Origin of the sequence: Exiguobacterium artemiae 255-15, from assembly GCF_000019905.1 — a bacterium.
In the GTDB taxonomy this organism is placed as follows: Bacteria; Bacillota; Bacilli; order Exiguobacteriales; family Exiguobacteriaceae; genus Exiguobacterium_A; species Exiguobacterium_A artemiae.
The window spans coordinates 1,242,640-1,300,310 of sequence record NC_010556.1 but is presented as its reverse complement, the minus strand read 5'-3'; the positions used below and the strand labels follow the sequence as shown (position 1 = coordinate 1,300,310).

Below are 57,671 nucleotides of genomic sequence, written 5' to 3'. Positions count from 1 at the left end.
CTTCTGACCACTCCCAAAAGTAATCGCCTTGAGCAATGATAGCGCGTTCTAAAAAACATTCGAAATTCAAATTTAATGGAACCGCCATATCCAGACCATCTGATGGATGCACAACTGTGATATATGGTTTTTTAAAGGATCCTTCTGCATCCGTACATTGATTTTTATCAATTAAAATCCAATCCTCATCTATTTGACCTATGATCCAGAAGTTTCCTTCTGAGAGGAGACCGTCTTCTGAATGGTGTTCTTCCGACATTTCCAGCATTTCCTTAAGAGGAAACAATTCTAGAATTAGATCAGATTCAGTTCTAAATAAGCCACATCCATCATACAACGTTAAAAAATGTTTATAGTCTTTCGGTAAAGAAAAATTATCTTCAGGCAAGCAGGATTCAATTTCTTGAGAAGTTAAAGGTTTATTAAAACTACAAGTTGCCCATCCGTTTCTACCGTATCTTCCCATAATAAATCTCGGCTCATCTTTAAACATTTGTTTGAGCAAAGTCAATGTTCTTTCAATCGGTTTCATCTTATATCCTCCTCAATTTTCGAACTGCTCCTATTTACAAGTATTCTCTTCATTCTATACCTTTAATTGGAAATGAAGATACCAACTTCTCGCGTTTATGATATGATCAACTCAATAAAAAATACATATATTACCTTTTTAAAAGAACGGAGGATTTTGAATGAGTGGTGATGGACTAGTTTGGAGTGTTCTAATATCAATCTTAATCGTTTTGAATTTGTCGGCTGTTCTTTTATACAGGAAAGGTAAAATGCCTTTATGGGGATCCGGCTTAATAATCGGAATTCTTGGACCAATCACTGCTTTAATATCAGGTTCTATCTTTTTAAAAATAGATCACAGTATGGGTGGAGACGGTTTTGGGGCTGCTTTTTCAGCTGCTTTTATCGGATTCGTTATCGTTGGTAATGGGATTCTTTATCTCGTCATCGGTATTGTATTAGGGATTAAGAATTTTATTAAACGACGGCAAGTAAATCAGTCAAGATGAAAATACAGAGTATATCAAATCATAACTTCGAATCTTGATGCATTGTCTGTTCACTTCAAATCCTGTATTCTCATACGATTCCATTCTTTTTACTGACTTGTTCGGAATACCTCTCGACCTCGATAATACTTTTTTATTTCCTTACTTAACGTTATGTCGAAAGCTGTCGGACGATAATCACAATCCTTGTCTCTTTCTTAAAAGGAAAGTTATTCCTCTTGATCATAAATTGGTAAAATAAAGGGTAACGCATTTTAAGGGAGGATCATCTATGAAACGTTTTATCATGGGAACATCATTAACCGCTGCTATGTTGCTGGCTGGTTGCACGGAGGAAAGTGCATCTACAAAGAAAGCTGAAACTACCTCTGCAACAGAAGTTGAGAAAAAAGAAGAGAAAGAGAATGGAGCTAAAGATGCTCCAGTAAAAAAAGAGGAGACTCCTAAAGTTGAGAAGTCAGAATTCGGAACAAAGGTTAATCACTTCACGAATAAGAAATTAAACATTTCTACGAACTTAGGACCAATTATCTTTAAAATTAATAAAGTCCAAACTTCAGACTTCAAACCATCAAAAGAGTATTTAGATATGTTTGATAGCAAAGAGAAGCTTACATTGATTGTTTTCGAGGTGGAAGCAGAAAATACAAGTGATGCAACAATCAACTTCCATCCGAACCAAGCCAAATTAACAACCAATACTGCCGAGCAAATTGATGCTTCGATGGTCCTATCAGCAGATGTAGGTGGAGAGTACATTGGCAAGGTAAAGAAAAAAGGAACCGTTATTTTTATCGCTAGTGCCGCACCAAACAAAATTACGGACGTCAAATTTATAGTCGATGGTCCAAATGACGAAACCTTTGAAACGTTAGCAGAACGCTATACAGTTGAGATTCCTACGAAATAAGATTTAACTTCCAGAAACAAAAAGACGTTGCCGTCAGCAACGTCCTACAAAACATATTTAAAATTTATCATTACGAAGAGCGTCGAACCAAGGACTTTGAGAAACGGGATTCGGAAGATTGTGTGATTTTTCATTCGCTCGCTGATCAAATTGATTTTGTGCTGCAGTACGAAAATCATTGAATCGTTTGTCGACTGATTCGCTGTGTTGTTAAAAGGCTTCCTCCTCTTCTCTATAACGTTTCATCAAATTCATTTAGTTCACCCTTTTCGAAATAAATTGGAGGAAATCATGTCAAAACCATCTAAGCAAAATTCTACTAGAACGCGTCAAGATCAACATAAACCAATGCAACATTATCTTTGCGCAGATATGGAGGAATCTACGTGAATGATATAATAAACAAACTAAAGATCAAGGAAAAAATGTACGATACAGTTTTAGCTAAATACAACGAAATTTTATTGAATAATTTTAACCATGTCTACAATGTTGACCCTACACCGTTTAGAATGTCAAAAAAAGAAAATGTTATTGGCTGTATTGTTGAAATTGGAGATTACTTCCCTAAATTCGAGCCGCTTCTATTTTTTGTATACTCACCTCAAAAAGGAAATTTAGTTGAACAAATCGAACCTTCCAATAGTTTAATATCAGAACACCATAATTATGATTCGATTGTCGATTTTGCTATTGCTACAATTCAAGAATATTATGAGGTGAACAAAGATGATATTCTATTCGGAATTGATGTCGATCCATTCTATCTAGACAACGAAACTGCGCTTGATAACTATTTAAGTCTAAGATTAGATACTATGATTCGAGAATCTTTGAAAGATTATCAAACTCACTTGAAATATGAAGGCAATTATTATGCCAATAATGCTGCAAAATACTCTTATTCATTATTAGATTTAACTTCAATAATTCATCGTGTAAACGATGAAGACTTTGAATATCAGCTTAACGAAGCCATAGCAGCTTACGATAATTCATTGTATCTGGCAAGCTCAGCTACTTTAGGAGTAACTATAGAAACCTTATGTATCAAACTCCTTAAAAATAACGGTGTAAAGATGAAGGATAGTGAATCTACAGTTATAAAGGTATTAGCTGATAAGTTGAAAGAGAATGCTCTAATTAATCGTAAAGAACACCAGCGAATATGCGTAGCTTATGACATAAGGAATTTGGCTGCTCATTCTAGTAGAGGTCAAATGATACAAGCAGATTGTAATTATTTAATAAGTGTTATCCATGATTTAGGTATGAATAAATTTTTAGATTAATACGATTCAAGCACCCTCATCGGTGCTTTTTTTTGCACGTTTCAAATCGAACGTATGTTCTAAAAAAAAGAACTGAGTGCCATGAATATGGCAAATATCAATAAGAACACAAAAAACAGGACTCTGGTGGGTCCGCCTATCGCTCGGGACCGACAAGTGCGGGAAACGCATCCAAGCCTAGTACTCCAACAAACGAAAACAGGAGGTCGAGTTCTGGATCGTCGAAAAGGTCGTCGCCCGCAAGGACGGTTTGATTCGCAAGATCATTCAGATACGGACGATGAAGCAACTCTTTGCGGTCTGGCTCGAGGATCATGTCCGACTGACGAAGCCGACGACGACGGATCCCGACGTGGTTCCTGCAACTGAAGGTCGACCAGGTCGAACCGACGTACGACCAACGTCTCCTTGCTGACTGGCACCGGGACGGCTTGAAGGCCTCAACGATCAATTCTCGCCGCGCCATCTTCGTCGGCATGTTCAGCTGGGCGATCCGAATGAACAACTATAAGGGGCGAATCCCTTCTATGCGGTCACCAAGTTGAACGAAGGACTGAAAGAGACCTATCTCCGGACGCTGCAGGACGTTATGACGACCGGCAACTATGCAGCGGTCATGTTGATCAGTTATGCGGGATTACGCGCCCGTGAAACAACGGCACTCCGATAGTCTGATGTCGACTTTGAACGGATGGTCATAATGATTAAGCGGACCGCAATCGAGGTCAAAGGTGGCTATTCGTTTTCCAACACGAAAGGTAAGAAAGTCCGGGTCGTGACAATTTCAAACCATGTCGCGGAAGAGTTACGACGGATCCGCGTCGAGCAGCGGTATGATAGTTTGCGGATGGGCTGGCGAAACGAGGAAGATTTGATTCGTTTGGGTGTGTCCGGTGCCTACCTTTGGCATTCCGGTCTCCGGAGACGGCACATCGAGACAATCAAATCCGCCGGACTCCCGAAAATCACCTTGCATGGATTGCGGCATACGCATGCATCACTCTTGATGGAAATGGGCGTCCATGCCAAGGTCATCCAGGAACGACTCGGTCATGCCGATGTGACCTTGACGATGGATACGTACGCTCACGTATTGCACACTTTACAATCGGATACGGCCATGCAATTTGAACAGCTTTTAAAACGCAAAAAAACCGCTCAACAGAGCGGTTCGTGAAGAAATTCCCGTTTTTCACACCAAGTGTGCAATGGATGTGCAATGGGATTTTCTGAAGAGCTAGAAATGGCTTAAGACTGCGGTCTTTTCCGACGGAGACCATAATACTGATAAAATTGTACTTCGATATTCCCGTTGTACAGCTTACGGCGTTTCGTCGCCGGCCGGCCGAATGCTTTTTCAAACTCGACGTATGACGTGATCATGTAGACACTGTAATACGGGAATTCTTTGAAGGCATTCCCGATCTTCCGGTACAGCTGATGGACTTCGCGTGCGTCCTCCAGACGTTCCCCGTACGGCGGGTTCCCGATGATGACACCGAAGTCTTCCTTCGGCTTGAAGTCGGCTGCATCCCGCTGCATGACGTTGATCGCGTCCCGGACGTCTGCGAGCTCGGCGTTTTGTTTTGCGAGCTTGACCATCTCCGGATCCGTATCGTTGGCATAGATTTTGAGCGGTTTGTCCCACTCGGCTTTGTCGTTTGCTTCCTTGATCGCATCGAACCAGGCTTTTTTCGGAATACAGGCCCATTCTTGCGACGCGAATTCGCGGTTGATTCCCGGTGCGATATTACGGCCGATCATTGCCGCTTCAATCGCCAATGTTCCCGAACCCGTAAAGACGTCATAAAGCGGCATATCCGGCTTCCAGTTCGTCAGCATCAGCATTGCCGCGGCCATCGTCTCTTTCAGTGGTGCCGCCGAGTGGAACTCGCGGTAGCCACGTTTATGCAGGGCGTCGCCTGACGTATCGATCGTCAGCGTCGCGATATCTTTTAAGAGCGCAACTTCGATCGGGAAGCTGGCACCGGTTTTCGGTAACCACTCGTCGCCCATGTTGTACGCTTCCTGCATGTGCGAGACGATCGCTTTTTCCGTGATTTTCTGACAGTCACGGATCGAGAACAGTTTTGATTTGACCGAGCGGCCGTTGACGACGTAGTTCGCTTCCCACGGCAACAGTTCGCTCCACGGGAGGTCCTTGACCTGATCAAATAATTTTTCGAATGATGTCGCTTTAAATTCCGCAACGACGAGTTTGACACGGTCTGCCGTCCGTAACCAGAGGTTGAGACGGGGAATGTCCTCGAGCTCACAATCGATGTAGACCTTTCCGTCCTCGACCGTACATTCGTATCCTAAATCGCGGACTTCCTTGGCGACGAGGGATTCGATCCCCATTGCCGCCGTCGCGATGACTAAACGTTTTGCCATGATTGTTCACGCTCCTACCTGTTTTTAAAATTTCCAAGTTCAACTCAATAAAAAAAGAGCCCAGTTGGACCTGGACTCTCGTTCAAAGTAAAAATAACAGCCTATGTGGTCCTGTAAGCCATGTTCTGTTCCCTAGTGTTGCAAACGGTTTGACCCTCACACGTGGGCGACAATCATCTATCTCCGTATTTACATACGCTCTCCTTCGCGTTCAGTTCCGCTCCGGAAATTCCCCTACCAAATTTGGGTTTCTCGCTCGTGGGGTTTACCTCGTTCCACCCTTACTGTTTCCAGTAAGGCTCCGTCACTGTGGCACTTTCAAGAAGTTTCGGCCATATCCGAAGACTTAGGCGTTCCTTCTGCCGTCAGCACGACGCTGCCTACACTTATCTTTTCGTGTAGCACGATCACTACAACCATCGCAGGTTGTGCGAGCATGGACTTTCCTCAAAGCACCGAAGTGCCCCGCAATTGTCCGAACCAACATAGTCACTGCTTAACAGTGTAGCGCACGCGAGCGTTTCTAGCAAGAGGTATTTCTCGTTTGATGGGCGGAAAAGTTGCAATTCTTCCTGATTTTACGGTATAGTACAATGGTTCAGAAAGGGGCATATACCATGAAAAAAAGACGCTCTGGTACGAACCAGCGTACCGTACGGAAGTTGACGTTCTTGATCGAGATTGATGAAATCAAGGCCCTTCATCTCCGGAACGGCATTTTTGCCTTTTACCGCAAGGGTGAACTCATCCATGCGTTCGAGCCATTTAATGTAAAACAACCTGATGCATTTTCGAAACGGAGTTACCATTTTGACCAGCATGACATCTTACTGATGAATGAACGGTTCCCGCAACAGATTCCGCTGTACGACGAAGCGATGACGTTACGGTCGTGGGCGAATCAAGTCGAATACGGCTTGTATCAGCTGATCGATTCAGGACGCCTGTCGTTCATCCATGAAGACGATACCGGCTACAAAATGGAAGCAACGATTCAGTGGACCGGCGAAGCGCTAGACGTTCCGACGCCCATCTATAAAAAAGGAAAAGACCCAAAGTAAATACTTTGAGTCCCTAACGAGCTGTCTCCCCTAAGGTGAGACGGCTTTTTTTGTTGTTATTTGACGGTGATGACCCGCTCCGTCACCCGTGTATGACGCCCGCTCGACGTCGCAAAGACGAGTTTATACGTCCCTGCTTCTTTTAAAGCGTACGTATACTTATGGGTACCGTTCCGCAGATAGTCATTCGTAAACGTCTTGACGATTTTGCCGTCCTTGTACAGACGGGTCAGCGTCTTCGCGTTCGAATACTCGTCAAAGTAAAGCGCGAACGGCTGATTCGGCTTCAAGACGGACGGGACGGACACTTTCGAGACCGGTGACGGAATCGTCGCAAGCATCCCGGCATTCAGACGGCCTGTCCCGTAATGCAGTGACGTATCGCCGGTCTTTTTCGCCGCAGCCGCATACAGCTTACTGCGGAGCGTACTGTTCGTAATGAACGGATTCTTCGATTTCGCAAGGGCAATGACACCGCTGACGATCGGTGTTGCCATCGATGTCCCGTCGAGATAACCGTACTTGTTGCCGACCATCGTCGAGTAGACGCCCTCACCGGGTGCCATGATGTTCAGCCCTCTGCCGTAGTTCGAGAACGTCGAAGCGCGTCCGAGCGTTCCGACTGAACCGACGGCAATGACGGATTTCATCGAGGCCGGGAATAACAGTTTATTGCGGCCGTCGTTTCCGGCCGCACTGACGACGACGATGTTTTTTGCTTCTGCTTTTTTAATCGCGGCTTCCATGTACGGATCGTATTCATATTGACCGAGCGACAGATTGATTACGTCGGCCCCTTGGGAAATGGCATACAGAACGCCGTCTCCGATATCGATCGAACTGGCGAAGTCGCCGTCAAAGACGTCAGCGCCAATCAGTTTGACACCGGATGCGACCCCAACCGTTCCTTTGCCGTCTTCTGCTGCCGCGACGATTCCTGCGACATGCGTCCCGTGATCGTCCGGTTTCCGGATGCCGGAAATCGTCGTCGTCTTATAGATGACGTTTTTGAACTCCGAATGATTGACATCAATCGCATCATCGATGACCGCAACACGAACGTCCGATTTACCACGACTGTATTTCCAGTAAGTAGGTATACGCGATTGGTCGAGATATGTCTGTCGCAATTGAGCGGAATCCGTCGCCTTTTCGACGACACTGACCGGAATCAGATCGGCTTCAACATCCGCCTTGTCGATGTGCGGCAACGGTTCGACGAGTGAAAATCCGTCCTGTTTCAATTCCCGGACTTCCTGAAGTCCCTGTTCCGCAAGCCATGTTTGTTTCTGTTGTTCATTAAACGTCGGATCATACTGCACATATTGAGAATTAGCGAACGCAGAAGTAGGTAACCCTATGACGACAGCAAATGTGAGTAGTGCAAGTTTCTTTTTCAATGTGGACCCTGCCCTTCTCTTTTGACACGCCGATTCTATTGATGTGCTGATCCAAACGGACTAAAAAAATGGCATCGTCCCATCGGACTCTTCGCTGACTTCAAATGGAATGATTTTTCCGATCGTGACATAGGAGTAATAACGGACGAGAACGGCACGCCAACGTTTGGCATCAATCCCGGTCAAATCTTCTCCGAGCGGTGATCCGTCAAACGTCTCGAACTGTTGGCAGAAGAAGGCTTCCTCTGCCTCGCTCCACGTCACGGCTTCTCCGATAAAACCGGTGGAGAACCGGACAAAATCAGCAATCGACGGACCAATCACTTCAGACGGCAAACGTTCGCTCATCCGTCCGACCAGCTCATACCGATCGCGTTCCGCCTGCTCTGCTTCTTCTAATGAATGGCACAGCAAGACTTCCCGGTTGATCTCCACTAAAACGACATAATCACCTCGCGGCAAATTGACGTGTATCATCCCTACACCCCTTGGATTAAATTCGTGTAGTATCTAGATGTCACTTTCTATGAGTTAATTTATAATGTCCATTTTCGATCAAACATCAATTCTATCGGTTCGTTATCCTTAGACTTTAACATACGAACCCGTGTCGTATCAATTTGATCGAGTAAATCCGCATCGCCGAGTGATCGGATGACCGGTACGTCCGACTGCTCAATCCGTGACCGGAACGGTGTCAGTAAATCCTGTTGACCACTGGCGAGCGCGTACCAAGCGAGGCGGGCAAACGGTTCATCCTTCGCCGTCTCCAAAGCGTAGCTCTCAAAAATGTCTGGTAAGTAACTGGAAAATTGTTCAAGTGCATCAATTCGTTCTGCGAGATCGAGTACCGTCAACCAACTTGGTAACGACAATAACGATTCACTTGACCACCAATCAATCAAATCAATATGTTCTTTAAACAACTGTTGTGCTTCATTGCGGTCAATGAAATGGTGCATCGTCTGAATCAATTCGTTCCAGGCAATCGACCAGTATTCTTCCGACGGATTGGCGGAAATGAAGAATTGACGATAGACCGTCAACAGTTCCGAGACTTCCTGTAACGTTTCGACTTCGAGCCGTTGATTTAACCGACTAACTGCTTTTGTGAAATAACTTGGTTCTAACGTCAACGCCATATAAAGTAATTTCGGAACATCTTTTAATTCCCCTTGATCGACCGTCTCAAATAATTCCTGAATCCATTCTGGTTGTGAGTTTGTCATACACTTTTCTCCTCTGCATAGTAAATGTATTTACTATACCCGAAAAAGAATTAATGTAATCCTATTCCTCAGACAGCTCCAATCCGCTGCGCGGTTTCTTCACTGCATAGGACGATCAGTGTCGTATTCGGAGGAATCGGTTCGTTTAACCGCCGGTTCAAATCGAGCCGTTTACCGTCCGATAAAATCGTCACCCCGTCTTCGAGCAGGATATGAAAGGCATCACGAAACGTCTGCCACTCGGGTTTGGCGGGAAGCGAAAACATCCCGTCCCCATCTTTCGTCAAGAGATTCGTCACGACTTTCGAGACACCGGGATGGTAGGCGGCGAGTATCGCCATCCGAGCGACTGTTTCGTCGCCGAGCAACACTTCATCGACTTTGACCTGTTCAAAACTGTCGAGATGTTCCTCGAGCATCATCTCGACGATCGTATAGATGTTCGGATTCGCCCGTTCGATGCTCGCCGCGATCAACAGCGTCCGGCCGTCAGCAAGCGCCGGTGGAATCGAATGATCGGCGAGGACGATCGCCCGGGTCGCTTTTTTGATATTCGCCCGCTGTAACGTCGCGTCCAGCGCCGGGTCACCGCTGACATAATGGAACCGCGGATGGCTGAACGGTTCCCGCTCGAGATCATCGATCAGGATGACGTCCGTTGTTTCAAGCAATTCGTCGATGACGTGTTTTGAACGGCGGCTGTATCCGAAGACTAACGTGTGTCCCGTCTCTTTCACTTGCAATAACCCTCTTTCCTTTTGATTGCGTATCAATTGGACTCCGTCGACGAGTTTTGAAATCAGACCGCCGACGATCCCGATCCCGAAGATGAAGACGAAGATTGTCATGAAACGTCCGAAATCCGTATTCGGGAAAAAGTCCCCGTACCCGACGGTCACGACCGTCGTCATCGTCCAGTAGACGGCCCGGAAGTAAGTTCCGAACGTGTCCGGTTCCGCCAGATACATGATTAAGGCGACACCGAAAACAAACAGAAACGACGCATAGGCGAGCGTCCGCATCCTCAAAAAGGACATCCGTCGTAAAAATCGTAACCAGACCATACTTTTTTCATCCTTTCCGAACATTTCCTGTTTTCGTCCTGTCAATAAGGGCGAAGGAGGTGATACACATGACACAAGCTGAAGAAATCAAAACCAGTTTAGTCGTCGTCTTCGAACGAAACGACAAGGTGACACCAAACGGGGATGCTGTTCTCGCCCGCCGTCGCTTTAACGGTCTGCGGTCCGATCTTGAACCACAAGTCGTCGCGTCAATCGGTCAGGCAATCGGTAAGATGCTTGCCGGCTCGTACACACACACGGAAATCAGCCGTGACTTCGCTTTACTTAATGCTTAAGGCACTTCACTACATCAATTAAAGGAGGAATTTGATGGAACACACGATTGTTCTGACATTCGATACGTTACTCAAAAAACCGTACCGCTTACGCCTGACGGGTGCGAAACCCGATACGTCGGTCACCGAGATCAAGGCACTCGGACAACTGATGGTCGACCATGACCCGTTCCATGACGGGCTCGTCAAGTTGAGCCAGGCCGAGTTGCAAAACAGTTCGGAATCCGCCTACGTCATTTAAGCGGAGAAAAACTCATCGTCATCATCACCCGTAGAGGTGATGGTGACTTTTTTTTGGTATACTAGAAACATCAAGCAACTGGAAAGGAAGTCAATTTATGGCCAAACGCCCTCTTACGCCCCGCGAATGTGAACTCGTCGTCAGCAGCCTCTACGTGATGGAGCTGATTCCATTCGAAGGAATCATGGAACGACTCGAATCAATCACACTCCGCGATATCATCGGACCGGTCGCTGCCGGCGAGATGTCCCGGGAGCAGGCTGCCGATGCCCTCGATCAATACATCAAAGTGCGCCGCCGCCGTTTCCGTAACGTCCCGCCGGAACACCTTTGGTCGCTCGACGACCGGATGGAGCAAGAAGCGTTACGGATGATCCGCAAACGTGCGCCGTTGACGGCCGGTGAAAAACTCCAACCGAAAGCGATCCCGTTCGAAATGGGCGATACGGTCGAAATGACTGTGACGGAAGTCCAGGAACGTAACGGAAAAGTCAACGTCATCGGCAAGGTCGGCCAAGTGACGGCCAAACTGCCCGTCGCCAACCGGCAAGCGGTCAAAAGCAGCAAGACGATGTCCGCCTGGATCACCGGAATTGAAAAGAAACCGGCCTTGATCCATCTGTCGACGTCCGACTACGGAAAACATCAACCGTCCGCTGACGTCAAAGAAGCCTATGTCACGGCCATTGCTTCACTCCGGGAGTACTTCGAGACGATGACGGTCCCGTCGACGGAAGAAGTCGATCTCGCGAAGTCACTCTTCCAACGGATGATCCGCCGTGATCAAAATGACTGGTTCACGGTCTACGTCGCGATGGGACGTCCGCAGCTCGACCACGTCCGGCGCTGGGTCAAAGTCATCCAGATGCTTGGCAAGTCACTTCGCGGTGACGAGGAAGCGACCCGTATGCTTGCCTCGCAAGAAGACCGGTTCTTCAAGGATGCCTTGCTCCGGGCGTGTCGGGCGGCTGAAAAAAACTTCTCGAACCCTATGTAATGCTTTCGACTACAAGGAAGCCTTTTCCTCGTCTGTTTCCAAAATCATTTTTTCAATGACGGTCCCTTCATCTGCTTCTACGGTGAGGGACCGTTTTGTCGTCTACCAAAAAAAGACCGCCGGCGTCGGCCGGCGGTCTAACGAATTATGTGATATCAACTGTTGATTCAAGTGCCCGGCAGGTCCGGCGCACGGTCGGAAGGAAATCCGTCCGTTTGGCGACCCCACCCTCAATCAAAAAGTGCTGGATGCCTTTCGTACGTTGAATGGCCGTCAAGACGGTGACCAGTTCGATGAACCAGTTCGAAATCAATTCCACGACCCGTTCATCAAATGCTGCTGCTCCATACACATCATACCCGTTCTCGCAGAGATGGTTCGGGAAACGTTCCTTGAACCGAAAAATCAGTGTAGCCGTTGTTGGAATGTAAAAGTGATCGAAGATGATCCGTTGTTCTTGATCTGTTTCTTTCTCCGTCAGTCCATCCATCATCAACTTCGGTTGACTCCCGATATTCAGAGTCCAACTTGTTTTCTTTCGTTCGCCAGTGGAAGTGATCGTTCGCATGGTTTCGTCCATCTCCTTTGATGTGTAAGCGTTTACCTCTTCATTTTACAAGCCCATCGACGATTCCTGCAACCGTCAAAATCTTAAAAAATGAACGATGTCTTCATCTGACATTCAGTCTATCAAATTTTGATAAGTTTGACGATGTCAGTAATTAACAACTTCTTTACTCGTTACAACCCGATTTAATCGGAAAACCCTTCTTAAAATGAAGCTTTGCGACAGGATTTCTGTTGTTCTCTCACTGCATGTGACCGCTCTCACCGTTGCACGGGAACGGACTTTACAAAAAAACTATTAGCCGCTTGCGAAATATGATACCATTCAGTGGAATCACAGAAAGAGGAGAGAACAAAATGCGAAAAGTTTTTCGATTAAGCATCTTGTTCGTACTGATCGTCCTCATCGGTAGTAGCATCATCTACTGGCAAAACCGGGAACGTGTCCAAAATGAGCTGTATCGCACCTATTATGGACAGTACGGTGTCCCAGCCGAGAATATCGACATCTACGAACAAGCCGGTGACCGCTACGAGGTCGATTGGAAGTTACTTGCCGCGATTCACCGCGTCGAGACCATCTTCTCGAAATCGTCCGCCATGCAGTCTTCCGTCGGTGCAATCGGCCCTTTCCAGTTCATGCCGAAGACATGGGTCGGATGGGGATATGAAGGCGGAACGTCACTTGGCGACATCGAGCATGACGGAATTGATTTAACCGATCCGGAAGCCATCAAACAATACGGTGGACTGGGTGTCGATGCAAACGGAGACGGCAAAGCCGATCCGACGGATTTGACGGACAGCGCCCACACGGCCGCGAAGTACCTCAATCAGCACGACGTCACGAAAAATTCGGACCGAGGAACGCTTGAAACTGCACTGTTTGAATACAATCGCAGTGAACAGTATGTCATTGACGTCCTCAACCAATACGATGCCTATCAACAAAAAATCGAGCCGATTGATGCGAACGATCTCGATCTCAAAAAGCAGACACTTGCCCAACTCCTTCGCATCAGCTTACGTTTGACCAACTAAAAGGAGGCACCACCATGACACAGCCCGATCGTTCGTCCTTGACGATTGAGGAATCGTCAATCCGCGTCCAGACGACGTTTGACGAAGCAAAAACAAAACGCTATTTACGGAGTTACATCTTTGACGACGTCACGGACGGCGCACACATCGCCGCCCTGATTTACACGCCGCGGACGACGGATGCTTTTTTATCCGGTACGACGACGCAGCGTGCCTATAACTTGATGAAAAAACATGTCGAAGGTCCGATCAAACAATACGATATCATCAGCCTGATGCCGGACCTGCTCGTCAGTGAAGATCTGCCGTTCGCACAAGCCAGTTTCGACGAACTCAATTATGAGTTCATCGAAGAGACATTGCGCCGGGTCAAGGAAACGAACGGTGTCGTCTTGTGCGGCTGGGGATCGCCCGGCCGTCTGATGCACCATTTGCCGGCCTACGAAAAGCTGTTTGACCAGTATGCCGACATTCTGTATTGTTCCGGTATCACTTCAAAAGGTGAACCGAACCATCTCCGGCTGACCGTCGATGACAGTCCGATGATTACGTATCCGGACATGAAGCTGAAGGCGAAGAAATTAAAACGTAAATGATTGTACTAAAGGTGTTCTTTCCGCAGGTTGCGGAAGAACACCTTTTTAATTTCTTTTGTCTCACAATCGGCAACGAATTTTTCTATTGTTACCTCACTCCTAATGAACGGGGCAATCATCTATACAAAAAAACAGCGATGACCGCGTCCATCGCTGCTTTTGTCCTCTTAGCAAATCTCACTTGTTTTAGAACAACATGATCTCAAGCAGACAGTCGACAAGATCTTTCTCAAGATCAAGCGCCTGTAACTGATGCATCATATTGACCGGATCGAGTCGTTGCGACAGCAACCGGTACAAGCGGTCTTTCAAGTCGTACCCGATTTCTGCCTGATCGAGGAACGTATACAACCGTTCCATCCGGTTATCGTTCGTCGACATGTCGACCTGGAGCGACAGGACCTGTGTCTCTCCGATTTCGCCGAGCTCAACCGACAATGATTGGGTCTGATGATCATACCGGCTCGGCAGGACTTCACCGTCCCGGGAGACGTGTCCTTCGTTGACTCCACGGAGAATTAACGTCACTTCGCGTTTTTCAGGCAACAGCTCGCGTTTGCCGAACGGTGTGGCAATCGTCAACGTTCGGGCCGCCCAGTCAAGTTCGAATGACGTCTCGACATTTTCCCCGTCCCGGTGTGCGACACCGACATTATCATCTTCAAACAACGTAAATTGGTTCGAGGCGCCCGGGAAAACCAACAGTTCGAGATGGTCCGGATTGTGGAGCGCGTTCGAGTGTTCGAGGTGTTGACCAAGCGGCACGATGGCACCGGCTTTCGCAAGGACGCCTTGATCGTCGAGCTTGCGGAACAGACGCATCTGTTTGCCGCCCGAGTACCGGTGACCGGTGAAGAAATCAAACCATTCGCCTTCCGGCAACCAGGCCGTCGTCGCTGCGACGTGCAGCTTCGGATTCATCGGCTCGACGATCGGTGTGACCATCAGTTCCGTACCGAAATAATATTGGTTCGGAACCGCATACGCCAGTTCGTCTTCCGGATGCTCATAGTACATCGGCGAGACGAGCGGCAGACCGTCAAAGTGATTGCGGGCGTTCATCGTATAGATGTACGGGACGAGCTGATGACGAAGTCGTAAATACTTCTTCATCACCTGTTCCGACTCAACCGAGTAACGCCACGGCTCTTTCCCGTTGAAGATACTCATCGTGCTGTGGAGACGCATGATCGGGCTGAAGACGCCGTACTGGAGCCAACGCGTCGACAGTTCGTCGTCCTTCTCCCCACGCTGGTGACCGCCGATATCATGACTCCACCAGCCGTAGCCGATGTTTGAGGCCGTCGCCGTGAAGTACGGCTGGAACTTGAGCGATGCCCAGGAAATCAACGTATCGCCCGAGAAACCGACCGGATAACGGTGACTGCCGGGTCCGGCATACCGCGAGAAGATCAACGGACGGTTGCCGTCCCGCGCGATATCGAGCGCATGGTAATGATTGAGCATCCAGAGCGGATCAAGCCCCTTCATCTTCGAGTTGGCGCCCTGTTGCCAGTCAATCCACCAGAAATCGACCCCATCGGCTTCGTGCGGGTGATGCAACTTCGTGAAATAGTTTTCGATGAAATCGCGGTCCGAGAAGTCGAACGGAATCCGGTCTTCCGTATCCGGATCAACCCCCATCGCAACCGCCATCGCCTCATACGCTTCTTCGAATCCACGGACACCGTCGGCCGGGTGCAGATTGAGTGTTACCATCCGGTCGTCATCCTTTAACCATTGCAGGAACCCTTTTGGATCCGGGAACAGATCGCGGTTCCACGTGTAGCCGGTCCAGCCGCTGCCGTATTTCTCCGGAATGTCCGTCACGTGCCAGTCCATGTCGATGACGCTGACCGAAAACGGCACATCTTCCGTCTTGAAGCGGGTCATTAAATCCTTGTATTCTTTTTCGTTATAGCGCCAGTAGCGGCTCCACCAGTTCCCGAGCACTTGCCGCGGTAACATCGGTGTCGGACCGGTCAGGCGGTAAAAGTCTTTCAGCGCCTGTTTGTAGTCGTGACCGTAACCGAAGTAATAGATGTCTTGCGCTCCTTCTTGACGGGGTTCGACGAAATGATCCTCCGTCAGGACGAACGACGCGGAGTCGTCAATGGCCGCATAGCCTTGGCGGGAGATGATTCCTTCTTCGAGCGGAATCTCCCCGTCGGCATGGTCAAGTGTCCGCGCCGTTCCTTTAAGCGTCCGGAGCGGTCCGCCGTACGTGTAGCGGCTGTAATACGTACTGAAGTTTCCAAGGACGTCGATGTAGAGGGTGTTCGACGCAAACGGTCCTTTCGTATAATGCAAATGGACGTGTTCCGTGATAATTTGCAACTCCGTTTCGTCTTCGACGATCCGGTACGACGGCACTGGGAAATCACGGTACCAAACGGTTTGCGTCGGCCGATCTTCGAATTGTCCGTCCGCTGCGTACTCGAGTCGAATCAGGCGACTGGTGAGAACGGTGAAGCGGTATGTGTCGCCTTGGACAATCGCTTCCGGTCGTGCCAATGGTTTCATGTCTCGGGTATAGAAATGGGATTCGTCAATTGTGCGCATACGGGATCAGGACGCGAACGTCCTTGTCACTTCCTTCCAAAAATTAAGTGTGCAACCGATTACACTATTAGTGTATAAGAGTTGTTGTTCCCGTTTCAAGTGACAGTTAATCAAAAAACGCACCAGTCCTTTGAAAATCAAGGACGGTACGCTTGTGATCATAACAATGGTGAAATCAAACGGGAGAACGATTCAAAAATCCGGAACCGCATCGGCCGTTTGACATAATCCGCCGAGGACAACTGAATCGAGACGTCGAAATCATCGATGAAATCGCGTTCGAGCCGGGCCGCACTCTCGGAATCATACATAAAGGCCATCAGTTCGTAGTTCAAAACGAAGCTCCGGATATCCATGTTCGCCGTTCCGACGACGGCAATCTTTCCATCGACGAGGAACAGTTTGGCATGGATGAAGTGCCGGTTATACGTATAAATTTTGACTCCATCTTTTAACAAAGGTCCGAAATAGGACCGGGTTCCATAGTAGGAGGTAAAACTGTCTCCCTTACCCGGTGTCAGAATCCGGACGTCCAGTCCGGCACGGGCCGCAAGACGGAGCAGTGTCATCGTCTCGTTATCCGGAATCAGATACGGCGTCGAAATCCAGATCGAGCGCTGGGCCGAGATGATGGCGGCAATCAACGCGTTCCGGATCGCCGGATCTTTTGACGTCGGTCCACTCGTCACGAGCTGGACCGCGCCGTCGGTCTCGACATCGTGTTTCGGGAAGTATTGATCGATTGCCCCTTCGCCGGCAAACGTCTCCCACGTATCACTGCCTTCTAAATGGGCATAGAGCCAATCGTCGAGGAACGTTGCCTGCAGTTCCTTGACGGCCCGTCCTTCGAGCCGAAGGTGGGTATCGCGCCAAAAGCCGAACTTCTTACTTTTACCGTCATACTCGTCGCCGACGTTCAGTCCACCGGTAAAACCGATTTTGCCATCGACGACAACGATTTTCCGGTGATTGCGGAAGTTCGCCGTAAAGATGAACAACGGACTGGAGATGGGATCATAGGCGGCAATCTTTGCCCCGGCTTCCCGGAGCGGTTTCAAAAATCCTTCGCCGAGCATGTAACTGCCAAGACCGTCAAACATGAACCGGACTTCGACCCCGTCATTCAACCGGTCAATCAATGCTTCGCGGATTGCCTGCCCGGTCTCGTCGTTCCGGTAAATGTAATACTGGATGTGAACATGATGCTTGGCGGAGCGGATCATCCGGAGAATTTCCGGGAACGTCTCGTTGCCGTTCGTCAGGATTTGACTGGCTGTATGGACGTCGACCCCACCGCCACCAAAGTTGCGGATCGTATTGGCAAGCTTCAGGTGGTTCGGCGGCAACTCACTGACCGCGAGCGACCGGACGGGACGGATTGCCTGTTTCAGCAACATCCGTTCATCGTGCGACCGCCGGTTCCGGCGACGGCGGCGCGGATTGCGCCCGAACATCATCCAGATGATGACACCGAGAATCGGTAAGAAGATCAAAACTAAAAACCAGGCAATCGTCGATTCCGCCGTCCGGTTTTCGATGAAGATGATCATGATGACGGCCAAGGGTACGACGGTCGCGGAAATCGTCAAAACATAAAACAGGTAGCCCAATTGGTATAGTCCCCAAATGATTCCGCCTGCGACTAAAAACACGAGCGCGAACTGTAAAATCCGATTGCGCACTAGACTTCCTCCTCTGTAACGTACTCTGTTCTTCTAATTCCCTGTCTTCTCTAAAAATATAGCAAAAAAAGAAACCACAGATGTGATTTCTTGAAAAGTTGACCTATTTTGAAAAATTCAGATCGTATAGCTCGCGTCCCGGAATCGGATCACTCAGGCTGACCCAATCCGTTTCGTCCTCTTGAACGAGGCAGGTGTCGAACTCCGCTTCAAGCGTTACCTGATCGAAACCAATCCCGATCAAGACCAACTCCGTCCGGCGATCCGCGACTGACTCGAAGCGTCCGGCGTATTCCATATTCGACGCATATCCCGCCTGATGGAACAGCAAGGCGATTTCCGGGCGCGTCGCAAGGTAGACAAAACCCTTCGCGCGAACGATTTCTTCCGGCCAGGCCTCAATCAGTGCCATCAACCGTTCGGGATGAAACGGGACATCGCGCTTGTAGACGAACGAGCTAATCCCGTATTCTTCCGTTTCCGGGACGTGTTCCTCCGCGTTCAGCTCACGGATCCAGCCGGCACTTGCTGCCGCCTGTTCGAAGTCAAACAGATCAACGTCAAGAATCTCAGCCGGATCGACTTGCCCGTGGGTCGTCTCAATCAGTTTGGCGATCGGATTGAGCGCCTTTAAGTAGCTTGTGACATCATGTTTTTCCGACTCGGTCAACCGGTCGATCTTGTTCAGCAAAATGATATCCGCGAACTCGACCTGATCGACGAGGAGATCAACGACTTCCCGGACATCCGTCTCGTCGACCGCCTGTTGCCGCTCAATCAACGATTCACCGGACTCAAAGTCTTTCAGGAAACGATAGCCGTCGATGACCGTCACCATCGCATTGATTTTCGTCGTCTCCGTCAAATCAATCCGACTGTCTTCGTCAAGATATGTAAATGTCTGGGCGACGGGAATCGGTTCCGAAATTCCGCTCGATTCAATGACGATGCCATCGATATCGCCTTGATCAACGAGGCGCCGGACTTCGAGTAATAAATCGTCCCGCAGCGTACAGCAGATGCAACCGTTCGATAGCGTCACGAATGATTCTTCCGTTCGTGAAAAGCCGCCTTGTTCAATCAACACGGCATCAATGTTCACTTCACTCATGTCGTTGACGATGATGGCAAGCTTGCGTCCTTGGCGGTTATTCAACAGATGGTTTAATACAGTGGTCTTCCCGGCACCCAGGTAGCCGGACAAGACGGTAATCGGAATCGGATTCATATACAGTCTCCTCTTTAAATCGGAATCATTACGTTTTAAATAGTAATCGTTCCGGTTTAGCCTGTCAACTGCTGTTTCACAACATTATAAAATCCCCGCTTCCGTGACGGCTTTCGACGCGTCATGAAAACGGGGTATTTGGGTCAAACTTATTTAAAAAAGGCGTTTCGGATCAAGCTGACGATTGTTGTCGCAGCCTCTTCTGAAAAACCAGCAATCGTGTAATGATTCGTATTTGGAATGACGTGGAATGCCGCGTCCGGCAAACTGGCAGCAAATCGTTCATGCGCCGCATTAATCCGCTTCGTCAGTTCCGGGTTCAGCCAGTTTTCTGGCATTCCGCCGGCCCAGTCCGAAGCGGATAACACGAGAACCGGCGGCACAATATGCTCGACGACTTCCAGGACGTGCTGATTGTTCGCTTCGACTGCCTGCCACTCGTCCAGTGTCCCGCGCCAGTGATTTTTCCGTGCCATGTTGCGCCACATCGGAATCCGATCGGCCTCCGGCAGACTGGTGAACATCCGTGCGCCGAGGTCATCCGGAATCAACCAGGCGAGTGGCCGGACATGACTCAAGACATACAAAAAGCGGTTCCACTCCTCCTGCGTCCGCTCATACCAATTTGGCAGTTCCGCATCAACTTCCGGATGCGACGGATCAAGCAGGACAATCCCTGCCGTCTCGTCCGGTCGGCGGCGTCCGAGTTCAAGCGAGATGTAGGCACCGAGCGAGTGCCCGATGAAGACGAACGGTCCTTTGATGTCCAGCAAAGCAAGGACCCGTTCCAGTTCATCCGCTTGTCGGGTGAACAACCGTTTCGTTTTGCCGCGGGTCGATCGGCCGTAACCGAGCCGCGAGTATTCGAAGACGCGACCCTGTTTCAATAATTCCCCGCGGAGCCAGCCCCACTGGTAATGGCTCGACATCATTCCGTGATCGAGAATGAACGTCACATTCCCCGTCCCTGTCAAGCGTGTATCAAAGCGACCGTCTGCTGTATCGACAATCCGTTCCATTATAAATCCTCTCCTATTCAAACAAATCCAGCTTGATGTCATACCCAAGCAGGTTCAAGTAATCAAGTAACTGTGACCGGTGGTGGTACAAATGGACAGCTGCTTCCAGCAGCCAACCGGTCGTGCTGTCGGTGACGCCCCAGTAGGTCGTCTCCGTCGAAAAATCGGCCATAAGCCGATCTTGATAATACTGCCACGACTGGTCCAGCCGGTCGACAAGTTGCTCCGGCAGCACCGGAACGGCATAGAACTGTGCCATCTCGTCCGCCGTCGCCCCTGTTGCAATCCGCAGATCGGCTTCGAGCAACACAGCGAGATGAACCGCCACTTCATAGACGGACCGTTTGCCGGAAATCGGACGTTTGTCCCAATCCTCCGGCTGAATCAGCCGGATCAGGTCGCGTGTCGTCCGGACGCCGACACCAACATGCCGGTCAAGTGCCTGTTGCCAGTCAGTCATGCGACCACCAGGCCAGTGCCCGCAGCTCCATTGCTTTGACGAAGCTGTCCTTGCCGGCAATGTAGGCGCTGATGTCTTCCGGATACCGGTTCGCCAGTCGCTCTTTGATTGTACTGTATGCTTCGACTTCCTGCGGGTGTTCCCGCAAGTAATCCCGAAAGACGACGTGACGCATGATTTCCGGATTACCGTCCGCATAAAGATGAATGTGATGCGTCCGCGCGTCTCCGCCTTTCCGGTAATAACGGCGCCCGGGCATCCCGAACTCTCCCTTCGCTTCATAGCCGATTTGTTCCATCGCCGCGTCAAACGCTTCAATCCCGTCGAGTGAATCGACGACCGGCAGAATATCGAGAATCGGTTTTGCCGATAATCCCGGGACCGATGTACTCCCGATATGATGAACTGCAAGCAGACGGTCGCCGAAAATCGTCTCCAACTGCTCTTTGGCCTGTTGAAACGCGTCCGGCCAGGACGACTGATATGGTGTGACGATGACTTGCCGCATGATATCCTCTCCCCTCTTAACTAGTATGCCAGTTTTTTCCTCAAAACCAAAACGACTCCTCAGATGAGAAGCCGTTTTGATTTGTTGTCTTATTTTTTCGTGATGAAGTAACGCGATTGATCGAGACGGTCCGATGCTGTGTAGATGTTCATTTTGTATGAACCCGTCGCTAGACCTGTCCGCATTTTGAGGACGTAGTTGCCGTGGTTGTCGGCAACGTCCTGCGCAATCAATTTGTAGCCGCTGCTTGTTTTTTCGAACAAGCGGACGATTTGACGCTTTTCCACTTTGCCCGTCAATGTCTTTTTACCCGCCCATTTTTTGACAGGATACGTATTTTTGATTGTAAATGACGCTTTTTTCGTGATTTTGTTTGAGATGTCCGTCGACTTGACTGTGTACGTACCCGTCATCAAACCGTTTTTGACCGGAATCTTGAAGCCGCTTGCCGTCGTCTTCGCTTTCGCGATTTTCGTCGAGCCTTTATACAGCGTGACATCAAGCCCTTCCGTTGCTTTTCCTGTTAAGACAGTCGAACCGTAGACGGCTGATTTCTTGTCGATGGCCGGTGTCGCAACGACGCCTGTCCCGACTGTCACTGTCGTTTCTTTTTTCATGAAACCGAGTTCCGAGACGACCGTCAACTTGTCACGCAGTTTGACCGGACGAACCGTCACGGCATACTTGCCGGTTTCGTCGGCTGTCGCCGTACCGAGTACCGTCGTACCGCGTTTGACTGTGACTTTTGCTCCGGCGACCGCTTTACCGGTAACGACTTTTGCTCCCGGTTTCACAGCGCTGACACTGACATTAAAGTCTTTCATCGGCACATCGAGTTTGAACTTCAGGAATGTGCCTGTATCGCCTGCTCGTTTGATGCCCGTGTTGGTGATACCTTCATAACGGTTTGTGTAATCCGCTGCTGCTTCGGCCGAGTCAAAATCAACCGTGATCGGTTTGCTTGCGACGAGTGACCAGTTGTTGTCCGCTTGATAATCAACCGGTTGTTTTGCTTTGATGAAGTCCGAGATGACGTTGCGTGTTTCGTAAGCCGATTTATAGACGATTTTCTTTCCTTGACCAAGGCCCGGGAAAGTCGCACTGCCGGCACGGTAGTTGTTCGTTGCGACGAGGAACTCCTGATCGTCCTTGATTTCCTTGCCTTGGTACTTGATGTTCAGGACACGGTCGTCTCCTTTATACGTCTTAGACAGTTCTCCTTCGTACGTGTATTTGGCCGGTTTCGTGATATCGATGTCATACGTCAAACCGTCCAGGATATCAAAGTTATAGCTGCGGAATTCCGGATTTAACAGCGACTGTTGTTGGTCCGAAACCTCGTTAAATTGTCCGGCAGACATTTCGAGCCAGTCTTTAATGTCCGCTCCCGTCACTTTAACGACTTCAAGCGTATTCGGATAGACGTACAAATCAGCGACGTTTTTCAACGCGATTGGTCCTTTTTTAATCAATGTATACTCAGACGCGTTCAGTTGCAAACGGCCGCCCGTTTTAAACGGTGCTCCGGCAGAGAGAAGCGGCAAATCTTTGTACTGGGCAAGATCCGCATTTTCTTTCAATTGTTTTTCGACGTACCATTTTTGAGCGTTCGTCACGAACTGAACGGAATCGTCGTCTTTAACGAGCGCAAAAAAGCTTTGGATGTCATCATTGATTGTTCCGACCTGTTGGCGGATGTACGCCAGCGTGCCTTCGTGTGCTTTTTCGATCAATTTGACGGCACCGGCATCAGCTGTCGTATCTTTTGTGACATCAGCCAGTTTTGCACCGGCTGTATCAACGACCCATTTGCCGCCGTCATGCTTCAACTGAAGATCAATCACACCGACGTTTTTCCCTTGTGTGTTCGCCATGACAACCGGTTTGCCGTTGATGAGACCGTTTGTTTTGTCGACGTTCGGCAAGCCGTTAAAGGCGGATTTCGCATCCGGGAATTTTCCGTGCTGGTGACCGGTCATCAAGACATCGATGTCCGCGATTTTTGTCAACGCGTACCCGACGTTTTCATCGCCGTCTTTTTGATCCGCTGTATCCCCGATTCCTGTATGGGCAAGTGCGACGACGACGTCTGCACCGGCGTCTTTTAATTTCTTCGCCGTTGCCTTAGCGACCGGTACGATATCTTCCGCTGTCACTTTACCTGTCAGATTACCGGCATCCCACGCCATGATTTGCGGTGCAACGACTCCGAAGACACCGACTTTAACCGTTTTCATCTGACCGTTTTGGTCTTTGACTTGACGTTCGATGATTTGATAATCCTTCCCGTCCGTGTTGAACTCGGAAACGATCGGTTTTTTCGTGACGGCATCGAGCACATTCGAGTTGACGAACTTGATTTCGCCGCTTGAGGCTTTCATCGCCGACTTCAGGAAATCGAGCCCGAAGTTGAACTCATGGTTTCCGAGTGTGACGGCGTCATAACCGATGTATTCCATTAGCTCGTACATCGGGTGTTTCCCTTTGTCGCCTTTGTCGTACTGATTTTTGACGTAATCGCCGAATGGTGTCCCCTGTAACGTATCCCCGTTGTCGAATACGAAGCTGTTGTCTTCGCCGACGACGTTTTGTTCCTGCTTAATGACGGTTGCCGCTTTGACAAGACCAATCGTCTCATCTTGCACATCCTTGAAGTAATCGTAGTTCATCGAGTTTGTATGTAAATCAGTAGTCTCTAAAAAACGAAGTTTGACGACGCTGTTGTCGGCGGCGAGTGTCTTGACTTGAATGACGGGCGCAAGCATCGGTGCGATCAACGTGCTGGCAATGACGATTTTCGTGATTTGTTTCATCTGATTTCCCCCTAAGTATAAATGACTGCTCAACTAATTTAACACGCTTTCATTGTAGCTTATAGCTTCTTTGAATAGGTCGGACATCCGTCTTATTTAACCTGTTTAACTAATTCCAAATACTGGCTTAATAATCTTCAAATGAACTTTACATGCCAAAGAAAAAGCGCCGGTCTGCCCTTTCAGGCCAACCGGCGTCCTCGACTATACAGTTGGTTTTCGTTTAATAACAAATCCGATCAATCCGGCAATCAATGCCATCCCCGCAGCATAGAGCGGTGTCAGTCCGGTCGGTTGCTGGGAAAACTGCAACAAGGCTTCGTTACGCCAAGCGACCGTAAAGTCCGCCGTCGTTGCTTGTGCAACAAGGAAACTCGTGACTCCGACAAGGACCGCAAAAACAATCGGATCGAGAATCGTCTTGAACGCCCGGATACTGACAAGCAGATAGAGAATGAACGGTATCAGGATCAGGATCCAGTATGCACTCTCCGAGTCAATCGGCTCCGGCGTGACTCCGGCCGATTCGGCATCAAGTGCTTGAATCGTTTGCCTTGCGATACCGTAATCGACCGGATCGAGGTTCAGCTGAGTATCCGATAAATCGGGCCGCTCGCCGCCAAGAATCGTCAACAGTTGCTCCGTCACCCGGTCGGTATCAACTTCTGCCAGAACATCCTCAATCGATTGATTTAACTTTCCGGTCGAGGTCTCCCCGTTCAGCATCGTCACCGGTACATCAACATCTGCTCCAAGAAGATTTGCTTTGTAGGCAACCTGTCCGCCGTGCAACAAGTCGTACATGCCGCCGCTGCCGGCATCAAGACTAGCGACCGTCAAGGCCGTCCGAAGGGCCGAATCGCCGTCATACTGTGTTTCATCCGTAACGACTAGATACAGCTGGAGACAACTCGCAAACATCAGGACAAGCAGGCTCCCCCGGGCGGCCGCTGACAAACCGGATAACCCTTGCGGATAGAGAGCCAGATAACTTAACGCAATCACGATGCCAAGCGCGAGCAATCCTTGCGTCAAAACACCGTCCTGGAACGATAAAAAGGAAATCGAGTCACTGCGCTGTACGAGGATAAACCAGCCGATCCACGCCGTCACTAAAAAACTGACGGACCGGATTGTCCAGCCGAGCCGGTTCGCTTTGATCCGCATCAGTAAAAAGAGGATAAAAACAAATACGATACCGAATACAGACAGCAAAAGGGAACCATATGTCACGTCAAACGTCAGCGGTGACAAGACTTGATTCAAATCAATTCCAAAGATCGACAGGACATCTCCGGCCGAACTGGCTCCGAGTACTTGGTTGATGATTGCTTCCCGGACGGCAGACGGCATCGTCACGTCGAGTCCGCCGACGAACAGCAGCATTAACGTCACCGTCACATCATTACTGCCCCAGGTAACATCCGCGTCTCGCATCTGCGCAACGAGTGACTGATAATCACTGGAGGATTCGATTTGTCCGGTCACAAGTGTCATCAGACCATATAAGACGGCAAAGAAAATCAGACCGAACCCGATCCCTAGTACGAAATCCAAAATCGAGAAACGCCTGTTGCTCCGCTCTTGTTGTTGTTCCATCGCCAATCCCTCCTTTTCCTTTGTTTGATTATTCCTGTTCTGTCTCATTCAGAAACGCCAGTCGTCTTATTTTTACGACGATTGGTCATTTCTGTACGCTATACTTTAATTATAACCAATTATGGATGGAAGAGAGATTTCAATTCCACGAGGAGGAATGACGTGTCATTAACAGAAAAGCATACGACATTATTTGAAAAAATCAGCATTCAACTGGAACTCGGTCTAATTTTAACGGAGCCGACTGCACTGTCCGGTGGTCTTTTGCACCAAATGTTCCAGCTTCAAACTACGAGCGGAACGTATGCGATTAAGTTGCTAAATCCATCCATCCTCTCCCGACCGAAGGCCCGGCAAAACTTCATCGATTCGGAACGGATTGCCACGGCTTTACAGCACGAAGCTCTGCTCTCCCTGCCCTTTCGTTTCACGGTTCCGCCCTGCAACATATTGAGACACACTACTATCTCGTCTTTCGCTGGGTCGACGCCGTCATGTTGACGACGCATCAAATTACAGCGGACCACGCCGCAAAGATCGGTAAACAGTTGGCGCATATTCACTCCGCCGACCTGTCCTCATTGCAGATTCAACAACCGCCCGAATCATCAGAATCCGGCGTATCGTGGGACGAGTTTGTAGAACACATCCGGTTGCAAGGACTGACAGCATTAGATCCTGTCACGACGAACCTGAGACAAATTAAACGTTGGGCCGACGTTTCCTCTGTCGCCATGGAACAATTGACAGGAACTGTTGTCCTCAGTCACCGTGACTTGGATGCAAAAAACGTTTTATGGAAGTCCGGTCTACCGGTGCTGATCGACTGGGAATCAGCTGGCTACATTCATCCGATGCACGATTTTGTGGAAACGGCTCTCTATTGGTCGCTCGACGAGAATAATCAACTACACGATCTGCATTTCGAGGCTTTTGCAAAGGAATATGTTTCAACAGGTGCAAAACTCCATTTTCCAATTGAACCGGCTTTGTCTGCCGGTTACGCTGGTAAGCTCGAATGGCTCGCCTATAGTTTGTCAAAAGCGCTTCGCCTTGAGCCCGTAGACGATCAAGAGCAACAAGTCGCCGTTCAACAGGTACTCGAGACGTTAACAGCGCTAAAAGATTACGAAGTGCTTTGTCCGTTAATTGAAGAGCGGTGGATTGATCTAACAATGGATTTAGATATAGATTGAGCTTGACGCAATCAAAAAAGATTGTTGAAAAGAGTTGAAAAGAGTTGAAATGAACAACTACAGGAATCCGTCTGAATCAAAAATACATCCGTTTCCCTTTATGATTCAGAACAGACGAAAGCCTCGCCTCCGTTGACCGGAGGCAAGGCGCTTTTTATTGCCATGATGTTTTTCTCTCTATTAGATACCTTCGTACGCAAATTCCATGATTTGACGGAGTTCCGTCACAAGCGGCATTTTCGGATTGGCGGTCGTACATTGATCTTCAAACGCATCGACGGCCATCTTGTCGAGTTTCGCTTCAAAGTCAGCTTTGTTGATGCCTTGGGCTTTAAACGACATCTTGATGTTGAGGCGTTGTCCGAGCTCACTGACGGCTTGAATGAACGACTCGACGCCTTGTTCTGTCGTTGCTGCCGGTAGACCGAGGTAACGGGCGATTTCCGCATACCGTTCATCCGCGATAAACGACTCGTATTTCGGGAAAGCAGCCAGTTTCGTTGGTTTTGTTGCATTGTAACGGATGACGTGTGGCATCAGAATCGCATTTGTCCGACCGTGTGGTGTGTGGAACTCCCCACCGATTTTGTGCGCGATTGAGTGGTTGATGCCGAGGAAGGCATTCGCAAACGCCATTCCGGCCATCGTTGACGCATTGTGGACTTTTTCGCGTGCTTCGGCGTCTGAACCGTTATCGTAAGCACGTGGCAAGTACTCAAAGATCATCTTGATTGCTTTTAACGCCAGTCCATCCGTGTAGTCGTTCGCAAGGACAGAGACGAAAGCTTCTGTTGCGTGTGTCAAGACGTCCATTCCGGTATCCGCCGTGATTGAAGCCGGCACCGTCATGACAAACTCCGGATCAACGATTGCGACGTCTGGTGTCAACGCATAGTCAGCAATCGGATATTTGACGTTTTTCTCTTTATCGGTGATGACAGTGAACGGCGTGACTTCTGATCCTGTACCGGACGTTGTCGGAATGGCGACGAACTTCGCTTTGTTGCCGAGTTCCGGGAACTTATAGGCCCGTTTGCGGATATCCATGAATTTTTGGCGCAGATTCGAGAATGTTTCGTTTGGTTGCTCATAGAATAACCACATGCCTTTCGCGGCATCCATCGCTGATCCACCGCCAAGCGCGATGATCAAGTCCGGTTTAAAATCACGCATCGCCTGGGCACCGACTTGAACGGTCGTCACCGATGGATCCGGTTCGACTTGGTCAAAGATCCGGTAGCTGACGCCGGCCGGCAGATTACGGATGACTTTATCGGCATAGCCGAACTCGACCATCGATTGATCAGTGACGATTAAAGCCCGTGAGACATTTTGAATCGATTTCAAGTATTGCACCGAGTTTTTTTCAAAGAAAATCTTTTCTGGTACTTTGAACCATTGCATGTTCACGCGTCGTCTCGCCACCTTCTTGACATTGAGTAGATGTTTCGCCGTAACGTTTTCAGAAACCGAGTTTTTCCCGTATGATCCGCAGCCGAGTGTCAGCGATGGTGTCAACTCGTTGTAGAGATCGCCGATTCCGCCGTGGGCCGATGGACTGTTGACGAGAATCCGGCAGGCTTTCATCCGGAGACCAAACGCTGTCATCAACTCATCATCCGTCGTATGAATGACCGCCGTGTGACCGAGTCCGCCGATTTCAAGCATCCGTTCGGCAACATGGAAGGCATCTTTTGTAGAGGCGACACTGTATGCACCGAGAACCGGACTTAATTTTTCGTGTGACAATGGTTCTTCGGCTCCGACTTTTTCGAGTTCCGCGACAAGCATGACCGTGTTGCCTGGAACATCGATACCGGCTTTCGCGGCGATCCAGGTCGCAGGTTTCCCGACGATGTCCGCATTGACGGCACATGTATCGGTTTTGATGACAAGTGCTTCGAGGCGTTTTTTCTCATCCGGTGTACAGAAGTAGCAACCGAGGGCTTCCATTTCGGCCCGCACTTCGGCATAAATCTCTTGATCGACGATGACTGCTTGCTCGGACGCACAAATCATTCCGTTATCAAATGTTTTGGACAGAACCAAGTCACTGACAGCCCGTTTGATTTTAGCGGTTTTTTCGATGTAACACGGTACGTTCCCCGGTCCGACACCAAGCGCCGGTTTTCCGGTCGAGTAAGCGGATTTGACCATGCCGGCTCCGCCTGTCGCAAGGACCATCGCGATGTCCGTGTGGTTCATCAAAACTTTTGTTGCTTCGAGGGACGGTTGTTCGACCCACTGGATACAATCTTTTGGTGCACCTGCTTTGACGGCCGCATCCCGTAATGTTTTCGCTGCTTCGAGGGAACAATTTTGAGCCGACGGGTGGAACGCGAAGATGATCGGGTTCCGTGTTTTAATCGCGATCAATGCTTTGAACATCGTGGTTGATGTCGGATTCGTCACCGGTGTGACACCACAGACGACACCGACCGGCTCCGCTATATACGTCAGACCGTTTTGGACATCCTCTTCTAAAATCCCGACCGTTTTTTCGTTGCGGAGACTGTTGTAGATGTACTCTGTCGCAAACATGTTTTTGATCATTTTATCTTCAAAGACACCACGACCTGTCTCTTCGACCGCAAGACGGGCAAGTTCGACGTGCCGTTCGAGACCGGCGAGCGCCATGTCGCGGACGATCGTATCAATTTTCGTTTGATCAAATGTCAACAATTCTTGAAGTGCCGTTTGACCTTTCGCGACGATTTGATTGATTGCTTTTTCGACAGGTGTGACTTCTGATTTGATTTTTTCTTTGACAGCCATGTTAGGTTTCCTCCCTATTTTGGAACGAATCTGAGTCTGCAATTCCCTATTAGATGTTAGGAATGCCAAGCTGATTTTAAATAGTTTGTGCTTTCCTTCACAAATCAATCATACCGCCTTTTGTTTGATTTGTGCATGACTATCCTGTGAACTATTTCACATTAATGAGAGCGTTTTCATTGAAATGACCTGTTCTGACATAACGGTCCGTCTTTTCGATCACTCGCTGTGATAATTGTCACAGCAATCGATGAATCTGCTTGTCTGACCAATCGTTCATCGTGTACGCTAGGAATAGTTCCATCATTCATTTGTCTTAAAGGAGGTAGTTTCATGTCAGTCGTTAATCAAATGCTTGCGTTTAATCAACAGTTTGTCGAAGAGAAACAATACGAACCATTCATCTCGGATAAGTTCCCGGATAAGAAGGTTGTGATTCTGACCTGTATGGATGCACGTTTGACGGAGCTCCTTCCACACGCACTTGGTCTCAAAAACGGTGATGCAAAAATCATCAAAAATGCCGGGGCTGTCTTGTCCCATCCATTCGGATCCGTCATGCGGTCGATTCTCGTCGCCCTCTATGCTCTTGGAGCGGAAGAAGTCATTGTCATCGGACATCATGACTGCGGCATGAGCACGATCGATCCGGCAAAGATGATTTCCGAAATGCAGGACCGCGGAATCAATGAACAAGTCTTGCACACACTCGATGCTTCCGGCGTCGACTTGAAGCAATGGTTGCGCGGCTTCACATCAGTCGAAGAAAACGTCAGCCACTCGGTCGGATTGATTAAAAATCATCCGTTGTTGCCGCCGGGTACGGAAGTTCACGGACTCGTCATCGATCCGGGAACGGGTAAACTCGACCAAGTCGATTGCTGAATACATTTTAATGAAGAAGAAAGGTATGACCGGCCTCAACTTGACGTCGGTCATACCTTTTTGTGTTTTTTTCTTGACAGTCAAAAGAACGGTCTGTATGATACTTTAGTATAGTACAGTGATACCAAAAGAAAGCGTGGTTTTAATTATGTTTAATGCAGTCATTATTGCCGTTGCTCTATTATTTATTTTAGCCATCTTCCGTGTCCATATCGTCCTCGCGATGGTGCTCAGTGCCGTCGCCGGTGGATTGATCGGTGGTCTCGGAATCAACAAAACGATTGCGACATTCGCGGAAGGACTCGGAGCCGGTGCAGAAATCGCCCTCAGTTATGCCCTGCTCGGAGCGTTTGCCGTCGCCTTGTCGAAAACCGGACTTCCGGATGCCTTGGCACACGCTTTGATCAAACGGTCAAAAGGATCGGCTGACGCCGCGTCGGTCAAGAAGTTAAAAGGCTTTATCGTCTTTGCGATTCTGTTGCTCGCGATCAGCTCGCAAAACGTCTTGCCGATTCACATCGCCTTCATCCCGATCATCATTCCGCCGCTACTCGGTCTCTTTAATGAAATGAAGATTGACCGGCGCTTGATCGCGATCGTCATGACATTTGGTCTTGTTACGCCGTACATGTTCCTGCCGGTTGGTTTCGGTGACATCTACTTGAACCAGATCCTTCTGCCGAACATCTCGAAAAACGGGATGGATACGGCCGGTGCGTCCGTCATTCAAGCGATGGCAATTCCGGCACTCGGAATGCTCGTCGGTCTATTGATTGGTCTCTATATTTACCGGAAACCGCGTGAATATGAAATGCGCAACATCGCTCCGGACGACTATGAGATTCCGGTCATCACAAAAACGAAATTGTTCTTAAGTGCTCTCGTCGTTCTTGCGACACTTGCTGTTCAGTTAACGACAGAATCGATGATTTTCGCTGCAACGACAGGTCTTGTCCTGTTCCTCGTCCTTCGTCTCGTCCGCTTCAGTGAAGCAGACGATGTCATCACCCGCGGAATGCGGATGATGTCGTTCATCGGATTCGTCATGATTTCAGCAAACGGATTTTCGAACGTCCTCCGGGAAAGCGGCGACATCGAACCTCTTGTCGAAAATTCAAAAGCTTTGATGGGCGATTCGCAACTCGTTGCCGCTTTCGTCATGCTCTTGATCGGACTGCTCGTCACGATGGGAATCGGCTCAAGTTTCTCGACGGTTCCCGTCATTGCTGCAATTTTCGTCCCGCTCTGTGTCCAGTACGGATTCAGCCTGGAGGCGACGATTGCCATCATCGGAACAGCCGGTGCCCTTGGCGACGCGGGAAGCCCGGCGTCTGACTCGACGCTCGGTCCAACCAGTGGTCTGAACGCTGACGGACAGCATGATCACATGCGGGAAACCGTTATCCCGACATTCCTGCACTATAATCTGCCGTTGATTTTTTTCGGAACGATTGCAGCCATGGTGTTATAAGAAGGATGCATTCAGGAACCAATGCCTTGACCGGTGTTGGTTCTTTTTCTGAAGCATTTTACTTCATTAACCGGGCAGTACCTTCCACTTAAAGATGCTTACTATATATTTGTTTCATCAGATTAAAGATTTTTTCTTTCATTTTCCGACTTTCTTCTCTAATATAAAGGAATGAAGTGAATCTGAAGGAGTGTTACATGTGTTATCTCAAGTTGTAAATAACGTTTTATTATATCTTGCTGACTTAGGCTATTTCGGAATCGCCCTTGGATTGATGATTGAAATCATTCCGAGCGAAATCGTCTTGTCTTACGGCGGATTCATGATTTCCCAAGGGACGATCGGTTGGCCGCTCGCTGTCGTTGCTGCCGTCATTGGGGGTTTGTTTTCGCAATTATTTTTATACTGGTTTGCCCGTTACGGCGGTCGACCATTGATTTTGAAATACGGAAAGTACCTGCTGATCACGGAGCACCATCTCGATCTCGCAGAACGCTGGTTCCTGAAATACGGACAAGGCGTCATCTTCGGAGCCCGTTTCATCCCAGTTGTCCGCCATGCAATTTCGATTCCTGCCGGTCTTGCCAAAATGGACCAGACAAAATTTTCACTTTATACGATCCTCGCTATCATTCCCTGGTCGATTCTTTTCCTCTACCTCGGTGAGACGCTCGGTACGAACTGGCGCTCCATCAAAGAAGTAGCGGCACCTTATACAAACGGTGTCCTGATTGCTGCCGTCGTCATGATTCTTGTCTATGTCTTCCTTAAAAAGCGTCAACGTACAACCTAATTCAAGTTTTGCAGTCTGTCCCCTGTGGCAGACTGTTTTTAAAAAGGAGCGACTTATCTTGGATACTTCCAACACATTAAAAATTCATCTTGACCGCGTGACGGCGTCTCAAGTTACCGGAAAACACGTGGCAACGGGACTGACGATTTCAGGACAAATCATGATGATCGAAGACATCTATGACACGAAACGCCGTAGAAACGTTCTGCACGTCCATCGCCTGCACGATCAATGGCGGACAACAACGATTGTCGCTCAGGCTGAAATAGATTTCAGTTATGTCGACTCATTTTCCGATGGTCGGATTCTACTCGTCGCTTCCCGCTGTGACGATGATGTCGACGGCTCCTGGTTGCCGAACGCCTTCATTTACGACCAGGCCGGTCATCTGCTCGACAGCTATTGTCTTGATGACGGGATTCAAAACGTCCACGTTGATGAAAAAAATCAGATTTGGGTCAGTTACTTTGATGAAGGCGTTTTTGCCGACAGTGCAACTACTTCGATCGGTTCATTTGGGTTGGCTGTTTTTGATGAGTTTGGACAAGTCATCTTTAAGAACAAGGATTATCCGATTGACGATTGTTACGCACTGAACGTCTGCGGTTCCGACGATGCGTGGTTCTTCTATCATCCGGATTACCGCGTCGTCCATCTGCAAGGGGAACGCAGTACGAGCTATCAAGTTCCGACACGTCATTTCTCCGACTTCGTCGTTCAGGGAGAATATTTAATTTCGACCGACAATGAGCATACGTACCTATTACAACAGGAAGGCGACACGTATATCGAGAAGGCTCGGATTCTGTTTGAGTCGGAAAAAGGAACACCGTTGCAGGGAACGATCAAGATGCGCCAAAATCGAATCGTTCTTTCTACAGACACCCGTCTTTATGCCGGTACGTTTACAGATTTCGTCCCAGAATAAATCATCGTCGAATCCCTTCGTTGGAAGTGGTTCGATTTTTTCATTTCTTTTCATTTTCACAACAAAATTAAAAATGTTTTCAGAAAAAGCTTTCTATTCTCTTTTTTAAAATAGTATACTCATGGTTATAGTGTTTCGAACTGGTCTTACAAGTTCGATAGTCATCAATTTTTTGCTACATGGGGGTACTTATGGAATCGAACTTAAAACGCGAACTGACAGCACGACAAGTACAAATGATTGCTCTTGGGGGGACGATTGGCGTTGGTCTGTTTTTAGGATCGTCGAGCACGATTGCCTGGACCGGTCCATCCGTCATTTTGGCCTATATGTTTGCAGGTGCCTTTATCTTTTTAATCATGCGGGCCTTAGGTGAGATGGTCTACACCCATCCACATACGGGATCATATGCGAAGTTTGCCAATGATTACATTCATCCGGCTGCCGGCTTCATGACAGCAAGCAGCAACATCTTCAACTGGGTCATCGTCGGAATGAGTGAAGTCATTGCTGTCGGCGCCTATATGCGCTTCTGGTGGCCGGATTTACCGACCTGGATTCCCGGTGTCGTCGTCATCGTCATCCTGACGCTTGCGAACCTCGCCTCGGTCAAAATGTTTGGTGAACTCGAATTTTGGTTCGCCTCCGTCAAAGTCATTACAATCATCCTGATGATCATTGCCGGTCTAGGTCTCATCCTGTTCGGTTTCGGAAATGACGGAACGCCGATCGGCTTCTCTAACCTCTGGTCGCACGGTGGCTTCTTCACGAACGGCTTCAGCGGTTTCTTCTTTGCCCTCTCGATCGTCTTCGCCTCCTACATCGGCGTCGAACTGATCGGTGTGACAGCCGGGGAAACGAAGGATCCGGAAACGAACATCACCCGGGCGATCAACGGTGTCATCTGGCGGATCCTGATTTTTTACGTCGGGGCCATCTTCATCATCGTCACCGTCTATCCGTGGGATCAGCTGGCCGATATCGGCAGTCCGTTTGTCGCGACTTTTGCCAAAGTCGGCATCACGGCGGCGGCTGCCATCATCAACGTCGTTGTCATCACGGCCGCGATGTCCGGATGTAATTCGGGTATCTTCAGTTCCAGCCGGATGATTTATACGCTCGCCGAAAAAGGGCAGATGCCGTCGCTGTTCCTGAAGGTCAATAAAAACGGCATTCCCCTGTATACGGTGCTTGCCGTCTCAGCCGGAATCTTCGTCGGTGTCATTCTCGACATCGTCCTGCCGCTGTTCCTCGGGAAAGACACGAACATCTTTGTCTATGTTTACAGTGCTTCGGTCTTACCGGGAATGGTACCCTGGTTCGCCATCCTGATCAGCCACATCCAGTACCGGAAAATCGAAGCGGACCGGATCGCCGATCATCCGTTCAAGATGCCGGGCGCACCCTTCACGAACTACATTACGATTGTCATGCTGCTGATCGTTCTTGTCGGGATGTTGTTCAACGATGAGACACGTGTCTCGATTTTGATCGGAATCGTCTTCTTGATTCTATCCGGCATTTACTACATCGTCCGCACACCTAAATCGTTTTAAACAGAAACGCTGCTTCCGGCTTATTCAGTCGGAAACAGCGTTTTTGTCATTTCTTCAAGGCTCCGCGCGCATTGAGTGCCGCAAAGACGACCATCGCAATACTCAGCACGGCGGCGACGAGGACGCCGTGCGTATAAACACTCTAGTCAATCGTCGGACGTAACACGACCGCCCGCATTCCTTCCCTTGCAACACGAGTAGCTCCTCCCCGTCAAATCATTGTCGATCCCGGTTTCCTGCAAGGCGACACCCATTTGCAACCGCACATCCCTTTTGATTTCGCTTGATATCGTATCCGTTGATCGTTGCACTGCCGGACGAGAACGCGATCAGCGTCGTCAGCATTTGAACAGTCGTGGATTTACCGGCACCGTTCGGTCCCAAAAAGGCAAAAATTTCTCCTTGATCCACATGAAAGGAAATCTGATCGACGACTTTTTTACCGTTGTATTCCTTCGTCAGCCGGTCCACTTCAATCATCTTCATCCGTCCTTCCTCTAGTCGGACAATTGTTCCGTCACTTTCTTATCTTTACCCGCTTTTTTATTGATCGCACAAAAAAGGACAAATCCAAAACTGGATTTGCCCTTCAGTTTCTTCAGTCATATGACATCCTGGGCGACTGAAGCGACACACCATTTTCCTTTTAATTCCTTGATCCGCTCTTTTCCTTCATATGAATTCATCCATAGATTCATCACGTCGAGGACTTCCGTCTGACGGTCCTGGATCAGATAACTTTTTTCAGCCGGAATCCACTTTTCATGGATCTTCGGCGCACCGAGCCGCTGATCGAGCGACGCATAGTAAATCGCTTCGACCGTGTCGGTGATCATGACATCAACTTCTCCGGCCGCAACTGCTGCCGGGATGGTCAGGTTATCGGCATACATGACGATACGGGCCTGATCAAACGTCTGCCGGACGAACTGTTCATTTGTTCCGCCCGGATTTAAGCCGATTGTCACATCAGGCTGGTTGATGGCTTCAATCGATGTTAACAGATCGAGGTCCGTCGCCCGGACAAGCGGCGTCTTTTGAAACGACAGGTAGCTTTTCGTAAAGTCGCCGACGATTTCGCGTTCGATGTTTTTCGTGACGCCGCCGACGACCATATGAAATTTCCCGGCACGTAGATCACGGGTCAGTGTTCCCCATGTCGTCGGGACGAATTCGACTTCGAGTCCGGCGACTTCCGCAAACGAGCAGATGACATCAATGTCGAACCCTTCATATTGGTTGGTCTGACGGTTCAGGTACGTAAACGGTTTATAATCTCCGGTCGTTCCGACGACAATCTTTTTTGTTGTGAAGACATTTTGTTTACCGACGCTGAATGAACCCGTCGCATTCTTTAATCGTGTCGCTATCATGAGACCGGAAAGCAACAGACTTCCTCCAAGTGCCAATTCTCGTTTATTCACTCTGTCCGCTTCCTCTCTCTGTCTGACGCTGTGTTTTTGTATAATACTCAAAACAGTATCATATTGTTCTAACGGTTCCAACAACTTTTTGATTATTTCGTCAAAAAGCGGCGATGTTCTCTTGCCAAGCCCTCTTGATTGCAGGATACACGTACTTTCTTCCATACTGACAAAGAACGAATCAACGAATGGGAGGAATGGAAGATGAGTAACGTATTCATTATTGGAGCAAACGGAAAAGTCGGTCGTCAGGTAGCGAAACAATTAAGCGGATCGAGTCACGACGTCCGCGTCGGATTACGTTCAAAGGAACAGTATGCCGATTTTGAATCTCTCGGGGCAACACCGGTCGCTCTCGATTTAGAGCACGGTGTCGCATCGATTCAAGATGCAATCCAAGGCAGTGACATCGTCATCTTTACAGCCGGATCCGGCGGTCACACCGGCGCGGATAAAACCATTTTGATTGATCTTGACGGAGCGGCAAAAGCAGTTGCGGCAGCAGAAGGAATTCAAGCGAGCCAGTTCATCATGGTCAGCGCCTTAAATGCCGACTCGCCGGAAACGTGGTCCGACAGCATGAAACCGTATTACGTCGCGAAACATTACGCTGATCGTCTGTTGCGTGAAAGTTCACTTGCCTATACGATTCTGCGTCCGGGCGGTTTGAAAGATGAGGCGGGTACAGGTGCGGTCACAACAGATCCGACTTCAACGGACGAAACAACGATTGCCCGGGAAGACGTCGCCCGCGTCGTCGTCGCCTCGATCGGTCAACGGTCGGCGTACCACCAAACGATTCCGTTGCTAACGGGTGACACAGCGATTGCTGAATTGTTTGCTTAACTAAAAAACGAGCTGATCCGATTGGATTAGCTCGTTTTTTTGTTTCAGGAAGCCTGTTTGACCTCGACAACATGTGCCTGTTCCCGGCGAACCGCTGTCAAAATCAGTGTGACGATAAGTGTCACGAGCAGCATAACCACCAGTCGTAAGAGGTAGGTCGAGATATCACCGTCAAAATACAGCAACCGGGTCAAACCGCCGACGGCATTCGGAACCGGCAGATAATGACCAATCGTTTGGTAAAACGGGGCCAGCATCGAAGACGGAACGATATTTCCCGCCGTCATTAACTGAAACGGAATCAAAGCAACGTTCACAAGCGGTGCAATCGGACCAAAAATCGTGAAGTTCATCTGAGTGACGCTGATACACGTTGCTGTCAGCAACAGTTGGAACGCCCATACTTTCAAGAAGGATGTCTCGATCTCGGCAAAGGCAAACGCAAGCGATACCATGACGAGCGGAACAACCAGCAGGACGATTCCGTGCAACAGTTGTTTACTCCAAAAGAGTGACCATTTTGAAAAACGTTTTTGGAGAATTTGTGTCACGAGATTAAATTGAATTCCCATCGTCATGACAGCAATATAAATCACGAAGCCCAGTAACAACGGCAACATCGACATCGAGAAATCGGACACTTCATGCTCGATGATGATGTCCGAACGAATAGCCGGCTGACCGTTTACCCCTTGCGAGATTTCAGCTGTCGCCTGTTTCAGAATACCGTTCGCGAACTCGGCATTTGCCTGATTGACGTGAAACGTCATCTGTTTTTGACCGGTCAAATCGGCAGCAAGCACCATCTCGACGTTTCCGGCATCGAGTTGTTTCAGACCTTCCGTTTCGGACGAAACGGCTTTGACGGTAAACGGACTATCCGCTTTGAGGTTTTGATATAGTCCTTCCGTCGTCGCATCTTTGACGACAGCGACCCGTAACTGATCCAACCGGTCCGTCGCGCCGTGGTAACCGGTCATCCAGACGACAAGGAACAAGACCGGAACAATCAAGGCAAACATTAACCCGACTTTTGTTTGTGTAATCGACCATACTTCTTTAAAACTCTTCATGTAATCCGCTCTCCTTTTATATATGCATTACTTATAATAGCATGTGCAACTATCAGTTCAAAAAGAGAAACCACTTACGTCACATTTTTGTAAATGGTCTCGAGTGTCTTGATGAATTGTTTAATCTCTTTTTTCGACAGACCGGAAAACGCCTGCTGCTGCAGTTCATCGAGTGTCGGTTCGAGCAGCTGAATCGTTTGGATACCTTCTTTCGTCGTCAACAAAATGAAGGCTCTCCGGTCTCTCGGATCCGCCGAACGAATGACAAGCCCTTTCTTGACCAGCTTGTCGAGGATTTTTCCCACTGTCGTCTGATCCCGCTCGGTCGTCAACGCCAACTGTTTTTGCGAGATGCCTTCCTGCTTATGCAGCTCACTCAACACTGAAAATTGTTCCGGTGTCAAACCATGTTGTTCCATCCGTTTCGTGGCCGCCCGTTTAAAAGACAGATAGCTGCGTGACAATTGCATACCCAGTGACCAATCCGCTTCTTTCATGAAGACTCCCCACTTTCGGAATAATAGTTGCACTACTTATTAATTGAACTTATTTACTATATGCCGGAAATTGTGGATTGTCAAACCGTTTTCTTTAAGTCAATTATAGAATCATAGTTCAACAGTTAAGACGTAAACGATTTAATCGACTCGATATGCGCATCCTTCACTTCTTGTTTAACTTGGGATTGTTGCTTGAGTTGCTCATAGACCGCATCGACCTGTGCTGGTGTCAAACGATCGACAGTCGCCAGTTTCTTGATGGCCCGCCGTAAGTCATTCCGTTTGATGACATGGACGTGACTTGAGTCCACCGTAATTTTTTTAAGTTCACAACGTTCACCGAAGACGATGACCGACTGGAATACGTCTTCTACGACCATCGCCTCCAAAAATCGTTCCATGCTCTTCAGGTGTTGTTCATTTTGTTTGATCGGATTGTAAAACTTTTGTTTATAGCGGTTTTTAAACATCTGAGTCCACTGCTGGTCCGCTTCTTTTCCAAAAATCCAGCCGCTGTAATTTTTCGACTCGAGCACGTAAATGCCACTCTCGTGGATAAACGTCACGTCGATTTCCGTCAGACCTTTGCCGCGTGCTTTTGGCAGATAGGTATTCATGACGAATTTCCCGTATCCGCCGACTTTTTCAAGTTGCCGGGTCGTTAAATATTCTCCCCAGATCCCTTTGTCACAGACGGCCTTCAGAAACCGTTCTTGTGTAACCTGCTTGTATGTACTCTTCTCAAACGACCGCCGGCGGAAATAAAATAAACTGCCAAGCGTGACGACAAACCCGACAAACAGGATACTCCCTGAAAGAAGTAATATCGGAATCAACGCAGCTAACAAATCTTCCACACTTTTCATTCCTTTCTTTTTCAAACCCTTAATTTTCCACTATTTCAGAATAAACGGTATTCTTTTCAATTTCCACTAATTGTTATATCATTTTTAGTATGATACGGTAAACAAAAGGAGGCTTCTTTCATATGGACTCATTTTTATCGATTTGGTTGCCTTTGATCCTCTTGATCATGTTCTGGCAATCCGTATCTCAACAACTGGCAAAGCAACGGGTCATGCAACAACAGCTCCTGCGCGAAATGACCCGGATTCAGGAACACCTCGGGATGACGGATGCAGCAAGCAGTCATACCTTACTCAATGAACAAATCAAGCAGCTTCTTGCTGATTATCAGACAGTCGAAGCCGTTAAACTCGTCCGGGAAACGCTTGGTTATCCGTTACTGGAAGCGAAACAATATGTCGATGCGTTCAAAGATACCTCGTCCGAGAATCGTTAAATGAACAACAGGCAAGTCCTCCGTTATTTCGGAAGGCTTGCCTGTTGGCATGTTCAACGGACTTGTTCCAGCAATCCTACATGATTACTGCACATTTCAGTTTTTCGAACGTGATCTTTATATATAAAATGGCTTGCACCATTTTTATTCAGCGTTAGTCTGATTCAAATTTCTGAATCAATTGATCGATCTGGCGAACAAATGGCAGGATATCTTTCTCATCCGTCATAATTCGGTGTAGTACTTCTTTTCCTTCAATATACAAATAAGCATGATGACAATTTGAGTTTGTCTCTTTCGTCAAGCAAGCGGTTAAAAGATGATTCGAATGGTGTAGTGTATGTGCAGCTAAATGAATCAATTCCTTCGTTAACACTTCCCTTGCTTCATCTGTTGCCTCTTCCTCGAACAAACGGACAAGGGGTTCTAACAATTGAGCTTTGGTTGTAGACCGCAACTGTGCGTATCGAATCTCAACCGTTATGTTTTCAGACTGCTCTTTTTTCTCGACAAGAAATAAGGGAGGTCTGATTATGGTCTTGATAACGGATGTGAATGTGTCAATGGTGATTTCAGACATTCTGGAAACTCCTTTCTGACAGAATTCAAGCTATGATTATTCCGGATGAGGACATCGAACGAAAGAAACCACTTTGGTTCCCTGTTTTCATCCGAAATCAAGTATACCATTTACCGGTTTTAAGATGGGATTTTGTCACCTGTTTTAAATTAAAAAACACGCTACAGAATTTTACCAATCTGCAACGTGTTTTAAACCACTTTTCTTTTACTCTTTTAATTCACATGAATCAAATCCTGCAACGAATAAGCTTTTAATGCTTCCGAAAATTGGAGAAACGCATAATCAAATGCTTCTTTCATATTTTCCAGATTTTCATCTTCATGGATTTCAGGAAAACTTTCAAGATACGAGACTTTTTCAAAAAGTTGTACGATTTCACCTAATGTAATCTCTGACGGATCTTTCGCCAGCTTAAAACCGCCATTACGTCCTTGATAGGACGTGATGAGTCCGAATCTGCTTAGTGCATGAACAATCTTCATCAAATGATTTTTCGAGATATCGTAATAATCGGCGACTTCTTGAATTTGAACGAGTCGAGTCGGGTGAAGAGTCGTAAACAATAGTACTCGAATCGCATAATCCGTTGATCGAGTCATTTTCATTATTTTCACCTACTTTGCTCTCTATACCGTTTATAGTACAGAAAAAAAGATACAAGATATAGTTTTAAGCGTTTCGGAATATGTCGATTTTTTTTATGAAAGATGTTTCCCAAAAACATGTACAGGAAATATGGGATATATGCAGAACGTTTTTGGAAGGAGCTCTGGCAGATGAAATTTTTAAGCGGTTCGGAATTTTTAACATTTATTGAAAAACAATTTTCGAAAGAACGGTACCGAATTGATTCGACCTATTTGACGGCTAATTCAGCTAAAATCTCTATTTTCCAACTGGATTTTTCAGAAGAGGGGATCATGGATATTGAATACTTATTGTTTTTGCCGACGCTCGAGAAACGGATTTTCATTCGAGGCGTCCGCCATCCGTCTAATTTTCAGTTTTTCTTGAAGAGCTTCGAACCGCTGGATGAATTAGTCGGACCGATCCGTCAGTTAAAAAATTAAACTCCCGCCTGCAGTGTCCCTGTTCCGGCACTCAAAAATTTTGAATGACGTTCAGTTGATGAATCGGGTCACAACCTCCCTATAACATGTATAATCATAGTATGTTATTTAAACAGTGACCTTTATCCGGGACACGAATGACGTGTCTCTCCGGTCCACTGTGGAAAGAGGTTATGATGAACTGGATGTCTCGAAAAATCACCCGAACCTTTTCGGGTCTGCTTTTATTGAACTTCTTGATTTTAGTGTGCATCACGACCGGTGCATACTTTTATTCCATCCGGCAACTCGAACAAAATAATGCCATGCTGTTACGCCTGACGAATCAAAAAACAGCAGCCCGTCAAATTTGGAACGACTTGCAGGAAAGAAACATTGAAATTCAAGAAGCCTTATTAAAGGAAACACCGGCTGCTCCCAGATTGTCCAGCGATTTAACGCGGACGAAACGTGAGCTTGAACGATTGGCCCACAATTATCCGTCTGAAGAGACCGACTCTTATCTGCAGACATCGGCGACCTTGATTGACTATTACGAAAAAATCCTGATCCCATTGACGAAACACCAGCAATCTTCTCGCTATACGGACGATACCGCCATGCGACGGATGCTAAAGGATGCAGCCCTGGTCGTCCCGTTACAGTCGACTTCAACCGGAACAGAGCGTTCTTCCCTGGATACGATGTACTTTTTTTCAAAAACCCGCCAGGCAGCCGATCAGTACATTTCCTCCATTCACTCGCTGGAAAAGCAGGCACAACAGACACTGGCTGATCAGATGCGGACAACGCTGTGGGGTACATTGACGATTCTTATCGCAGTCTTTTTCCTATTAAACAGTTGGACGTTCCGGTTTATGCAACGATTGACGCACGATGTCGTCCATTTGGTCAAACAAACAAAAAATCCTTACACTTTTTCCGCAGTCCCGTTGATCGAACGACAGGATGAGATCGGTGTTTTAGGAAAAGCCATGCGTAATATGATGACGATGCTTGCTTTTCAGCAATCGGAGACTCAGGCGGCCAACCGCCAATTATCAGACCGTAACCGGGAACTTTTCAACAGTTTGCAGGAAAAAAACCGGACGGAAACTCAATTACAATTGCAGACTGATTTTGCACGCCGCTTGCTCGAATATGATTCGCTTTCGTGTCTGAATGGATTACTTCAAGATCTCGCCCATTCTTTCGGATTATCCGAATTAAGATTAACGATGATCGCGAGTCAGGAGGAAACCGTTTACCGGTCCTCCCCTCCTGTCGGGAAAAAACAGCATTCCATCGTCCGGACCGTCCCGTTGCTGAATTCCCGTGATCCGGAACCGTTTGCCCTGTTGACGTTCGATGATTCAGCCGGAGATCCTTATAAGAAACTGTCGGCATTGGGCGATATCCTTTCGCTCGGAATATTACGCATGGAACACATGCGGACGTTAAACGAAGACAAACAGCACGTACAACGGATTTTAGAGAGTCTGCGTGAAGCTGTCATCTACGTCAATTTCCCGGACTCCCGGCTTATTCACAACGGAACACTTGTGACGATGTTTCCTGAGTTACATGATTTGCCGGATTCGTTGCATGAGGTTGAATCCATCCTGGATATTTTCCGTCTGGTATTCATCGTTGAAGAACAGCTGATCGATTATGTGACGCAATTGAAACTTCATTTGGCAAGTGGCCATGCCATGGAGGCACAAGACTTTGAAGTTAATGGAAATCGTCATATTCGTCTTTATACGGAATTTCTTCCGGACAAGAAGGGCATCATTTTTGTATTAAGTGAGCGGACAGCTGAAGTGGAAGCGATTCAAAACGAACATGCCTTTATCTCGATGATTTCGCATGAGCTCCGGACACCGCTCGCTTCGATTGAAGGATTCAGCGAACTGATGATCCACCGGAGTTTATCAAACGATAAACAATTAAAATATTTAAAGACCGTCCACAGTGAAGCACAACGTTTAGGTAAACTGGTCACTGCCTTTTTAGACTATCAACGCCTGAGCCGCCAAAAGGAAGTGTATCTGTTTGAGTCCTTTGATATCTCGGCTTTGGTACAGGAAGTGGCGGACTGGATGAATATCTCGATCCCGTCCCATCAGGTCAAGTTTGATACGACGCACATGACTTGCCTGATTGAAGCTGACCGTGAAAAAATCCGGCAACTGCTGACGAATCTGCTAGGAAATGCCATCAAGTACTCACCGTCGGATCCGCAAGTCGATGTTCTGCTGGACTGCAGTGAGAAAGAAGTTGTGCTGACTATCAGCGATAACGGTCTTGGAATTCCACAAGAAGATCTGCCTCACCTGTTTGATTCGTTTTACCGTGTAGAGCGTCAAGAGCATAAGCAGATTAAAGGAACCGGACTCGGACTGCTGATCTGTAAAGAAATTGTCGAAGCCCATCAAGGCCAAATTTCTGTTTCTTCCGAATTAGGTATCGGCACCGATTTTCTGGTCCGGTTGCCCATCCGGCAACAGACGGAAATAGAACTAAAATGAGCTGATTTGAAGATAGAGGAAGTGTATACGTATGGATTACGAGTTAGATCGCATCATTGATTACCTGAATCGGAACTTTCACGACCATGTCAGTTCTTTTTCCGGAATGATTTTAAAAGAAACCTCGCCGGCCATCATATTAATTGAAGATCACGTCCGGCGACAGCTGGGTCATGCTCTGTATCAATATCCTGAATTCATTTCGGAAATCGAGGATACCATTTTCCGGTGCCTCATCGATATCCGGGGAAATAAGGAATCCGAGGATCCCACAGAGATTTTCATTTCAAAAGCGCAGCTTTATTCCCCTTATCATTATCTCGTCACTTTTTTATAAGGAGTCGATTGGCGTATGAAAAAAACAGGAACCGCCCTATTGATCGTCGATATCATTAACAAAATGGATTTTGAAGGTGCGGAAGATTTACTTGCCGAAACTCGTCTGATTTTAACTTCATTAGTCGAACTTAAACATATATGTAAATCGTATGATATTCCTGTCATTTATGTGAATGATAATTTTGGTCTATGGCAAGAAAACGTCGATCAAATCGTTGAAGAATGTCGCGGTGGACTGGGCGATCCGTTCGTCCAAGCCCTCCATCCGCAACAGGATGATTATTTCATCATCAAACCCAAACACTCCGGTTTTTTTGGCACACAATTGGATATTTTGCTAAAACACCTCGACGTGTCACGTCTAATCATTACCGGAATCACGACCGATATGTGTATTTTGTTTACAGCAAATGACGCCTATATGCGGGAATACGAGATTTGGGTACCACAAGACTGTACTGCCGCTGAAACAACCGAGGCAAAAAACCACGCATTGGAAATTTTGCACACCACGTTATCCATCGATTGTTCCGACAGTACGACGGTATCGTTCGATTAAAAAAGAATGGAAAGGCTTTTCTGCATTCCAAAACATTACATTTCAATGACAATCCTTCCCTATTGGTTTTTGTTTTTCCAAAACAGGTATATGTATCATGTACAGTTTATACATGTTTTTAATCCAAGGGAGGAATCGTTCATGTTCAGACATCAAAAGGAACTACAGTTCGAGGTGAAAGTCGACCGTCCAGATCCGAAGTTGGCACGGTCTGTGCAGGAAGTATTAGGCGGACAATTTGGGGAAATGACCGTCATGATGCAGTATTTATTCCAAGGATTCAATTGCCGTGGAAATGAGAAATACAAAGATATGTTGATGGACATCGGAACGGAAGAAATCGGACATGTCGAAATGCTCTGTTCCTTGATTTCACAGTTACTTGATGGAGCCTCACCTGATGATCAGGCAGAAGCAGCCAAGGATCCGGCGATTGCGGCTATTTTAGGAGGCATGAATCCACAACACCTGCTCGTCAGCGGACTCGGAGGATTGCCTTCTAATTCAAACGGTGTTCCCTGGAACGGTTCTTACATCGTCGCAAGCGGCAACTTGTTAGCAGATATGCGTTCCAATCTGCATGCCGAGTCACAAGGGCGTCTTCAAGTCGCACGCCTCTATCATATGACAAACGATGAAGGAGTTAAGGCGACCCTCCGGAAAATGCTGGCACGTGATCGGTATCACCAATACCAATGGCTGGCTGCAATTGAAGAATTGGAAGAAAAGAATGGAATCGTCGTACCTGCGACATTTGCTCCGGAGGATGAATTGGAGGCACAGCCCCACGCTTATGAATTTTGGGATCTCTCGGAAGGAACAGCTTCAAAAGAAGGTCGCTGGTCCCAGGGAAGTGCGCAGGATGGGACCGGAGAATTCGTTCACCTGGAAAACCCTGCACCCCAAGGCCAAATACCGGATCCCGAAATTCCGGCCCACAATCTGCATCATGATTTAAACGAGCCGCAACAAAAAAGAGGAATTACAGATACCGTAAAACACATTTTAAAGGACAAGGAATAACATCCTCGAAACTGAGCGTAAACGTCAGTCCACATTCAAATTAAATCCAAGTAAGCAACCATTTGCCCTCTCTTCTACCGAGAAGAGAGGGTTTCGTAACTTTTTAAGTCTTTTCCACAGATTTATTTTAATTCCCATCACCTGATCTTTAGGAGGACGACGTTATGCAATCCGTTAAAGATATTACCGTTAAACAGCTTGGTCAGGACTTGCACCTTTCCTGGCAGACAAATGACTCGGTCCAACTGACTCGCGATGGTACGACACTTGTAACCGGAGCAGTTCAACAGTATGTTGATTCGAATCTCGTCCCCCTCGCTCCCGTCCAGTATGAACTAGAGACTGGAGAAGAATTCCTGACCATTGATACAGCACTTGTTCTGGATGAAGGACAGTTGTTTTGGAATCAAAAATCCACCACCATCATTCGCTCTGACCAAGAACTCTTAATCAGATGGGGAGCAATCCCGGATGTAGAATCATACAGTGTCTTTCGAGACGGGAAGCGGCTTGGGGAGACGGCAGAACATGAATGGTATGAAGCATCACCTCAAGACGTCTCTGCCCGCTATGAAATCCGTGCCCTACGTCCAGCCTCTCAAGAAAACACGCCGCTTTCTTCTGTCATGGAAGGCGCACTTAAACTGTTGAACACGCTAAAACGCGAACCTGACCGTGAACGGGAGTTTGAATCTTTCATTTTTTATGTTCGGCTTCATCCATTTGGACGTGACATTGATTCTGTAGCTGAAGAAACTACACGGGCACGCCTGCGAATCCTGACGTTCATTGCTCCACCGATTTTAAAAAATCCGAATCTGCTGTCTCCTCATATTTACTTTGAAGGAGACGACCGTACCTATGATCCTCATGCATCGGAATACCGGACGTTAACAGAAATCGCCATGACATCTTTAACGGACAATGCTCACGTCCTCCTTGATAAACAGGCCAATCCAACACGTTCTTTGACCTCGACCGGACGTCTCCGAAGTGAGGATGTTGCTTCGACACAACAGGTTTATTTAGAGAATATCGCAAAAAAACAGCATTCGCTACAATTCACGGTGTATCATTCTGTCGGAAATCCGCTGGTCATTGCCCCCGACATCAACTACACAGTCCATACAGCATTTGAGCGGGAACGATGGCGTTTGAGCGGAACCCACCTTCGCTCTCCGCATCACGAGATTTACCTGCAAACGGAGTCAAATACCTTTATACCGGTTCACCAAACTCATGATTTAGGACTCAGTTTCTTGGCGGATCCTTTACCAAGTTGTCACTGGCTGTTCATGGAAGCTCGTTGAGATTCGACTCTAAAAAAACAGACGATTCCGGGAAGCTAATTCTCGAAAATCGTCTGGTTTTTTTATTGACAATCGAACCCGGCCTTACTCGTGGAACCGTGCCCGGGTTTCTTTTGAAGGCAACAGGCATTGTTGTTTCTGCCCGAACCATTTGTGACGGTGTTTTGCAATGAAATCATATGCAAGATCTCTTGCCGCACGCGGTAAAACACGGAAGATGGATGCGAGCGGCCACGCCCCATTCAAATGCTTCGTAATCTGAAGAGCTGCATCTGATTTAACGTAAGGTATTCCCTCTTCAATGACGACCACACTGTTCAGGTCGGAAGGCAAACGATGTTTTTGAATAAGTTCCTGTCCTTTGATGCCTTGAAGCGAGGCAAACTGATAGTAGCCATGATCACGCTTCAAGATGAACTGTACACTGGTATCACATAAATTACACTCTCCATCAAATAAGATGATTGGTTTCATATTCCTGTGCCCCCTCTGACAATTGGTTCGATTCCTTATTCTTCTATCCTACATCAGATGAATCGAACACACTTGCATTTTCACTTCTTATTTTTCTAAGTATTCATCCATATAACTTTTATACATGTTTTCCGCCTGTTTAATTGGATTTCATCCAGCGGGAATCCACCATGCGAAGCAAGTTCATTAAATTGCCTTCTGTCCTGATGACGGCTTGGCAAGCGACAGCTTCATTTTGAAGCAATTTTATCCGTACCGGTGTCTCGTTGATAAAACAGAGCGCAAACAGCAGTTCCGAATGTATTTTTGTATATGCCGCGACTGCCAGTAATTCTTCATTTAAACGTTCTCTTACTTCTTCACTCGTATGCATGTGCAAAAGGTGAATCGTTTCATGAAGAAGAGATGATTTAAGACAATCCGAAATATCCAAATACCGGACTTCAAGATGTATATCCTGTCCATGTCCCCATCGCGTCGTCAGAAAATACGGTGGACTGACTAATTCCTGAATAAATCGAATGATACGATCAATACTTATCTCAGACATAAAGAAACCTCTCTTCTCACTTCGATACGACAAACGCACCGAAAACCTTCATTTTTAGGACGTGGTTGACACTTAAACATGTGTAAAATAAGTATGTTTTAATCGTGGTCATTTCACATCACTTAACTTTTTTATTTTAACATAACGAGACTTTCCAAGCCGAATCGCAAGCAACGAAACACGGTTTTCCTTTTTCCTCTCACCCGTAGGAAAAAGGAAAACCGTACTTTCCTGTTGCATCATACTTTTACTTTCGTCAAGTCTTCCAGTGTGTAGGCTTGTAAGGCGTTCGCAAACAAAAGGAATGCTTCATCAAAGGCCTGACGTGTGTTCTTAAGCGTCTCTTTTTCATTGGTTGGCAATACTTCTTTTAGATAGGAAACTTCTTCAAACAGAGCTACGACTTGCCCCAATGTAATTTCATTTGGTGCCTTGGCCAGTTTAAACCCGCCGTTGCGCCCTTGATAAGACGTGATTAAACCAAACTTGCTTAACGCATGGACAATCTTCATCAAATGATTTTTTGAGATGGCATAATGATCCGCCACTTCCTGGATTTGAACAAGCCGGTTCGGATTCAACGTCGCATACAACAGGACGCGAATCGCATAATCCGTCGAACGTGTCATTTTCATTCTTTTCACCTTCTTGAGTTCTTGCCGTTCTAAGCAGACAAATACGAGTGTGTCGATCGTAATAATTTCCGTGCAGTTGCACATATTATTTATCAAATATAGAATATTTTCTTAGATTTGACAATCCAATTAACTGCGTCATATTTTTTCTTTTCAAGGCTGTCATCATGGACAGACCTGTTTTTTAGCAATCAATCGTACCAAAAAGGACATTCCGTCTGACGGAAATGTCCTTTTTAATCGTTATTAATCCCGTGCTGCCAAACGATACAGCAGATCAAGCAACTCGATGTAGAGCCAGATGATCGTGACGATTAATCCGAAAGCGGCCACCCACTCCATCGATTTCGGCGCACGGGCCTGGACTTGTTGCGAGATAAAATCAAAGTCCATCACGAGCGACAGGGAAGCGACGATCACGATGACGAACTGAATCCCGATCGCAAGCGGCGAACTGCCGGTCATGAATGGCAGATCGACACCAAACAACGCGAGCAACAAGTTGACCGCGTACAAGACGAGAATCGACAGTATCGCTGCCGTAACTGCTGAGCGGAAACGTTGTGTTACTTTAATCATGCCCGTCGAATAGACGAACCACATCGCAAACGACACGACAAATGTCGCGAGGACTGCCTTCCCAACAAGTCCCGGGTACATGCTTTCGAACATCAGTGAAATCGCACCGACGGCGACCCCTTCAACGATTGCATAAACCGGTGAGAGTACCGGTGCCGTTCGTGGTTTAAACGTGATGATCAGCGCAAGAATCAATCCGAGGACGACTCCACCGATCAAGGCCGGCACTAAAAATTGCGGATTAGCGGCTAAAAAGAACCAGGTTCCCCCCGCTGCTGCCGTGACGAGTGCAAGTAAGAGGAAAATCTTACTCATCGTCCCTGCCTTCGTCATCGGCCGTTCGCCGGCACGCGCCGTCTCGAAACCACGGCGTAAGGCTGGATTCACTTTAAAACGTGTTGCCATCTTGCGTTCACTCCTTCTGTTTTTCTATTCACTATTACGGTTGTTTCCCGGAAAAGTTTCAGCTTAACCAGCTATTTAACGCATTTAGTTGCAGCATCACGACCGGAATCGAAGCTTTGGCTGAGACCAGATGCGACGTTGCCTGTCCGACCTTCCCTGTCGTGACAAACGGTTCGTCGAGCATCCCTTCACCGATCGGTCCAAACGGATCACTGTCGATGATGCGGTGCTGATAACGAATGAAGACTTCTTCATCTCCTTGTTTCATTTTACATCCCGATTCTTCGAGCGGGCGGTCAATCCCGTATTCGGCATAATGCCAAACAGTTGTCGAATCCCACGGCGACCCGATATGCAGAATCTGCCCGTCCGCTTCGATGAACTTCTCAAGCGGGGAGCCGGGACCGAATCCGTTATCAATCGTATGACCCGCAACGAAGGCTTCCGCGTCTTTTCCCCAGGCTGTGACCGACCACATCGGGTGGGCACTGCGTTTGACGTCCGGGAACGTCCGGAACAGTTCCGGCACCTTGCCGATACTCCGGGTTGGTGTCTTCGCCGGATCGTACGCCGGCATTTCCTGACGGATCGTTTCCCACCAGTCTTCCGGCACGGCAGGACGACTCCAGTTTTTCGGATCCGAATTATCCGTACTCTGTGCCGCCATCATGATCAGACCGTCCGGCGTGATGACTTCCTGCAACGCTTCGATCAGCGCTTGTGCCCCGCCGGGAATCCAGCCGATCTGTTTCATCGCGCTGTGGACGAACACTTTCATACCGGGCGTCACACCAAGTTGCTTCAAATCGGCGATCAGCATAGATTTCGTGACCATTTGTCTTGTTTCCATTTCGCACCCCTCACTCGACGACAAGGCGAATCGTCGATCCTGTTTTACCTTGCGTCACTTCAATTTTCGCATCGACCCGTGATTTCAGTTCCTGGACGTGACTGATGATTCCGACCATCCGACCGCTCGCCTGAATCGATAACAACGTTTCGATTGCCTGCTCTAGCGATTCCGGATCGAGTGTTCCGAATCCTTCATCGATGAACATCGTTTCAAGCGACACACCGCCGCTCGCTTCCTGCACGACTTCCGACAGGCCGAGTGCCAGGGCAAGTGACGCCTTAAAGCTCTCCCCGCCGGACAGCGTCTTGACGTGACGTGTTTGCGACGTATAGGCATCAAAGACATTTAAATCGAGACCGTATTTTTTCAAGCCTTTTCCGGCTTCCGTCTTCCGTTCGAGCAGGAACCGCCCGGATGTCATCCCGTGCAGATGCCGGTTCGCCGCTTGCAGGATTTCATCGAAATAGGCGGTTTGAACATATGTCTCAAACGTCATCCGCTGGGCGTTTTCGCCAACCCCGACCCGTGCCAGTTCGCCGATGATGCCGTACCGTGCATCTTCTGCCTCGATTTGTTGCTGGAGACCCGACCAGGCATCAACCAGTTGTTTGATGTGTAACCGTTCTTTCTCCACACCGATCCGGCCATCCGTCGCTGTCACCAGTTCCGCTTCTGCCTGTCTGACGACCGGACGAAGGGCGGCAAGATCCGGACGGTCCTGTTGCAGAATCAGTTGTCGGATCCGCTCAAGACCCGATTCGACATCCTGCCGTTTCCGTCGGTCGGCTTCGAGGCGTTCCGCCAACTGTTCCATCGCTTGCCGCGACATCCGCGCCTGCTCGAATTGTTCGACCGTCTCAAACCGTTCTTCCTGTAGACTGCGTGCTAAAGCCGCTTCCGCTTCCGTGCGCTTCGCCATATGAATCGTCAATTCTTCTTCGACGTGTTGCAGACGTCCGCGTCGTGCGGCGATGTCTTGATCGAGCCGTTGTTTTTGATTCTGACTTGCTGTCCGTGCCGCTTCAAACTCCGCCAATCGTTTTGTCAGTGTCTGCTGTTCGGTTTCCAGATCGCGACGGGACGGTGCGTCCGGATTTCGGTTCAGTATCCCTTCGAGGCGTGCGAGTTCCAGCTGCAGTTTCGACTGCCGGTCCGTCTCTTCTTCGATTTTCCGGTCTGCCTGTTCCAATGCCGTTTCGATGGTCCGGAGCTGTTGTTCCAGCTGCTGTTTCCGTTCCTGTTGCTGTTGCAGGCGGCTCTCTTGATTTTTCAAGTCGTTGATTTCTGTTCGAATCGCGGTCACATCGTTTGGAACCGGCTGTCCGTCCGCAAGTGTCGCCAGTTCGTGTTCGAGTTGCCGTTTCCGTTCCGAGACTGTCCGGTACGTCGCCTGTAACTCCTGATGCGCCGATTGTGCGGTTAAGTAGGCCTGGTGCAACGCTTCGACATCAAGCGGTTCCGTCTTGACAGCGAGTTGCGGATGCGTCGCACTTCCACAGACCGGACAGGCTTCCCCGTCATCCAGATGTCCCGCCAGCTCTGCTGCCAGTTGACGGCGTTCATGTTGCCGTCCGGCCGTGTATGTCCGTTCTGCCTGTTCTTTTTCCGCTTTGACGCGTGTTCCATGCTCGATCAGCCGCAGTCGCTCGGCTTCATTCCGTTGCCATTCCTGCTGTTTTTGTTCGATCGATTGCAGAACGAACCGGCGTTCCTGCAAGGACAGACGGGTACTCGAATCATCGGACAGCCTCGCGATTTCCGCCTGCAACCGGGTCCGATCACTTCGTTGCCGGGTCCGCTGTTCGCGTAACGCGTCCGGATTCAACTGCGCGACGGCACGTTGCAGATCCTGTTGTTGCCGAATCAATTGTTCCTGGTCCTGCAGTCGTTTCAGCTCGTCCGCAATCTGCTCGAGACGCCGTGACGCTTCACGCATCTCCGGCTCCTGCACCGTCAATCGTTCGACGGTCCGGTTGACCTGGTCAAGTTGCTGTTGTAAGTGTTCCAGTTCCGATTCGACCGTTTGTTTCGTCCCGGTTAATTGCCGGACCGTTTGTTCCTCCGACTGAAACGTTTCGTACACCCCTTGAATCGCCGCCGCTCGTGATGCCGCGTCGTACTGCTCTTTCTGACGCATCGTTTCCGGCAACGTTAAAGCAAGCTGTTGCTCGAGGTGCAGTAATTGATCGTACTCGGTGAATGTCTGCTCGAGTTGTTCCGCCTGACGCAACCGTTCCGTCAATTGTTCGAGCGTTTGACGTCCCGCCTGCTCCACCGTTTTCGCCTGCTCAATTTTTTCATCGAGTGTCGCAAGCAATGTATCGGTCTGGTGACGAATCGTCGTTTCCGTCGCTTCCGACCAGTTGAGGTCGAGCGGTAATTCTTCGAGTTTCGCAAGCTGTTTCGTTTTCGTTTCTTTGATGGTCGCTGCAAGATCAAGTGCTTTCCGGTGAAGACGCTGTTGAAACTCGCCGTAATGTTCCGTCTTGAACAATTGTTTAAGAATCTGCAGTTTGTCCTTCGACTCCGCCATCAACAGTTCGCGGAACTTATTTTGCGGGAGCAGCAGGATTTGCGAAAACTGTTTGTGGTCGAGTTGCAACAGTTCCTGCACTTGCTGACGGATTTCCGGAATTTTTAGCGCAAGCGGCTTCCAGCTCGTCCCGTCATGCCGGGCGAGTTCCGCCTCATGTCCGTAATCCGTTTTATTGACCGGATGCGGCTGACCCGGTTGCCGGATAATCCGGTAGCGTTCGCCTTTCAATTGAAATTCCAGTTCGACTTCCGTCTTCTGTTCCGGTTTCGCGAAATGACTGCGCAAATCGCTCATTTCCCGTTCCCCGCCTGACGTCTCGCCGTACAAGGCAAACGTCAATGCATCAAAAATCGTCGTTTTTCCGGCGCCGGTATTCCCGGAGATGACGAACATCGTCCGTCCGCCGAGTGCCCGGAAATCAATCGTCTGTTCGTCGGCAAACGGTCCGAACGCACGTAAGGTTAATCGTTCTGGACGCATGCAGCTTCCTCCTCTAAGACGGTCTGCATCGCATCCGTCGGTTGTTTTTCCCGGACTGCTTCATAAAACTCCCGAAACAGATCCGTCAGCGTCGCCGCCTGCACCTGATCGCGTGATGCCTGGACCGCCCGGGTACTTTCGCGGGTGAAGCCGGTCCGCTCAAGATGGAGGATGTTCGGGTAGAGTTTTTTCAGTTTCCCCATCGGATCAATCAAGGCTTCGGCATCCGTCAGGTTGATTTTAATGTAATCGTCCGTCGCTTGTGTTGCGACAAATGCCGGAGCCGTTAGTTCGGCAAGACTGCCGGTCAGTTCACGCAAATCTCGTTTCGCCGTCAACGGTTCGAAGCGGCGGTCAAATGTTCCACCATCATTCAGCGTCAGGATATCGACGCCCTTGACATGACTGGCTTCCGAAAACGAATATTTCAACAACGAACCGCTGTACCGGATCGTCTCCGACTTGATGGCAAGTGGATTATGCAAATGTCCGAGCGCCGTATAGGTGAACGGAGCAAAGGAGCTGGCGCTGACCTGTCCCGCGGTCCCGACCGACAACTGCCGTTCGGAATCGGTCTCCAGCCCACCGATGACAAACGCATGCCCGACGAGGACGCTTGGTCCTTCGAGCTCCATCTTACTAATGATTTTCCGCATCGCATCATCATGCGTCCGGATTGTTTCATCCTGATGGATATAGCGGACGGTCGCCGGATCCGCAAACGGGACCGGATAAAAACGGACGCCTTTAATTTCTACCGGTTCGATTGTGTCCGTTAATTTACCGGCTAAGTGCAGTCCCGCCCGTTGCAGTAACGTCGTGCCGAAGCTCAACCGTTCCGCCGAGTCATGATTGCCGCTGATCGCGACGACCGGAATCTTCCGTTCGAGCACGATGTCGGCTAAGACCGTATCCAGCAGTTCAACCGCTTCCGTCGGCGGGACGGCACGGTCATATAAATCACCGGCAATAATCACCGCGTCCGGCTGTTCCCGGTCCAGCAATCGTAAAAATTCCTGAAGGACAGCGCGTTGATTATCGAGCATCGATTCCCCGTGAACGATTTTTCCTAAATGCCAGTCGGCTGTATGAATCCATTTCATTTTTCATCACGCTCACTTTTTCTCTATAATATCCTTATTTTAGCATGAGTCGAATGGTTCTGACGATGCTGTAGGTGATTCTAAAACGAGTAAAACCCAATGATTGACCAGGGATTTCATCCGGTCGATCATTGGGTCGCTGTAGACGTTATGTGTGAAAGGTTAATCCCTGCTCCGCGAGCAACTGTCTCAGTTTCGGTATCGAGGACGGTCCGATTCCGTGCCACTGCAACAGTTCGTCTTCCCGGTAGGTTTCTAACATCTGGAGTGTCGTGACTCCATGTTCGCTTAAGGCACGTTGCGCCGGTTTCGCAAGGACTAGAAATAAATCAGTCTCAGCTCGTTTTTGCATTCATGATGACCTCCCGACAGAATAGACAAAACCCGCCTTCCGATTCAGCCGGATGGCGGGTTTTCGGATGACTGATCAGTCATCTTCAGTGGGTGTGACGCTTTTGCCGAAATCGTTTGACCGACGTGAAGATGGATACAGATCCTCCGATGATTGCTCCGACGACAATCCCAGTCGTAAATTTTCCAGCGGGATTTTTGACGGAACCTGGTTCAGTAGCTGTTATATGCTCTTCCTGTTTCTGCTCGAATAACTGTTGGAGAGGGGAGGATGTAGGCTCGACTTCGACAATCCGGTCAACTTCCTGTTGACGGTCTTCCCGGCGTTCGACGCTGCAAGGTGACAGATAAAACGGATTCAGATTCGTCCGATACCGGTCTGGATTCCAATTCGCCTGCTGAACGGCTTCAGCTGCGTGGTCTGTCCGCTTCGTCTGATCCAATGACTGGATTGATTGATCGAATTCTTGTTTCATCGTAATCACTCCTCTTCACATTCAATCTTAACTAAAAAGCTCCGACTTACGTCTGAAGTCTTATTTACCTCTTTTTTAAACATCTAAAACATGTATCGAAAAAAATGTTTTACTTTTTTGTGAATATTCCGGTGAAATAGTTCTCATATACTTGTTTGGCCTGCTGAAGATTTGCTTCGCCATGGAGAAGAATTCGCCCGTCGGCAAAAGCCGTAATCCGGTAATCGTCCGCCTTGAACATCAGCAGATATGGATTCTGGAGACAGCTGATCCCGTGTGTAGTCAGCTCCTGTTCAAGCCGGACTAAATCCCGCGGTCCTTCGCCGCGGATTTGAACCGTATCCCGGCCGCACAAAGTCACGAATTGAACGATCGGTGCATTCAGATACGGATAGACCGGATCGTCTCCGCAAGACGGGCACGCGGATTGTCTGAGAGAACCGACGTTGATTTGACTCTGATGATTGTCCCAGACGTCGAACGACAGCAACGTCTGCCGTAAGGCGTTGTCCGCTCCCGTCAAATACTTCAAGGCTTCCGTCACTTGATGCGCCGCGACAAGCTGGACGACGGGACTGATGACGCCCGACGTCTCGCATGTCTCCTGCTGTTTCGGCAGATGTTCAAGCAGACAATGCAGACAAGGTGTCTGTCCGGGGCGAATCGTATAAGTCATGCCGTAACTGCCGACGCAGGCACCAAAAATCCAGGGAATACCGCTTTTTGCCGCCACATCATTGATCAGCATCCGGACACTGAAGTTGTCTGTCGCATCAATCATTAAATCACTGCCGCGGACCAAACGTTCAATATTTTCCGGCGTGACATCTTCGACGATTGCCGTGACGGAAACCACCGAATTGACTTTGCCGAGCCGGCGTTTGGCCGCAACCGCCTTCGGCAAATGATCCTGCACGTCCTGTTCCGTATAGAGTTGTTGCCGTTGCAGGTTGCTCCACTCGACATGATCCCGGTCAATCAACGTGACGTGTCCGACCCCTCCCCGGACAAGCTGTTCGGCATTCGCAGTCCCGAGTGCACCGGCACCGATGATGACGACGTGACGATCCGCCATTTGATCCTGCCCCTTTTGTCCGATCGGAC

General features: G+C 48.4%; 59 protein-coding genes, 1 other RNA gene and 1 pseudogene (2 of these 61 only partly in view). 26 read left to right on the top strand and 35 right to left on the bottom strand.

Annotated elements, in window-relative coordinates:
- A protein-coding gene (locus tag EXIG_RS06615) for an SMI1/KNR4 family protein (RefSeq protein WP_012370156.1) crosses the window boundary here: on the bottom strand, positions 1-532 show its 5' portion. 83 nt of this gene lie to the left of the window's left edge; only the first 532 of its 615 coding nucleotides appear in the window; it begins with the start codon at positions 530-532; its stop codon lies beyond the left edge, outside the window.
- Between the two features lie 160 nt (positions 533-692).
- Here EXIG_RS06615 and EXIG_RS06610 point away from each other — a divergent pair, with 160 nt between their 5' ends.
- The 3 genes from EXIG_RS06610 (at position 693) to EXIG_RS06600 (ending at position 3,224) form a co-directional block, all read left to right on the top strand.
- Entirely contained in the window at positions 693-1,022 is a 330-nt protein-coding gene (locus EXIG_RS06610) for an ABC transporter permease (protein WP_012370155.1), read from the top strand.
- 271 nt (positions 1,023-1,293) lie between these two features.
- Positions 1,294-1,932, top strand: coding sequence for a hypothetical protein (locus tag EXIG_RS06605; protein WP_012370154.1), 639 nt, complete (start codon positions 1,294-1,296; stop codon positions 1,930-1,932).
- A 386-nt stretch (positions 1,933-2,318) separates the two neighbouring features.
- Positions 2,319-3,224 (top strand): hypothetical protein, encoded by a 906-nt coding sequence (locus tag EXIG_RS06600; RefSeq protein ID WP_012370153.1) that lies wholly within the window; start codon positions 2,319-2,321, stop codon positions 3,222-3,224.
- A 136-nt stretch (positions 3,225-3,360) separates the two neighbouring features.
- On the opposite strand, the gene EXIG_RS06595 is transcribed toward EXIG_RS06600, so the two are convergent.
- The gene (locus EXIG_RS06595; protein WP_148206602.1) at positions 3,361-3,690 is read right to left on the bottom strand and encodes a hypothetical protein; all 330 of its coding nucleotides are present in this window, start codon (positions 3,688-3,690) and stop codon (positions 3,361-3,363) included.
- 75 nt (positions 3,691-3,765) lie between these two features.
- On the opposite strand from EXIG_RS06595, the gene EXIG_RS16140 reads away from it, so the two are divergent.
- Positions 3,766-3,894, top strand: coding sequence for a hypothetical protein (locus EXIG_RS16140; RefSeq protein ID WP_268741711.1), 129 nt, complete (start codon positions 3,766-3,768; stop codon positions 3,892-3,894).
- A gap of 12 nt (positions 3,895-3,906) precedes the next feature.
- A pseudogene (locus tag EXIG_RS06590) lies at positions 3,907-4,401 on the top strand (site-specific integrase); the annotation flags it as partial.
- Positions 4,402-4,472: 71 nt separating this feature from the next.
- On the opposite strand, the gene EXIG_RS06585 reads toward EXIG_RS06590, so the two are convergent.
- Together EXIG_RS06585 and rnpB are read right to left on the bottom strand one after the other, a co-directional pair.
- Positions 4,473-5,618 (bottom strand): THUMP domain-containing class I SAM-dependent RNA methyltransferase, encoded by a 1,146-nt coding sequence (locus tag EXIG_RS06585; RefSeq protein ID WP_012370152.1) that lies wholly within the window; start codon positions 5,616-5,618, stop codon positions 4,473-4,475.
- Between the two features lie 109 nt (positions 5,619-5,727).
- An RNA gene (gene rnpB, locus EXIG_RS15705) (RNase P RNA component class B) lies at positions 5,728-6,101 on the bottom strand.
- Between the two features lie 134 nt (positions 6,102-6,235).
- Here rnpB and EXIG_RS06580 point away from each other — a divergent pair.
- The gene (locus tag EXIG_RS06580) at positions 6,236-6,679 is read left to right on the top strand and encodes a hypothetical protein (protein WP_234944590.1); all 444 of its coding nucleotides are present in this window, start codon (positions 6,236-6,238) and stop codon (positions 6,677-6,679) included.
- 56 nt (positions 6,680-6,735) lie between these two features.
- Here the strand turns inward: EXIG_RS06580 and EXIG_RS06575 are convergent, their stop codons facing one another.
- From EXIG_RS06575 to EXIG_RS06560, 4 genes are all read right to left on the bottom strand, one after another.
- Positions 6,736-8,079, bottom strand: a complete 1,344-nt coding sequence (locus EXIG_RS06575; RefSeq protein WP_012370150.1) for a S8 family peptidase — start codon at positions 8,077-8,079, stop codon at positions 6,736-6,738.
- A 60-nt stretch (positions 8,080-8,139) separates the two neighbouring features.
- Complete coding sequence (locus EXIG_RS06570) at positions 8,140-8,556, bottom strand: hypothetical protein (protein ID WP_012370149.1); 417 nt, start codon at positions 8,554-8,556, stop codon at positions 8,140-8,142.
- A gap of 59 nt (positions 8,557-8,615) precedes the next feature.
- Positions 8,616-9,308, bottom strand: a complete 693-nt coding sequence (locus EXIG_RS06565) for a hypothetical protein (protein ID WP_012370148.1) — start codon at positions 9,306-9,308, stop codon at positions 8,616-8,618.
- Positions 9,309-9,376: 68 nt separating this feature from the next.
- Positions 9,377-10,372 carry a potassium channel family protein gene (locus tag EXIG_RS06560; protein ID WP_234944589.1) on the bottom strand — a complete coding sequence of 332 codons (996 nt, stop codon included), beginning with the start codon at positions 10,370-10,372 and terminating at the stop codon, positions 9,377-9,379.
- Between the two features lie 68 nt (positions 10,373-10,440).
- On the opposite strand from EXIG_RS06560, the gene EXIG_RS06555 reads away from it, so the two are divergent.
- The 3 genes from EXIG_RS06555 to EXIG_RS06545 all read left to right on the top strand — a co-directional run bounded on the left by EXIG_RS06555 (position 10,441) and on the right by EXIG_RS06545 (position 11,906).
- Positions 10,441-10,668: a DUF1659 domain-containing protein gene (locus tag EXIG_RS06555; RefSeq protein WP_012370146.1), complete on the top strand. Its 228-nt coding sequence runs from the start codon at positions 10,441-10,443 to the stop codon at positions 10,666-10,668.
- A 34-nt stretch (positions 10,669-10,702) separates the two neighbouring features.
- Positions 10,703-10,909, top strand: a complete 207-nt coding sequence (locus tag EXIG_RS06550) for a DUF2922 family protein (protein ID WP_012370145.1) — start codon at positions 10,703-10,705, stop codon at positions 10,907-10,909.
- Positions 10,910-11,006: 97 nt separating this feature from the next.
- Positions 11,007-11,906 (top strand): hypothetical protein, encoded by a 900-nt coding sequence (locus EXIG_RS06545; RefSeq protein ID WP_012370144.1) that lies wholly within the window; start codon positions 11,007-11,009, stop codon positions 11,904-11,906.
- 145 nt (positions 11,907-12,051) lie between these two features.
- On the opposite strand, the gene EXIG_RS06540 is transcribed toward EXIG_RS06545, so the two are convergent.
- Entirely contained in the window at positions 12,052-12,486 is a 435-nt protein-coding gene (locus EXIG_RS06540) for a hypothetical protein (protein ID WP_234944588.1), read from the bottom strand.
- Between the two features lie 344 nt (positions 12,487-12,830).
- Between EXIG_RS06540 and EXIG_RS06535 the strand changes: the two genes are divergently transcribed.
- Together EXIG_RS06535 and EXIG_RS06530 are read left to right on the top strand one after the other, a co-directional pair.
- A complete protein-coding gene (locus tag EXIG_RS06535; RefSeq protein ID WP_012370142.1) occupies positions 12,831-13,514 on the top strand; it encodes a lytic transglycosylase domain-containing protein in 684 nt (227 codons plus the stop codon).
- Positions 13,515-13,528: 14 nt separating this feature from the next.
- Complete coding sequence (locus tag EXIG_RS06530) at positions 13,529-14,110, top strand: DUF1643 domain-containing protein (protein ID WP_012370141.1); 582 nt, start codon at positions 13,529-13,531, stop codon at positions 14,108-14,110.
- A gap of 186 nt (positions 14,111-14,296) precedes the next feature.
- Here the strand turns inward: EXIG_RS06530 and EXIG_RS06520 are convergent, their stop codons facing one another.
- From EXIG_RS06520 to EXIG_RS06485, 8 genes are all read right to left on the bottom strand, one after another.
- Complete coding sequence (locus EXIG_RS06520; RefSeq protein ID WP_012370140.1) at positions 14,297-16,672, bottom strand: glycoside hydrolase family 31 protein; 2,376 nt, start codon at positions 16,670-16,672, stop codon at positions 14,297-14,299.
- A 158-nt stretch (positions 16,673-16,830) separates the two neighbouring features.
- A complete protein-coding gene (locus tag EXIG_RS06515) occupies positions 16,831-18,354 on the bottom strand; it encodes a cardiolipin synthase (protein ID WP_012370139.1) in 1,524 nt (507 codons plus the stop codon).
- A 103-nt stretch (positions 18,355-18,457) separates the two neighbouring features.
- Positions 18,458-19,582, bottom strand: coding sequence for a GTP-binding protein (locus EXIG_RS06510; protein WP_012370138.1), 1,125 nt, complete (start codon positions 19,580-19,582; stop codon positions 18,458-18,460).
- Between the two features lie 149 nt (positions 19,583-19,731).
- Positions 19,732-20,601, bottom strand: coding sequence for an alpha/beta fold hydrolase (locus EXIG_RS06505; protein WP_012370137.1), 870 nt, complete (start codon positions 20,599-20,601; stop codon positions 19,732-19,734).
- A gap of 13 nt (positions 20,602-20,614) precedes the next feature.
- Positions 20,615-21,061: a DinB family protein gene (locus EXIG_RS06500; RefSeq protein ID WP_012370136.1), complete on the bottom strand. Its 447-nt coding sequence runs from the start codon at positions 21,059-21,061 to the stop codon at positions 20,615-20,617.
- Positions 21,054-21,569 carry a GrpB family protein gene (locus tag EXIG_RS06495; RefSeq protein ID WP_012370135.1) on the bottom strand — a complete coding sequence of 172 codons (516 nt, stop codon included), beginning with the start codon at positions 21,567-21,569 and terminating at the stop codon, positions 21,054-21,056. Before EXIG_RS06495 ends, EXIG_RS06500 begins: the two co-directional genes overlap by 8 nt.
- Positions 21,570-21,658: 89 nt before the next feature.
- Positions 21,659-24,382, bottom strand: a complete 2,724-nt coding sequence (locus tag EXIG_RS06490; RefSeq protein ID WP_012370134.1) for a bifunctional 2',3'-cyclic-nucleotide 2'-phosphodiesterase/3'-nucleotidase — start codon at positions 24,380-24,382, stop codon at positions 21,659-21,661.
- Between the two features lie 204 nt (positions 24,383-24,586).
- Positions 24,587-25,981: a hypothetical protein gene (locus tag EXIG_RS06485; protein ID WP_012370133.1), complete on the bottom strand. Its 1,395-nt coding sequence runs from the start codon at positions 25,979-25,981 to the stop codon at positions 24,587-24,589.
- A 162-nt stretch (positions 25,982-26,143) separates the two neighbouring features.
- Between EXIG_RS06485 and EXIG_RS16050 the strand changes: the two genes are divergently transcribed.
- Both EXIG_RS16050 and EXIG_RS06475 read left to right on the top strand, forming a co-directional pair.
- The gene (locus EXIG_RS16050; protein ID WP_041261562.1) at positions 26,144-26,482 is read left to right on the top strand and encodes a hypothetical protein; all 339 of its coding nucleotides are present in this window, start codon (positions 26,144-26,146) and stop codon (positions 26,480-26,482) included.
- Positions 26,422-27,177 carry a phosphotransferase gene (locus EXIG_RS06475; protein ID WP_326930247.1) on the top strand — a complete coding sequence of 252 codons (756 nt, stop codon included), beginning with the start codon at positions 26,422-26,424 and terminating at the stop codon, positions 27,175-27,177. Before EXIG_RS16050 ends, EXIG_RS06475 begins: the two co-directional genes overlap by 61 nt.
- Positions 27,178-27,357: 180 nt before the next feature.
- Here the strand turns inward: EXIG_RS06475 and adhE are convergent, their stop codons facing one another.
- The gene (gene adhE / locus EXIG_RS06470) at positions 27,358-29,952 is read right to left on the bottom strand and encodes a bifunctional acetaldehyde-CoA/alcohol dehydrogenase (protein ID WP_012370132.1); all 2,595 of its coding nucleotides are present in this window, start codon (positions 29,950-29,952) and stop codon (positions 27,358-27,360) included.
- 333 nt (positions 29,953-30,285) lie between these two features.
- Here adhE and EXIG_RS06465 point away from each other — a divergent pair, with 333 nt between their 5' ends.
- The 5 genes from EXIG_RS06465 to EXIG_RS06445 all read left to right on the top strand — a co-directional run bounded on the left by EXIG_RS06465 (position 30,286) and on the right by EXIG_RS06445 (position 35,585).
- Positions 30,286-30,837: a beta-class carbonic anhydrase gene (locus EXIG_RS06465; protein WP_012370131.1), complete on the top strand. Its 552-nt coding sequence runs from the start codon at positions 30,286-30,288 to the stop codon at positions 30,835-30,837.
- A gap of 148 nt (positions 30,838-30,985) precedes the next feature.
- Positions 30,986-32,308, top strand: a complete 1,323-nt coding sequence (locus EXIG_RS06460) for a Na+/H+ antiporter family protein (RefSeq protein WP_012370130.1) — start codon at positions 30,986-30,988, stop codon at positions 32,306-32,308.
- 199 nt (positions 32,309-32,507) lie between these two features.
- Positions 32,508-33,101, top strand: coding sequence for an undecaprenyl phosphate transporter UptA (gene uptA, locus EXIG_RS06455; protein ID WP_012370129.1), 594 nt, complete (start codon positions 32,508-32,510; stop codon positions 33,099-33,101).
- Between the two features lie 58 nt (positions 33,102-33,159).
- Positions 33,160-34,029, top strand: a complete 870-nt coding sequence (locus tag EXIG_RS06450) for a YxiH-YxzG fusion protein (RefSeq protein WP_012370128.1) — start codon at positions 33,160-33,162, stop codon at positions 34,027-34,029.
- Positions 34,030-34,220: 191 nt separating this feature from the next.
- On the top strand, positions 34,221-35,585 hold the full coding sequence (locus EXIG_RS06445; protein WP_012370127.1) for an amino acid permease: 1,365 nt from the start codon (positions 34,221-34,223) through the stop codon (positions 35,583-35,585).
- Positions 35,586-35,801: 216 nt separating this feature from the next.
- Here EXIG_RS06445 and EXIG_RS06440 read toward each other — a convergent pair whose 3' ends face one another.
- Positions 35,802-36,071 (bottom strand): ATP-binding cassette domain-containing protein, encoded by a 270-nt coding sequence (locus tag EXIG_RS06440; RefSeq protein WP_012370126.1) that lies wholly within the window; start codon positions 36,069-36,071, stop codon positions 35,802-35,804.
- Between the two features lie 116 nt (positions 36,072-36,187).
- A complete protein-coding gene (locus tag EXIG_RS06435; RefSeq protein ID WP_012370125.1) occupies positions 36,188-37,009 on the bottom strand; it encodes a transporter substrate-binding domain-containing protein in 822 nt (273 codons plus the stop codon).
- Between the two features lie 204 nt (positions 37,010-37,213).
- On the opposite strand from EXIG_RS06435, the gene EXIG_RS06430 reads away from it, so the two are divergent.
- Positions 37,214-37,855, top strand: a complete 642-nt coding sequence (locus tag EXIG_RS06430) for an SDR family oxidoreductase (protein WP_012370124.1) — start codon at positions 37,214-37,216, stop codon at positions 37,853-37,855.
- Between the two features lie 44 nt (positions 37,856-37,899).
- Here the strand turns inward: EXIG_RS06430 and EXIG_RS06425 are convergent, their stop codons facing one another.
- From EXIG_RS06425 to EXIG_RS06415, 3 genes are all read right to left on the bottom strand, one after another.
- A complete protein-coding gene (locus EXIG_RS06425) occupies positions 37,900-38,928 on the bottom strand; it encodes a YhgE/Pip domain-containing protein (RefSeq protein ID WP_012370123.1) in 1,029 nt (342 codons plus the stop codon).
- Positions 38,929-39,002: 74 nt separating this feature from the next.
- Positions 39,003-39,425 (bottom strand): MarR family winged helix-turn-helix transcriptional regulator, encoded by a 423-nt coding sequence (locus EXIG_RS06420; RefSeq protein ID WP_012370122.1) that lies wholly within the window; start codon positions 39,423-39,425, stop codon positions 39,003-39,005.
- Between the two features lie 125 nt (positions 39,426-39,550).
- Entirely contained in the window at positions 39,551-40,294 is a 744-nt protein-coding gene (locus EXIG_RS06415) for a nuclease-related domain-containing protein (protein ID WP_438940149.1), read from the bottom strand.
- A gap of 122 nt (positions 40,295-40,416) precedes the next feature.
- Here EXIG_RS06415 and EXIG_RS06410 point away from each other — a divergent pair, with 122 nt between their 5' ends.
- Positions 40,417-40,731: a hypothetical protein gene (locus EXIG_RS06410; RefSeq protein WP_012370120.1), complete on the top strand. Its 315-nt coding sequence runs from the start codon at positions 40,417-40,419 to the stop codon at positions 40,729-40,731.
- Between the two features lie 154 nt (positions 40,732-40,885).
- On the opposite strand, the gene EXIG_RS06405 is transcribed toward EXIG_RS06410, so the two are convergent.
- On the bottom strand, positions 40,886-41,311 hold the full coding sequence (locus EXIG_RS06405; RefSeq protein ID WP_012370119.1) for a hypothetical protein: 426 nt from the start codon (positions 41,309-41,311) through the stop codon (positions 40,886-40,888).
- 215 nt (positions 41,312-41,526) lie between these two features.
- On the bottom strand, positions 41,527-41,919 hold the full coding sequence (locus EXIG_RS06400; RefSeq protein ID WP_012370118.1) for an RrF2 family transcriptional regulator: 393 nt from the start codon (positions 41,917-41,919) through the stop codon (positions 41,527-41,529).
- A 171-nt stretch (positions 41,920-42,090) separates the two neighbouring features.
- Between EXIG_RS06400 and EXIG_RS06395 the strand changes: the two genes are divergently transcribed.
- From EXIG_RS06395 to EXIG_RS06370, 6 genes are all read left to right on the top strand, one after another.
- Positions 42,091-42,384: a hypothetical protein gene (locus tag EXIG_RS06395; protein ID WP_012370117.1), complete on the top strand. Its 294-nt coding sequence runs from the start codon at positions 42,091-42,093 to the stop codon at positions 42,382-42,384.
- A gap of 185 nt (positions 42,385-42,569) precedes the next feature.
- Complete coding sequence (locus EXIG_RS06390) at positions 42,570-44,894, top strand: sensor histidine kinase (protein WP_167315841.1); 2,325 nt, start codon at positions 42,570-42,572, stop codon at positions 44,892-44,894.
- 31 nt (positions 44,895-44,925) lie between these two features.
- On the top strand, positions 44,926-45,231 hold the full coding sequence (locus EXIG_RS06385; protein ID WP_012370115.1) for a hypothetical protein: 306 nt from the start codon (positions 44,926-44,928) through the stop codon (positions 45,229-45,231).
- Positions 45,232-45,246: 15 nt separating this feature from the next.
- Positions 45,247-45,792: a cysteine hydrolase family protein gene (locus tag EXIG_RS06380; RefSeq protein ID WP_012370114.1), complete on the top strand. Its 546-nt coding sequence runs from the start codon at positions 45,247-45,249 to the stop codon at positions 45,790-45,792.
- 141 nt (positions 45,793-45,933) lie between these two features.
- Entirely contained in the window at positions 45,934-46,815 is an 882-nt protein-coding gene (locus EXIG_RS06375; RefSeq protein WP_012370113.1) for a manganese catalase, read from the top strand.
- A gap of 164 nt (positions 46,816-46,979) precedes the next feature.
- Complete coding sequence (locus tag EXIG_RS06370) at positions 46,980-48,125, top strand: DUF3238 domain-containing protein (RefSeq protein ID WP_012370112.1); 1,146 nt, start codon at positions 46,980-46,982, stop codon at positions 48,123-48,125.
- Between the two features lie 84 nt (positions 48,126-48,209).
- Here the strand turns inward: EXIG_RS06370 and EXIG_RS06365 are convergent, their stop codons facing one another.
- The 10 genes from EXIG_RS06365 to EXIG_RS06320 form a co-directional block, all read right to left on the bottom strand.
- Positions 48,210-48,599: a thiol-disulfide oxidoreductase DCC family protein gene (locus tag EXIG_RS06365; protein ID WP_012370111.1), complete on the bottom strand. Its 390-nt coding sequence runs from the start codon at positions 48,597-48,599 to the stop codon at positions 48,210-48,212.
- Positions 48,600-48,738: 139 nt separating this feature from the next.
- Positions 48,739-49,149 (bottom strand): hypothetical protein, encoded by a 411-nt coding sequence (locus tag EXIG_RS06360; protein ID WP_012370110.1) that lies wholly within the window; start codon positions 49,147-49,149, stop codon positions 48,739-48,741.
- Positions 49,150-49,388: 239 nt separating this feature from the next.
- Positions 49,389-49,784 carry an RrF2 family transcriptional regulator gene (locus EXIG_RS06355; RefSeq protein WP_012370109.1) on the bottom strand — a complete coding sequence of 132 codons (396 nt, stop codon included), beginning with the start codon at positions 49,782-49,784 and terminating at the stop codon, positions 49,389-49,391.
- Positions 49,785-50,030: 246 nt separating this feature from the next.
- Positions 50,031-50,768 (bottom strand): Bax inhibitor-1/YccA family protein, encoded by a 738-nt coding sequence (locus tag EXIG_RS06350; RefSeq protein ID WP_012370108.1) that lies wholly within the window; start codon positions 50,766-50,768, stop codon positions 50,031-50,033.
- A 58-nt stretch (positions 50,769-50,826) separates the two neighbouring features.
- Positions 50,827-51,618, bottom strand: a complete 792-nt coding sequence (locus tag EXIG_RS06345; protein WP_012370107.1) for an AAC(3) family N-acetyltransferase — start codon at positions 51,616-51,618, stop codon at positions 50,827-50,829.
- A 10-nt stretch (positions 51,619-51,628) separates the two neighbouring features.
- Positions 51,629-54,637, bottom strand: a complete 3,009-nt coding sequence (locus EXIG_RS06340; protein ID WP_012370106.1) for an SbcC/MukB-like Walker B domain-containing protein — start codon at positions 54,635-54,637, stop codon at positions 51,629-51,631.
- A complete protein-coding gene (locus EXIG_RS06335) occupies positions 54,619-55,740 on the bottom strand; it encodes an exonuclease SbcCD subunit D (RefSeq protein WP_012370105.1) in 1,122 nt (373 codons plus the stop codon). Before EXIG_RS06335 ends, EXIG_RS06340 begins: the two co-directional genes overlap by 19 nt.
- A gap of 148 nt (positions 55,741-55,888) precedes the next feature.
- On the bottom strand, positions 55,889-56,092 hold the full coding sequence (locus EXIG_RS06330) for a helix-hairpin-helix domain-containing protein (RefSeq protein WP_012370104.1): 204 nt from the start codon (positions 56,090-56,092) through the stop codon (positions 55,889-55,891).
- 85 nt (positions 56,093-56,177) lie between these two features.
- On the bottom strand, positions 56,178-56,567 hold the full coding sequence (locus EXIG_RS06325) for a hypothetical protein (RefSeq protein ID WP_012370103.1): 390 nt from the start codon (positions 56,565-56,567) through the stop codon (positions 56,178-56,180).
- 109 nt (positions 56,568-56,676) lie between these two features.
- Positions 56,677-57,671, bottom strand: partial view of a thiazole biosynthesis adenylyltransferase ThiF gene (locus tag EXIG_RS06320; RefSeq protein ID WP_012370102.1) — the 3' portion only. Its footprint extends 34 nt past the window's final position; only the last 995 of its 1,029 coding nucleotides appear in the window; its start codon lies off the right edge, out of view; it ends in the stop codon at positions 56,677-56,679.

Bases quoted from the DNA above. Each gene is read 5' to 3' on its own strand.
- EXIG_RS06610 (WP_012370155.1), top strand. From the start codon at position 693: ATGAGTGGTGATGGACTAGTTTGGAGTGTTCTAATATCAATCTTAATC.
- EXIG_RS06605 (WP_012370154.1), top strand. From the start codon at position 1,294: ATGAAACGTTTTATCATGGGAACATCATTAACCGCTGCTATGTTGCTG.
- EXIG_RS06595 (WP_148206602.1), bottom strand. From the start codon at position 3,690: ATGGCGCGGCGAGAATTGATCGTTGAGGCCTTCAAGCCGTCCCGGTGC.
- EXIG_RS06585 (WP_012370152.1), bottom strand. From the start codon at position 5,618: ATGGCAAAACGTTTAGTCATCGCGACGGCGGCAATGGGGATCGAATCC.
- EXIG_RS06580 (WP_234944590.1), top strand. From the start codon at position 6,236: ATGAAAAAAAGACGCTCTGGTACGAACCAGCGTACCGTACGGAAGTTG.
- EXIG_RS06570 (WP_012370149.1), bottom strand. From the start codon at position 8,556: ATGATACACGTCAATTTGCCGCGAGGTGATTATGTCGTTTTAGTGGAG.
- EXIG_RS06565 (WP_012370148.1), bottom strand. From the start codon at position 9,308: ATGACAAACTCACAACCAGAATGGATTCAGGAATTATTTGAGACGGTC.
- EXIG_RS06560 (WP_234944589.1), bottom strand. From the start codon at position 10,372: ATGGTCTGGTTACGATTTTTACGACGGATGTCCTTTTTGAGGATGCGG.
- EXIG_RS06555 (WP_012370146.1), top strand. From the start codon at position 10,441: ATGACACAAGCTGAAGAAATCAAAACCAGTTTAGTCGTCGTCTTCGAA.
- EXIG_RS06550 (WP_012370145.1), top strand. From the start codon at position 10,703: ATGGAACACACGATTGTTCTGACATTCGATACGTTACTCAAAAAACCG.
- EXIG_RS06545 (WP_012370144.1), top strand. From the start codon at position 11,007: ATGGCCAAACGCCCTCTTACGCCCCGCGAATGTGAACTCGTCGTCAGC.
- EXIG_RS06540 (WP_234944588.1), bottom strand. From the start codon at position 12,486: ATGGACGAAACCATGCGAACGATCACTTCCACTGGCGAACGAAAGAAA.
- EXIG_RS06535 (WP_012370142.1), top strand. From the start codon at position 12,831: ATGCGAAAAGTTTTTCGATTAAGCATCTTGTTCGTACTGATCGTCCTC.
- EXIG_RS06530 (WP_012370141.1), top strand. From the start codon at position 13,529: ATGACACAGCCCGATCGTTCGTCCTTGACGATTGAGGAATCGTCAATC.
- EXIG_RS06520 (WP_012370140.1), bottom strand. From the start codon at position 16,672: ATGCGCACAATTGACGAATCCCATTTCTATACCCGAGACATGAAACCA.
- EXIG_RS06510 (WP_012370138.1), bottom strand. From the start codon at position 19,582: ATGAATCCGATTCCGATTACCGTCTTGTCCGGCTACCTGGGTGCCGGG.
- EXIG_RS06505 (WP_012370137.1), bottom strand. From the start codon at position 20,601: ATGGAACGGATTGTCGATACAGCAGACGGTCGCTTTGATACACGCTTG.
- EXIG_RS06500 (WP_012370136.1), bottom strand. From the start codon at position 21,061: ATGACTGACTGGCAACAGGCACTTGACCGGCATGTTGGTGTCGGCGTC.
- EXIG_RS06495 (WP_012370135.1), bottom strand. From the start codon at position 21,569: ATGCGGCAAGTCATCGTCACACCATATCAGTCGTCCTGGCCGGACGCG.
- EXIG_RS06490 (WP_012370134.1), bottom strand. From the start codon at position 24,382: ATGAAACAAATCACGAAAATCGTCATTGCCAGCACGTTGATCGCACCG.
- EXIG_RS06485 (WP_012370133.1), bottom strand. From the start codon at position 25,981: ATGGAACAACAACAAGAGCGGAGCAACAGGCGTTTCTCGATTTTGGAT.
- adhE (WP_012370132.1), bottom strand. From the start codon at position 29,952: ATGGCTGTCAAAGAAAAAATCAAATCAGAAGTCACACCTGTCGAAAAA.
- EXIG_RS06465 (WP_012370131.1), top strand. From the start codon at position 30,286: ATGTCAGTCGTTAATCAAATGCTTGCGTTTAATCAACAGTTTGTCGAA.
- EXIG_RS06460 (WP_012370130.1), top strand. From the start codon at position 30,986: ATGTTTAATGCAGTCATTATTGCCGTTGCTCTATTATTTATTTTAGCC.
- EXIG_RS06445 (WP_012370127.1), top strand. From the start codon at position 34,221: ATGGAATCGAACTTAAAACGCGAACTGACAGCACGACAAGTACAAATG.
- EXIG_RS06440 (WP_012370126.1), bottom strand. From the start codon at position 36,071: ATGAAGATGATTGAAGTGGACCGGCTGACGAAGGAATACAACGGTAAA.
- EXIG_RS06430 (WP_012370124.1), top strand. From the start codon at position 37,214: ATGAGTAACGTATTCATTATTGGAGCAAACGGAAAAGTCGGTCGTCAG.
- EXIG_RS06425 (WP_012370123.1), bottom strand. From the start codon at position 38,928: ATGAAGAGTTTTAAAGAAGTATGGTCGATTACACAAACAAAAGTCGGG.
- EXIG_RS06420 (WP_012370122.1), bottom strand. From the start codon at position 39,425: ATGAAAGAAGCGGATTGGTCACTGGGTATGCAATTGTCACGCAGCTAT.
- EXIG_RS06415 (WP_438940149.1), bottom strand. From the start codon at position 40,294: ATGAAAAGTGTGGAAGATTTGTTAGCTGCGTTGATTCCGATATTACTT.
- EXIG_RS06410 (WP_012370120.1), top strand. From the start codon at position 40,417: ATGGACTCATTTTTATCGATTTGGTTGCCTTTGATCCTCTTGATCATG.
- EXIG_RS06405 (WP_012370119.1), bottom strand. From the start codon at position 41,311: ATGTCTGAAATCACCATTGACACATTCACATCCGTTATCAAGACCATA.
- EXIG_RS06400 (WP_012370118.1), bottom strand. From the start codon at position 41,919: ATGAAAATGACTCGATCAACGGATTATGCGATTCGAGTACTATTGTTT.
- EXIG_RS06395 (WP_012370117.1), top strand. From the start codon at position 42,091: ATGAAATTTTTAAGCGGTTCGGAATTTTTAACATTTATTGAAAAACAA.
- EXIG_RS06390 (WP_167315841.1), top strand. From the start codon at position 42,570: ATGTCTCGAAAAATCACCCGAACCTTTTCGGGTCTGCTTTTATTGAAC.
- EXIG_RS06385 (WP_012370115.1), top strand. From the start codon at position 44,926: ATGGATTACGAGTTAGATCGCATCATTGATTACCTGAATCGGAACTTT.
- EXIG_RS06380 (WP_012370114.1), top strand. From the start codon at position 45,247: ATGAAAAAAACAGGAACCGCCCTATTGATCGTCGATATCATTAACAAA.
- EXIG_RS06375 (WP_012370113.1), top strand. From the start codon at position 45,934: ATGTTCAGACATCAAAAGGAACTACAGTTCGAGGTGAAAGTCGACCGT.
- EXIG_RS06370 (WP_012370112.1), top strand. From the start codon at position 46,980: ATGCAATCCGTTAAAGATATTACCGTTAAACAGCTTGGTCAGGACTTG.
- EXIG_RS06365 (WP_012370111.1), bottom strand. From the start codon at position 48,599: ATGAAACCAATCATCTTATTTGATGGAGAGTGTAATTTATGTGATACC.
- EXIG_RS06360 (WP_012370110.1), bottom strand. From the start codon at position 49,149: ATGTCTGAGATAAGTATTGATCGTATCATTCGATTTATTCAGGAATTA.
- EXIG_RS06355 (WP_012370109.1), bottom strand. From the start codon at position 49,784: ATGAAAATGACACGTTCGACGGATTATGCGATTCGCGTCCTGTTGTAT.
- EXIG_RS06350 (WP_012370108.1), bottom strand. From the start codon at position 50,768: ATGGCAACACGTTTTAAAGTGAATCCAGCCTTACGCCGTGGTTTCGAG.
- EXIG_RS06345 (WP_012370107.1), bottom strand. From the start codon at position 51,618: ATGGAAACAAGACAAATGGTCACGAAATCTATGCTGATCGCCGATTTG.
- EXIG_RS06340 (WP_012370106.1), bottom strand. From the start codon at position 54,637: ATGCGTCCAGAACGATTAACCTTACGTGCGTTCGGACCGTTTGCCGAC.
- EXIG_RS06335 (WP_012370105.1), bottom strand. From the start codon at position 55,740: ATGAAATGGATTCATACAGCCGACTGGCATTTAGGAAAAATCGTTCAC.
- EXIG_RS06330 (WP_012370104.1), bottom strand. From the start codon at position 56,092: ATGCAAAAACGAGCTGAGACTGATTTATTTCTAGTCCTTGCGAAACCG.
- EXIG_RS06325 (WP_012370103.1), bottom strand. From the start codon at position 56,567: ATGAAACAAGAATTCGATCAATCAATCCAGTCATTGGATCAGACGAAG.